A 57,404-nucleotide genomic window follows, 5' to 3' on the forward strand; every position below is an offset into this window, starting at 1 on the left:
TTAAATAAAGGCTTAAAAGAACTAAGAACACTTTCCAAGGCTATTAATCCAGAAGCCTTAAAAAACATTTCTCTTGTTACCGCTTTAGATCAAGAAATAAACAGATTTAATAGGATTCAATATATAAAAGCTAAATTAGAAGTAAACGGCATAGAACTAAAGTTAAACTCTGAGGTAGAAATCGTATTCTTCAGAATATTACAGGAGTTCTTTTCCAATACCATTAAATATGCTAAGGCTACTGAATTAAATGTTATAATAAATTATGGTACAGACTCTATAGATATAATTGCTGAAGACAATGGTAAAGGGTTTAATCAAAAAAATATGGTGAGTTCTGGTATTGGTTTAACCAATATTTCCAAAAGAGCACAATTAATCAATGCAGAAGCCACAATAAGCTCAGTTATAAATCAAGGTACAAAATTACATATTCATTACGTTTATTAATCCCATTACAAATGAAAATTCATAATATAGTCATTGTAGAAGACCACATATTACTATCTCAAGCCATAAGTAGCTTGGTAAACTCGTTTGAACATTTCAATGTTTTATATTTATGTAAAAACGGGAAGGAATTAATTACCAAACTAAAAACACCAAAAAACAGGCCTGATATTGTACTTATGGATGTGAATATGCCTATTATGAATGGGATAGAAACCACAGAGTATCTAAAAAACAATTATTCAGATATAAAAGTTATTGCGCTTTCTGTAGAAGAAGAGGAAGATACCATCATTAAAATGTTAAAAGCAGGAGCAAAAGGCTACCTTCTTAAAGATGTTGAAAAAAGTATTTTAGAAAAAGCTTTAAATGAAGTCGTAACCTATGGCTACTACCACACCAAAGACGTTTCTGATCTACTCATCAACACCTTAAATGAAGGTTACAAAAACTCTAAATTACAATTAAAAGAAAGAGAAATCGAATTCATAAAACACGTTTGCACAGAGTTAACATATAAAGAAATTGCAGACAAAATGTTCCTAAGTCCCAAAACAATAGACGGTTATAGAGACGCCTTATTCTTTAAACTTCAGGTTAAAAACAGAATCGGCTTAGTTATTTACGCCATTAAAAATAAAATTTTTAAGCTTTAGAAAAATTCTTTTGGTACCATTGTACCTGTTGTTTTACTCCTTCTAATAACGTCGTTTTTGGATTATAATTTAATAATCGTTTCGCTTTATCAATATTTGCTTTTGTTCTTAATTGGTCTCCTGCACGGGCTGCTACATTATTAATTTTTATAGTTTTACCAATAACCTGTTCTACAGCAGCGATTCCTTCTTGCGTCGTGTGTTCTACTTCTGTTCCAAGATTAATTATTTCGCCATTTACCTTATCATCATTTCCAATAACACTCACTATACCATCTACAATATCGCCTACGTAAGTAAAACTCCTTAAATGAGACGCACTTCCTTCATACAAAGGGAATTCGGTTTCATTATAAGCACATGCAATCAATTTTGTATACATTTTCTCTGGTCTTTCTCTTGGGCCTATTACCGAATACAAACGTAACGAACAGGCATCGAAATGCTGCTCTCTACTTTTTTGAAGCACTAATTGTTCTGCTGTTAATTTTGTAACGCCATAATGTGATGCTGGCTTTGGAGCAACACTTTCTGGGAAAGTAGCTTCCAAACCATAAATTGAAGAGGTTCCTATATTTACAAATAACTTTAAATCGTTAAGCTGTAATGCGTAATCAATTAAATGTTTCGTTGCTATAATATTATTAGTAAAATAATCTTCAAAAGTAGAAGATGAAGAAATTCCTGGCTGCGCTGCAAAATGAAAAATATAATTAATATTGTCTGGCAAAGCCGCAGCTAAATTAGCATCTCTTAGATCTTTATTTATAATAGAAATCCCTTTATCATTTAAGGCTTTTTCATTTAACTGCTTTAATTCCAAACTATAATAATTATTAAAATTATCTACCCCAATGACCTCATGGCCTAGATCTTTTAATCGTTCACAAGTATGAGAGCCTATAAAACCAGATGCTCCTGTTACTAATATCTTCATTTGTTAGCTTTTATTTTCTTTTTTATTATCTAAAAATACATATACTTTAGCACTTTCCTTTATTTCATAAAATTTCGTATGAAACGCGCTTGTAGTTAACCTTTTAAATTAAATTAAAACACTTGACAGTCTGTATAAAGGAAGGGCTTATACATTGCAAAGTAACATATTTTATTTGATACTCATTTTCTATTCTTAAAAAAACAATACATTTGTAAGATTAATAAGAACTTATGAGTTATCATTTTACTATAATTGTTCCTGTTTACAACGAAGAAGAGAATTTACTTCGAGTTGAAACAGAATTACTGGCTTACACTAAAATAGCAAGCAAACCAACCAAAATACTATTTGTAAATGATGGTTCCAAAGACGAGAGTCAAAATATCATTGAAGCGATCTGTAATCGCAACCCAGAATTCTCATATATCTCATTTAAAGAGAATAGAGGCTTAAGTGCTGCTATTAAAGCTGGATTTGATCATACAGAAACAGAATTGGTAGGCTATATTGATTCCGACTTACAAACGGCTCCATCTGATTTCAATTTATTGTTACAACATATAGATACTAATGCTTTAGTTACTGGTGTTCGTGCAAACAGAAAAGATAGCTTTATCAAAAATATGTCTTCATTAATTGCCAATGGTATTCGTAGAAGCTTTACTCACGATGGAATGGACGATACGGGTTGCCCCCTAAAAGTAATTAAAACAGATTATGCCAAACGCATACCAATGTTTAAAGGGTTACATCGCTTTTTGCCTGCAATGATTCTATTACAAGAAGGTCATATAAAACAGATTCCGGTGCAACATTTTCCTCGCATAGCAGGAGAAGCTAAATATGGCTTGTGGAACAGACTTCTAGGCCCTTTAATGGACTGTTTCGCATACTTATGGATGAAAAAAAAATATATTAACTATGACGTTGCTAAGAAAAGTCAATGAGCAACTGGATAATATATAGCGTCGGTTTTCTAGCCCAAATCTTATTTTCCTCTCGGTTAATAATACAATGGATTACCAGCGAAAAACAAAAACGAGTGATTACCCCTAGTTTATTTTGGACACTTAGCTTAATCGCTTCGTTTCTCCTCTTTATATATGGTTACTTACGTAATGACTTTGCGATAATGTTAGGACAAGGTCTTACCTATTATATTTATATTAGAAACTTACAATTACAAAACCAATGGCAGAAAGTTCCCAAGTTATTAAGATGGTTCCTTCTGTTAATGCCTGTATTTGTTGTTGTTTTTTATTATAACAATAATAAAATAGATATAACTTTACTATTCAAAAATGAAGACATTCCGTTTTGCTTATTAGCGTTAGGCATTATCTCTCAAATTGTGTTTACCTTACGTTTTGTATTTCAGTGGTTATATTCAGAAAAAAATAAAGAATCCTCCTTGCCAATGGGCTTTTGGGCTTTAAGTTTAATAGGCTCATTGTTGATATTAACCTATGCTATTTATAGAAAAGATCCCGTATTATTTTTGGGTCATATTCTAGGAGCAATCATATATGTTAGGAACCTTATTTTATTAAAAAAACAAAATGCTTAAGACTTTAAAAAAATACCCCGTTCTTTTTCTCAGTTTGTTCGTTGCCATCATGTTATTACCTAATTTAGACACCTTACAAGTGACTATTATGGAAGCTCGAAACTTTATTACAGCAAGAGAAATGCTAAATAACGACCATTGGATATTAACAACTATGAATGGGGAAGCTCGTTATCAAAAACCACCATTACCAACTTGGTTATCGGCTATATCGGCCATTATTTTTGGTGTAAAAAGTGTTTTTGGAATGCGGTTACCAGCTGTTCTAATGGTAATAGTAGTTGGTAATTATATGTTTTTTTTATCGCGAAATATTTTAAAAAGCAGTACCCAAAGTATCGTGAATGCATTAATAGTTGTTACCTCCTTTTATGTCATAGGTATTACTATTGAAGCGCCTTGGGATATTTTTGCACATGGATTTATGCTTATAGCCATTTATAATTTATATACCTTTTTTAAAAGAGAAAACAACGATTGGAAAGCAATCTTATATTCCGGTTTTTTTATTGGTTTATCTATTCTATGCAAAGGACCTGTTTCTATTTATGCTTTGCTTCTTCCTTTTCTCTTGGCTTATGGTTTTGCCTTTGGCTATAAAAAATTCAAACACAAATGGGGTGCTGTGTTTAGTATTTTAATATTAGCACTAGCTATTGGAGGCTGGTGGTATTTGTATGTTCGCCTTGAAGATCCAGCAACTTTTAAAGCGATAACAGATAAAGAAACGGGTAACTGGACCAGTTATAATGTAAGACCACTATATTATTATTGGAGCTTTTTTACTCAAAGCGGATTATGGACAATCCCTGCGTTTATTAGTTTATTGTATCCATATTTAAAAACACGAGTTAGTCATTACAAAGCCTATAAATTCAGTTTTTTATGGACCATATTAGCCGTTATTTTATTATCTATAATCCCTGAAAAAAAATCCCGTTATCTAATGCCTGTACTTATTCCTTTGGCTTTTAATATTGGATTTTATATAGACTATTTATTCAGAATGTTTAAAGATTTAAAAGACAGGCGCGAAACAATACCTGTCTATTTTAATTTTGGTTTAATAGCTTTAATCGCTATTACTTTTCCGCTAATTGCATTTTTCTTATTAAATGTAGAATGGTCAAATATATGGTTCATTTGCATTGCTTTTATATTTCCTATTACAGGCATGTTTATTTTAAAACAACTCAAGCAAAAAAATATTAAAAAAGTTTTTCTTTTAAGTGTTTTCTTTTTTGCTTCAATATTTATTTTTGGTTTACCACTATCCAAAGCTTTAAGAAGTAAAGAATACAAGCTTATTTCAAGTTTAAAAGCAGAAAACGATCAACGAAACATAACCTTATATGCGTTTAATTATGTCGCTCCAGAAACCATTTGGAACTATGGGGATATTATAACACAAATTCCTATGAAAGGGAATACTTATGTTTTTCCTCAAGAACGTAAATTTGGAATACTAGTTAATACTATGTCTGCTGAAAACGAAGCCGTATTACGAAAAAAATATATTCTAGACAAAATAACAACATACGATTTAAATCAAGCTAAAAAAGGAACTAGGCAATACAACAAACGCTTACATAGTACATTTTATATATTAACTAAGAAGGAATAGATCGACGTTTTAAAATAAATCTAGCTAATGCATAAAAACCAAATCCAGAAAAGGTTCCAAATAGCAATCCGCTAATAATATCTAATGGAAAATGTACCCCTACATAAATTCGACTATAAGATACTATTACACTCCAAATTAAAAGAATAAAAATTAAATTTTTAAAATAGGGTTTCAAAATTAAGCCTGCAAAAATAGCTGCAGATATTGAGTTGGATGCATGTCCTGAAAAGTAACCATATTTGCCACAATACGCAACTATAAAACGCATTTGATCCATTATACCTTCTGTTCTACAAGGTCTTAAACGCCCTACTCCTCTTTTAAACACATTAGTCATTTGATCTGTAAATGTTACCATTGCAGCAATAACTAATAGCATTAAAAGCATGTTTTTAAGTCCTAATTTTTTATACATTAAAAACAATAGAATAGCATAAAGTGGTGCAAATGTATATTTATTGGTAATAACCACCCAAAGGCTATCCCATGTTGGTGATCCCAATCCGTTTAAAAATAAAAATAGCGCTTTATCGTATTGTATGAGTTGTTCTAACATGCTTTATGTGTTTATATATTACTTAAAGGGGATGAACGGTTATATGTTCTTTAAATATTAGAAGGTCAATACTAACGAAGTATAGTATTGACCTATTTTTTTATTGTTAGGCATCAATTATTATAGCGGGTGACTTCTCTGTCATAAAAAGCTGTAGCTTCCGCTATCAAGTTTTCGGTTTCCATTTCTAATTCTTCTTGATCATTTTTATCGAAATCCTCTAACCACTCTACTTCATCATCTTCTAAATTAATGATAAACATTGGAAAATCGGTATGAATTACAAAGATAGCGTTTGGAAAATCAGTATTGTCTCCAAGTATAAATTTAGGCAGTGTCATTGGTTTATTTTTTTACAAATATAGAAATTTTGAATTCTAGCACTTATAGTAATAGTAATCTATTTCGATTCTATTGCAATTAATCGTTTCGTTAAATAATTGAATCTTATAAAAAGTAAAACGGAAGCCGATGTTAACCCAGCTAATAAGCCCAACCAAATCCCAAAACTAGCAAAAGCGTCTTCTTTTCCTAAAAAATAACTAATAGGAAAACCGATTAACCAATAAGACACAAACGTAATTATTGTTGGAATTTTAACATCTTGCAACCCTCTTAAAGCTCCCAAAACAACAACTTGAATACTATCACTAACCTGAAAAATTGCTGCCGCTAATAACAGTTTAGACGCTATTGTAACAACTTCCATATTGTCTTTATAATTTATTACATCATCAAAATCTACATAAATTCGAGGTAAATAATCATGAAATAACAAAAAGATAAGGCCAAAACCTACAGCAAAAATAATCCCTAATAAAAAAAGAGAAAATGCTATACGACGCAATTCAAAATAATGTTTTAATCCTTTTTGGTTTCCGACCCTAATCATTGATGCCACACTTATTCCCATAGCAACCATAAAAGTCATTGAGCTAAGGTTTAACGCAATTTGATTAGCTGCCTGTGGGTTTTTCCCTAATAACCCACTTAACCATATCGCTGCTGTAAAAATAGCGACCTCGAAAAACATTTGCATAGCACTTGGAGTTCCTAAGCTTATAATTTTACGAAGCATTAATTTATCTAGAACAAAAAGTTTTATATTAGTTACAAACCCTCTAGACTTTTCTTTTTTCTTTAATAAAAACCAGATATACCACAGCATTATAAAGCGCGATATTAATGTCCCATATGCAGCACCAACAATACCTAATTCTGGGAACCCTAACTTCCCAAAAATAAGAACATAATTTAGTGCTATATTTACTAAATTCCCTAAAATAGTAGCATACATAGGATATTTTGTCATAGATAAGCCATCACTAAACTGTTTAAATGCCTGAAATACAATTAATGGCAGTAAAGAAAGTGCGACAAGATCCAGATAAGGAATAGCCAATTCTACAACCTCTATGGGTTGTTTCATTAAATACATTACTGGTTTTGCAAAAAACACCATAAAGAACAACAGTATGCCCAAAACAATACAAAGAAACAAACCATGTTTAAATGCGGATTTTCCTTGTTTAAAATTATTCGAAGAATCTGCTTCTGCTATTAAAGGAGTTATTGCCGTAGAAAACCCAATACCTAAAGACATTGCGATAAACATAAAGCTATTCCCTAAAGATACGGCTGCCAATTCTGCCGTACCTAATTGCCCTACCATAATGTTGTCTACAAAGCTAACAAAGGTGTGTCCTAACATCCCTAACATTACTGGTGCTGCTAGCTTCCAGTTATATTTAAATTCTTTGGTGTAGTTGTTTAAAACCATTTGGTAAAAATAATACTTCGTTTTTTGTTATGCGAATTATTTTATGAATTCATTATAAAACAAAATAGGCCTTTAAAATAGACATTGAGTAGCTTCTGTTAAGCATAAAAAACAATTCTATTTAGTATTAATAACATTCTAAGTGCTTTGAGTCCTTAGAAGCCTAATTCAGAAATGCGTGCTTTTGTATCCTGAAATTCTTTTATTATATTCTCAACAATCTCTACAACAGGTTTTACATCATGAATCAAGCCTGCTACTTGTCCAATTTCCAATTCCCCATCTTCTAAATCTCCTTCAAACATGCCCTTCTTTGCTCTTGCTCTACCTAATAGCTCCTTTAACTGCTCTGCTGTGGGAGCTGTCTTATACAGTTCTTCTAACTGATTATAAAATTTATTCTTTACCAAACGTACTGGAGCCAATTCTTTTAAAGTCAATTGCGTATCGCCTTCTTTAGTATCTATCACAACTTGCTTAAAATTTTGATGTGCAGAAGATTCCTTACTTGCTACAAACCGACTTCCTATTTGCACAGCATCGCTTCCAAGCACCATACAAGCCAACATTGCTTTTCCTGTTGCTATTCCACCTGCTGCAATTAAAGGGATTTCTAAGTGTTCTTTTACCATTGGAATTAAGGTAAGTGTTGTCGTTTCATCTCTTCCATTATGTCCTCCAGCTTCAAAACCTTCAGCGACTACAGCATCGACTCCTGCTGCTTGTGCTTTTAATGCAAACTTTAGGCTACTTACTACATGTACAACAGTAATGCCTTTATCTTGTAACCATTTGGTCCATGTTTTAGGGTTTCCAGCCGATGTAAATACAATTTTCACCTCTTCTTCAACTATAATATCCATTATTTCCTTAATATTTGGATATAGCATCGGAACATTAACCCCAAAAGGTTTATGGGTTGCCTGTTTACATTTTTGAATATGCTCTCGTAATACTTCTGGATACATACTTCCTGCGCCTATTAAGCCTAGTATTCCTGAATTACTTGCTGCAGAAGCCAATCGCCATCCACTGTTCCAAATCATTCCTGCTTGAATTATGGGGTATTTTATATCGAAAAGTTGAGTTATTCTATTTTCCATTAACTATCTTAATTTCTGTTTTTACTTTATAACAAGCTTAATTGTTTTTATTGAATTGGTAGATTCAATTTTAAGCAAGTATAATCCTTTTGAATAATTTGAAAGCTCTAATTTAGAGTGATTTTGTGCTACTGAAGTCTCCAAAATTTTATTCCCTAAGACATCGAATAATTGTATTAAGGCTGGTTCTTGAATAGCTGGTAATATAATATTAACTTCTGTGTCTACTGGATTGGGGTAAACTCTTGTTTTTATAGTTGCATTTTCAACTTCCATAACAGACAATCCATGAGACAATGCCAATGACAAATTTGGAATACCATAGCCTAAAAAATAATCTGGCGTAGTGTATTGTGATGCCGATTCCCTGACTAACTGCATTATTTGGGCATTAGTTAAACTTGGTAAAGCTTGCCATAAACAGACGATACCTCCTGCCATAATTGGGGCACTAAAAGAAGTCCCATTAGCGGTTACTATAACATCATTTTGATGGATTACCGCACTTGCTTGTCCTTGCGCTACAACATCTGGTTTTTGTGTGGGTTGTATGGCGCTCCCTTGAGAACTAAAATTGGCATACGTTCCATCGGCCTGAACAGCTCCAATAGTAAAAACACCTGCACCATCTGCTGGAGCTCCTAAGCCGTTAGCACCAGAATTCCCTGCCGAATTTATGACCAATATTCCTTTTTCGAAAGCCATGTTTGCCCCTTTGGTTATAAATGTAGTCGTGCCTTTCAAATCGTTTGAACTATGATTATAATTTGTATTATCGAATACCTTGTAACCCAATGACGAATTAATAACATCTACTCCAAGGCTGTCTGCGCGTTCAGCAGCTTCCACCCAAAGACTTTCTTCTAAAGGAGTTTCATCTGGTGCGTTTTCTGTTCTAAACAAATAGTAACTAGCATCGGGAGCTGTTCCCACAAATTGATTTTCTATAAAACCAGCCATATCACTTAAAACTAATGTTCCATGATTACTTGTAGTATTGGCATAAACATCTTCAGTTCTATCAAAAAAATCATAACCACCCAGTAAGTTTCCGGCATCTCTTAAATGCTGAAAACCAAGCATGGTGTCTACATTAGGGAACCCTGCGTCTATAACAGCTACAGTGATTCCTTCTCCTGTAAACCCTTCTAAGTGAAGCACATCTCCATTAAACATTTCTATTTGATTTAATGCGCTTCCATAATTAAATAGGCTTTGCTGAGTTTCGATTCTAAACTTATCTGTTAGAACTTCTATTTTGGATGTTTTTGCATTTAAATTATTGTCTGCAAAAATTATTGAAGTCACAAAATCTAGATTATAAAGAGCACTAATATCGGCTTGCATTCCACGAATATGAACAGTATTAAACCATTTAGATTTAGAGAATACTGTTATCCCGGGTTGGTTTTTTAATTCTGTTATGTAACTTTCGGTAACGGGAACATCACGTTCGTCAATGACAACGCCTTTTGCCTCCTTTCTATCTATTGCTTTTTGACTTAAAATAGAAATTGGATTTGCTATGGCAGCAGCTACATTTTCTTTATCAGCCAAATATACCCAAGCGTCTTCTTGAGAAAATCCTATAAATGATATGCATAATAAAATAACGAGCAGGCTGTTTTTCATAACAATTGCAATTTACTTCTACAATTTATGAAATTACTCCAGAACCTACTAATTCATCTTCAAGATACCAAGCCACAAATTGCCCTTCGGTTATTGCAGATTGAAACGCTTCAAATTCGATATATAATCCCGCATCTACTTTGTGTAGTTTTGCTTTTTGTAATTCTTGACGGTAGCGTATTCTTGCTAAGACTTCTAAAGTCCCTCCTACTTTTAAGGCAAGGTCTTCTCTTATCCAATGCAATTCTGCATTACTTACAAACAATGCTTTTTTATATAAGCCTGGATGTAATTTCCCTTGTCCTGTATAGATTACATTCGCTTTAACATCTGTATCGATAACAAAGAGCGGTTCAACCTTTCCTCCAACAGCAAGCCCTTTACGCTGCCCTTTAGTAAAATAATGAGCGCCTTGATGTTCTCCAACTACTGCACCATCCTGTACTGTATACTCTATTTTTCTAGTTAAATATTCCAGTTCTTCTATTTTAGAATCAAAAACAGTTCGTTTTGTAGTATATGTAGGATGCGTTGCTGGCACTTCTATTATAGAACCTACTTTAGGCTTTAATTGTTGCTGAAGAAAGTCTGGCAATCTTACTTTCCCTATAAAACATAAGCCTTGAGAGTCTTTTTTATCTGCTGTAATTAAATCTGCTTTCGCTGCAATTTCCCTTACTTCTGGTTTTTGTAATTCTCCAATAGGAAACAGTGCTTTTGCCAATTGTTTTTGAGATAATTGGCATAAAAAATAGGATTGGTCTTTATTATTGTCTTTTCCTGCTAATAGTTGAAATGTTTCTTCTCCATCTTTAACAATAGTTCCTTTTCTACAATAGTGTCCAGTGGCTACATAATCGGCTCCTAAATCTAGAGCGATCTTCATAAAAACATCAAATTTTATTTCTCTATTACAAAGAACATCAGGGTTAGGAGTTCTTCCTTTTTCATATTCATTAAACATGTAATCGACAATACGGTCTTTATATTGTTCGCTTAAATCTACTGTTTGAAAAGGAATTCCTAATTTTTCTGCGACTAACATAGCATCATTACTATCGTCTAGCCAAGGGCATTCATCGGATATTGTCACAGAATCATCATGCCAATTCTTCATAAATAAGCCAATAACTTCATATCCTTGTTCTTTTAATAAATATGCTGCGACACTAGAGTCTACTCCTCCTGAAAGTCCTACTATTACTCTTTTTTTCATTTTTTATTTAAGTGTCTGCAAAGATACGAGATTTATAAAGATTTATTCCTTATTTTAAATTACAATAATCTCAAAATGAATTAGCTAAACAAACTTAAAAGCGCTCTTTTTTAGTCTAAATTATTTTTTCTTCCTGTAGGGGCTATACGGGCTATTACTGCGCCTGGTAAAATCTTCCTCTTTGAACAACTTACCATCCTTATAGAATTTCCAAATTCCGTGCCTCCTATTTTTCTGATACTCTCCTTCAGATTTCAACTCACCATTAAGATCGTATATTTTTGCAGGGCCATGTAATTCGCCATTCTCGTAAAAAAGAGTCTTGATAAGCTTCCCTTTTCCTGAATACCAAATGGCTTTACCTTCTAGTTTACCTGATTTATAAATTACTTCTTGGTTTAATATCCCGCTTAAATAATAGTTTTTTTGAATGCCTTCTAATTGCCCCTCATTATTATAAAACTCTTCCGTCATTACTTGAGGAGAATTTTTATGATAATACACCCATTTACCTATATGTATTTTCCCTCTCATCTTCCCTTCACTTATTACGTTTTTAGTAGATGAAAAAAACGTAACCTCCGCCACGTTATTCGTATCATTGAACGTACGTGTTGCTGTTAAGACTGCTTTCTTATTAATTTTTTTATAGAATTTAAAAACCCCTGTTTCTTTACCATGATTAAAAGCGCCTTCATAGCGTAATATTTTTGTATTATCAAAGTTCTTTTTCCAAATACCATGACGCTTTCCATTGGCATCAAATTGATTAACCCCTTGACCAAAAGAAATATAGGTTATAAAACTAAATAGAAATAAGATTGTATTCCTCATAAAATAATTAACGTATTTAAAAAAAATTAATTGTTTTTGGTTTTAAAGCAAATAAAAAAGCTGTCGAACTAATACAAGAACGACAGCTTTTACATGTTTTATTTTGTTATTTCTTTTTATTTTTTTGCTGTGCTTGCTTTTGTTTTTCAGCTTGCTCCATCATATCTTTCATTTTCTTTTGAAAACGACTTTCTTTTTTGGGTTTCTTTTTATTTTCTTGAATTTGAGCTAAGATCTTATTCTCATCAAGAACATAATTTTTAATAACTATTAAAATACCAATACTAATTAAATTAGATATGAAATAATATAAACTTAAACCTGAAGCATATTGATTAAAGAATATAAGCATCATTATTGGTGCAAAATAAATCATATACTTCATCATTTTTTGCATGTCTGGCATCCCTTCTTGTTGTGGTTGTGACACTGCTGCTTGCTGACCTGTTGTCATTTTCATATAAAAGAAAATGGCAATGGCTGCTAGTATAGGAAATAAACTTACGTGATCGCCATATAATGGAATGTTAAAAGGTAATTCTGCTACGACATCATAAGAAGATAAATCGTCTGCCCATAAAAAACTTTTTTGACGTAATGCAAATGCTGTTGGAAAAAACATAAACAATGCATAAAACACAGGCATTTGAATTAATGCTGGCAAACAACCACTTAGTGGACTAGCACCTGCTTTGTTTTGCAAAGCCATTGTTTCTTGTTGGGCTTTCATTTTGTTGTCTTTGTACTTTTCACGAATGGCATCTAATTCTGGTTTTAGAATTTTCATTTTCATTTGAGACAGATACTGTTTATACTGAACAAAAGACATTGCTAATTTAATAAGTATTGTCATTACAATAATTGCAATACCGTAAGGTAAAAACGAACTTAAGAACCCAAATAGAGGAATAAAAAGGTGCTTATTAATCCATCCAAAAATCCCCCAACCAAAAGGAATACTACCTTCCAAATTATGATCGTAATGCTTTAATATTTCGCTATCTGTTGGACCGTAGTACAATTTTAGATTTTCATTCAGTTCATTGCCACTCAATGCTAACGGCATCTTAGCAGAAAATTGTTTTGTAAAAACAGTATCTATTTCTTCTTCTTCAACTAGATTTTTAGACATTAGTGCTACCCTTTTAAAAGGTTTATCTGCAACTAAAATTGAGCTAAAAAAATGTTGCCTAAAAGAAAGCCACTGCACATCTTCTACAAGCTCATCATCTTCACTTGCTTGAGACAACTTATCTATTTTACCATCATCGTATTGATAAGTTAAACGGGTATATCTATTTTCGTAAGAAATACTTTGGTCATGGCGAAAAGCCTTTTCAGTCCAATCAAAATTTACTTCCTGAGCACTATTCAATACATTATCCAAACCTTGAGATTTTATAGTAAAATCCACCATATAATCATTTGGTTTTAACTCATATCTATATTCTAAGAATTTAGATTCAGAGACTTTAAGCTTCATAGAAACTATTGTATTTTCACCATGCTTTGTTATTGTTGGCTGAAAGTTTAAATCTTTAGTATTTAAAATACGGCTGTCTGTTGTTCCAAAATTAATATTAAACGCTGCATTTTTATTTTTAACTAAAAAAATAGGAATCGAATCAAAATCTACATATTGCGTTAACTTCACTTCAGATATTTGTCCGCCTTTTGGATTAAATTTCAAAGCTAAAACGCCATTGTCTACTGAAACTTCTTTAGAAACAGGCAATGCTGCAGAATAAGCAAAGGCTCCTAACTTGTTTTTAAGAGCAATTGTTTTTAATGAATCTGGCAGTGTTGCTATAGTCGGATCTGCTACTGTGTCTGTATTTTCAGTAAGCGTACTTTCTGCTTTAGCAGCTTCTATTTGTTCTTGTCTTTCTTTTTCTTGAGCCGCCAATTCTTCTTCGGTAGGCTTATTTTGCCAAAGCATAAACAATAATATTCCAAAAATAAGTACAAAGCCTATTATGGTATTTAAATCAAATTTCTTTTCTTCCATGTTCTGTTTCGATGTCTTATATTTTTAAGACATAAGTTAGTTTATTATAAATAAGTATTCCTTTTCTATTAAATCAAAAAGTAATCCTTTATTTGTTTTATGCCATACTGGCACCTTTCTCTTACTTCTTATAGACTAATGCTGCTTTTACAAAAGCGACGAATAGCGGATGAGGATTTGCCACAGTACTTTTATATTCTGGATGATATTGCACGCCTACAAACCATGGATGGCTCGTTATTTCTACAATTTCGACCAGTCCTGTTTCAGGGTTTACCCCTGTAGCAATCATTCCTGCAGCTTCTATTTTTTCTTTATAATCACTATTAAATTCATAACGGTGCCTGTGTCGCTCTTGAATTGTATTTGCATTATAAACGCTAGAAGCAATACTGTTTTCAGATAAATCGCAAGACCAAGCTCCTAACCGCATAGTCCCTCCTTTCTCTGTAACTGTTTTTTGATCTTCCATTAAATCAATTACAGGGCTTGTTGTAGCGGCATTCATTTCTGTTGAATTTGCATCTTTCAGTCCCAAAATATTACGAGAAAACTCAATAACGGCCATTTGCATGCCTAAACAGATCCCTAAAAATGGAATATTATGCTCTCTTACATATCTTACGGCATCAATTTTTCCTTCAATACCGCGCTCTCCAAAACCTGGAGCTACCAAAACACCATCTAAATGAGAGAGTTTTAATTTTATATTATCGCTATTTAAATATTCGGAATGTATCGATTCTATATTGACTTTAACTTCATTTTCTGCACCAGCATGAATGAAAGCCTCTAAAATAGATTTGTATGAATCTTGAAGTTCTACATACTTTCCTATTAATCCTATTGTAACTTCTGTTTTTGGATTTTTATGACGTTTTAAGAACGCATCCCAACGCTCTAAATTTGGTGTCTCGCTTTTTAAAGCTAACTTCTTTAGTACTATTTTATCTAAACCTTCACTAAGCATTAAGTTAGGCACATCATAAATAGTAGAAGCATCTATGGATTGGATAACAGATTCTTTTGTTACATTACAAAATCGGGCTAATTTATCGCGTAAATCTTGAGGTAATTCATGTTCTGTTCTACATACTAAAATATCGGCTTGCACACCGCTCTCCATTAATGTTTTAACACTATGTTGCGTTGGCTTTGTTTTAAGCTCTCCTGCTGCCGATAAAAAAGGAACTAACGTTAAATGAATTACTAGTGCATTATCTTGTCCTAGTTCCCATTTTAATTGCCTTACAGCTTCTACGTAAGGTAAAGACTCTATATCGCCAACGGTTCCACCTATTTCCGTTATTACAATATCGTAATCTCCAGATTTCCCTAGAATTTGAATTCTATGTTTTATTTCATCGGTTATGTGTGGAATAACTTGTACTGTTTTTCCTAAAAACTCACCACGGCGTTCCTTTTCTATAACACTTTGATATATCCGTCCTGTAGTGACATTATTGGCTTGACTGGTAGGAACGTTTAAAAACCGTTCATAGTGTCCTAAATCTAAATCGGTCTCTGCCCCATCATCTGTAACATAACATTCGCCATGCTCGTATGGGTTTAAAGTCCCTGGATCGACATTTATATAGGGATCTAATTTTTGAATTGTAGTTCTGTAACCTTGCGCTTGAAGTAATTTTGCTAATGAAGCTGCAATTATTCCTTTTCCTAATGAGGATGTTACTCCTCCTGTTACAAATATGTATTTTGTTGTAGTTGCCATTGTACGTTGTTAAACGCGAGCAAATTTACAATTTTAAGTTGATATGTTTTAAATTTGTTTCGTATTTATTTCCTCCTTTTTTAAGACCTATTTATTCCTTGAAAAACTACAACAACATATTTTTTTTTAAAAAAATTATAGGCAAGCTTATGTTATTTCAAGACTAAATCGATTTGTGATTTAACAACTTGAACATGCTGCTCATTTTTAATATCACAAACTTTCATTAGAGCTAATCGGGGTGTTTTTACTTTATACTTTTATTATTAATCCGTTATTTTATTGTATAAAAAAAACAGAAAAATAATTTTCTGTTTTTTTATAATTTCTATTTAAAAAGGTTATTTACGGTGTAAATTCCAATCGTAATCTAAATAAGTTAGTTTCGTATTCAAATTAATTTTTCCTGTTCCTGAATGTTTATTTATAAACGTCATGATAGCTTCCTTATCGCCAAAATCATCTTTATACCACTCAAAAATCTTAGAAAGCTTACTTTCTTTAGGATTGATTTGGTTTTTTGTTGGATCATTTATAAAGTTACTCGTTGCTAAGCCTAATTCATATTCTACTGTATTTGGCTTATATGGCGTTCTACTTAATTGAGGGGAAGATGTTCCCGTTGAATACAGTGCAAAATGAACTCTAGGGTCTCCTAATGTTCTTAATAACTCATGTTCTATAAAATCTAAAGATATTTTCCCTCCATCATAATCGACAACATCTATTTTAAAAGCATCTGTTACATAATTAATACTTTTAATAGGATAATTCTCAGCCAATAATTTTATAATATTAGCATTATAAAAGTTAATCCAAAACGTTTTATATTCTCTTTTGCTCCATCCTTTGTTTGGAGAAATTTTGGAAAAGTTTTTTGTAATACTGTTTAATTCGGCCATATTTTTTAAAACCTTATCAAAGTTTACAACGCCTTTTGATGAGACATGACTTTTTAGAAATTCTTCATATTTAACTAAATCTATAGTTTGTGCATACCCGCCTAGGCAGATGAATAATAGGAGTAAGGGTAAAATTCGTTTCATAGTAGTTTATTATAATTTATTATAGCTTATTAAGTCCATTTTTTTTTTCAACCTAACAAACATTGGTTATCATTTGTAATATTTATTAATTATTTGCGTTATTTCTTAGTATAAAGAAGGAATACTAAATTAAAGATGCTTATGCGAAAGTATTGTATAGATAAGGGTTAAATTATTTGCTTTTGTTTCTGGTTTTCCTTAGTATTGCTGATATAGCAAATAATAATTTTATTTTTCATAGTATAATGATTTATTTGGGCTTCTAGATTTTACAAATATAATCATAAATACTTAAAAGTATCATTCTTGTTTTTAATCCTCTTAACAGGGGCGCTTTTTCATTAATTAAGCAAAGTATTGAGCTTAGCTAAAACGTTATAAAATGTTGTTTTTAGGACAATTACAACTCGCAATATTTTAAATTATAGCTTAGAAAAATTTCTTTGAATATTTCTTACTAATTCCTCCAACCCATTTAACTTAAGCGTATAGACTGTTTCTAACATATCTCCTAAATTCCCTTTCGGAAATCCTTTATTATGATACCAAACGATATAATGCTCTGGAAGATCAATAAGATAGCGCTCTTTATACTTTCCATAAGGCATTTTTGTATGCGCTAATTTTATCAAAAATGTCTTGTCTGGCTGAAGCATTAGTTACGATTTATATTTATTTAAACGTTTTAATTCTATTTCTATATAATTTTGCCATTTAGATTGGCCTTTCGTATTAATAGAATAATTACTTTCTTTATCATATTTTTTTTGCATCTGTTCCAAATCCGCATTCGTTGTTTTATGATAATATTGTAGTTTTTCTTCTATTTCTTGTGACGCTTCTAATGCTGCCACTTTCTGCCTAAATCGCCTTGCCTGTAGTTCTGTAATATCAAAATGTAATTGCTCATGAGACAATACCTGTTTATTAACGTCTTCCTTCTTACACCAAGAATGTTCTGGGTAAAAGTGAGCTTCTATTTTAGTTGTAAAATCAATAACATTTACTCCGCTTTTCTTTATAGAATAACGAAATGTTATTCCTGATGCCGTTACTGCAACTGCTGTGGCATTAGCATCTGGCTTGCCCTGAAAATCATTCCAAGTCAATTTATTATTTTCATTCCAAGAAATTTCTGTAACATCGCCTTGAAATAAAAACAGGCTAAAACATATAAAAAAAAACCTAAACATGACCTAATTCTTTAGATTACGCTTGATATAAACAAACATTATTTACTCCTTAACCTCTACGATTCTTAAATCTTTGTATTTCACTAAATAAACAGCATCGTTATAATAACCTCCAAATTCTTTTTTTCTATACCCAAATTTATTTTCAACTTGAGTTGTTAGTGGAAAATCACTAACTGATTGAGGTAAATCTGCTGATGTTACCATTCGTAAAACGATATCCATTGTTAAATCAAAGCCTCTTACGGCGTAGGTGTTTGGTGTAACATCATAAACAGATTTATAATGTTTAACAAAACTATTGTCCGTCTCTACATCTGTTATTTTTGAAACAGAAGGATAAGTAAATTGAAGATTAGACAAATGATGGTTAGACACTTCTTCATCATCAAAAGCTCTATTTTTATTGGTTGTTGTTAATATTATTTCAATTTTACCACCAGACAAAGAATTAAGGATACTCGAAACGTTCGATACAAGCCCTTTATTTTGCGTTTCTAAAAAGACAACGTTCCGTGCTGGTTTTAATACGTCTTTCAAATCTTGGTCAAAAATATAATACGCATCCTTATCTGTTTTCTTATCTGTTCTTGAAGTTATCATAGCAGCTTCATTAAACTCAGACTTTAATTTTGTACTCGCCTTTTTATTCTTTAAATCTGAAACAATAATTATGTTTGCCAAAGTATCTGCTTTGAAATGCTTTACTATTTTTGCTTTTAAAACCGAATCTGATGGTCTTGATTGAAAAACATTTTCGCTTAACTTAACAGATTTAACAACTGGGGAAACAATACTAACATTTTGTTGTTCTAAGGCAGAAGCTACAGTATCAAAGTTTTTTGCCATTAACGGCCCTATAACGACATCTGTATTTGAAAAGTCATTCTCCTTCATTATGGAAACTAACCTACTTTGTTTGTTTTGTGTATCATAAACATTTACTTTTAAATTCACCCCTAATTTCTTTAATGAATCTAAAGCCATAGTTACTCCTGAATAAAAATCTAATGAAACGCCTAAAGTTCTATCGGTTTTTATAAAGTCTTTTGTCTCTGAAGTTAAACTAAGATCTATTTTATCTAACTTAAAAGGCAACATTATTGCTATGTTTTTAGTCTCCTTATCATAAAGCCCTGTTGCAAGACTTACAACATCTCTATTAATAAGAGTATCTTCAACACTATGAACAAACGCTATTAATTTAGCATTATAAGGGACTCTTAAAACCATTCCTTCTTTTAACCCTGATTCAACAAGCTCTGGGTTAAGTTTTTCTAACAGCTCCTTGTTTGCCCCTGTTTTTATATTCAACCTATAAAATCCTTCCTTTGGCAATACTTTATAATAGCTATATTTATCGTCTATCTCTTTTATTACTTTAGTTTCTACACTTGGGACTATGATTTTTTGACCTGGCTGAATTACAGCACCTAAATCAGGGTTAAGCGCCTCTAATTCCTGCACTGTTATCCCATATTTATATGCTATACGCCATTTTCCCTCTTTAGGCTTTACGATGTAGGTATTAATCGAATCGTTTACACTTTCTACAACTGTAATTATTTTAAATACAGGGATTTCTAACCGATCCCCTTTCCTTAGGTTATTAGAATATAAAAACGTATTATATTTTTTTATTTCGCTTTGTGTTATATTATATTTTTGAGACAAGCTATATAAGGTCTCTTTCCGTTTTACCTTATGTTTTTCAAACCTTAGCAGTTCCTTAGTCGTCGTTTTTTCTGAACTCTTATGATCTGTGGTACTCTTTAAGTCTGGAATAATTAAAACCCCATTTGCTTTAATCTCTTTTCTAGCATCTGGATTTAAAGTATAAATGGTATTTACAGGGATATTATAGTGTTTTGCTATAGATTCTATGGTTTCCCCTTTTTTTATCTTATGTGTTGTATAGTTTTGAGTCTGCGCTGATGCACAACCAAAACCAAGTATCAAAACCAAGATGTAAATTATTTTCTTCATATACTATTATACGTTCTAAATTGAATTTTAAGATTATTCCTTCATTTTTGTATACTTTTCTACTTTTATAGAACGTCTATTATAAAAGTCAAGTATATTTAATTCTTCGTTAATTAAAAATACATCAATTTTTATTAATACTATTTTTAATCCTTCAGAATTTTATTCCCATTCTATTGTTGCTGGTGGTTTAGAGCTAATATCGTATACAACTCTATTAACGCCTTTCACCTTATTAATTATATCATTTGAAGTTTTTTGCAAGAATTCATAAGGTAAATTCACCCAATCGGCAGTCATTCCATCTGTACTTTCTACAGCTCTTAAGGCTACACATTTTTCATAAGTTCTTTCATCTCCCATAACACCAACACTATTAACAGGTAATAAAATGGCTCCAGCTTGCCATACTTTATCATAAAGCCCTGCTTCTTTTAAACCATTAATAAAAACCGCATCTACTTCTTGTAAAATACGCACTTTTTCTGAGGTAATATCACCAAGAATTCTAATAGCCAGTCCTGGTCCTGGAAATGGGTGGCGCCCTAACAACTGCTTATCCATTCCCATAGATGCACCTACGCGGCGTACCTCATCCTTGAACAATGCTTTTAATGGCTCTACAATTTTTAGTTTCATAAAATCTGGCAATCCTCCAACATTATGATGACTCTTAATGGTTGCACTAGGCCCTCCTGTTGCGGAAACACTTTCTATAACATCGGGATAAATAGTACCTTGTGCCAGCCATTTCACATCTTCAATCTGATTTGCTTCATCATCAAAAACCTCAATAAATACGCGCCCTATTGCTTTTCGTTTCAATTCTGGGTCACTCAACCCTTTTAAAGCTTCCAAAAAACGTGCCGAAGCATCTACGCCTTTTACGTTTAGCCCCATACCATGATATTGCTCTAAAACTTGAGTAAACTCATCTTTACGCAATAAGCCATTATTAACAAAAATACAATATAGATTTTCTCCTATTGCCTTATGCAATAACATTGCAGCAACACTTGAATCTACGCCTCCAGATAAGCCTAATACAACTTTATCATGCCCTATTTGTGCCTTTAAACCATTCACCGTTTCTTCGACAAAGCTATCTGGGGTCCAATCTGGATTTACATTTGCAATATCTACTAAAAAGTTTTCTAAAAGTTGTTTTCCGTCTGTTGAATGGTAAACTTCTGGATGAAACTGAATAGCATATGTGGTCTCACCTTCAATTTTAAAAGCTGCATTTTTCACATCATGCGTGCTTGCTAAAAGTGTGCCATTAGTTGGCAGTGTTTTTATTGTATCACTATGGCTCATCCAGACTTGACTTCCTTCTGTGATTCCCTTAAAAAACGCTTCTTTTTTTACAAAACTTAAATTTGCTCTACCGTATTCCCGTGTATTAGACTCTGCGACTTCACCTCCAGAAAAGTGTGCTAAATACTGTGCGCCATAACACACCGCTAACATTGGCTTTTTACCTCGAATTTCCGATAGATCTGGATGAAAAGCATCATTCGACCTAACAGACATAGGACTACCCGATAAAATAACGGCCTTATAATCGGATAGTTTTGTTGGAATTTTATTAAATGGGTGTATTTCGGAATAGATGTTAAGTTCTCTAACTCTGCGCGCAATTAGTTGTGTGTATTGCGATCCGAAATCTAAAATTAAAATCTTGTCGTGTTGCATACGCAAAAGTAATAATTACGTTTTACGATTTGCAACTTTTTCTTTAAAATGTTAACACTAAAAATTCACTTTGTAATGGTTTTAAATTTTCCATTAATTTTGGAATTAATGTGACTCCATATTCCAAGTACAATTGAGAAAAATTGACATTGCGTTCTTGTAAACTTTGGTTTGGAAACAATTCATTTTGAAGCGCTATAATTCTTGTAATATGATCCTTCAACTTACGTTTTTGAGCGGTTAGTAATCGCTTCTCAAGATATGCTATACCTTTTATTTGCTTTTTCTCTTGCGCAGCTACTGCACCAACAAAGGATTTATCTGTTTTATCGGCTAGTTTATATAATTCTTTGAATTGATTTTTTAAATGCGCTATCTGTTTTGAAAAATTAATATCAACATCTGAAATTTCTCGAACTTTTTTATTTATATATGCATTGCGCTTTAAGAACAGGTCTTGCGTTGTAATATTTAATTTTTCCAGTTTTCGTGATTGCTGTTCTGTTTTTATTAACACCGAATTACGCAACAATAACATAGGAAAAACAACATGGTTTGCCTTAAAATTTTGCTGTAATTGAAACCAATACGCTAATTCTCCACCACCACCAATGTAACACAAATTAGGTAAAATTACCTCCTGGTATAACGGTCTTAATATAACATTGGGAGAAAAACGTTCTGGATGTTGGTTAACCTCCATTAATATTTCATCCTTATTCCACTCTATACTGGTATTTAACACCTTATATATATTATCTTCAAAAACAATCCGTTCTCTTAACTTTTTAGTAATATAGAATAAATTTATCTCTCTTGGATTTACTTGAATAGGATACTTTTTATCTGAGACTGCCTCAATTTTCTTATTTACTTTTGAGACCTCTTTAAAAGCTAGATTCTCTACTAATTCTCTTTGAAGAAATGGAATAAATCCTTGTTTAAGCGTCTTACAATTAGCATCGATTATTACCAGACCATAATCTGCAAATAATGCATTTGCTAAATAACGCGTCGCCGCTGCTAAATTACGGTGTTTTATATAAGCATTTTTAAATAGTTCACGTAATGCTTCCGCATTGCGACCAATTCCTAATTCTTTTGAAAAAAGCTTAAAAACATCATCCAATCCTTCAGTTTCGATCTCGCCTACAGCCCCACTGACATCTTTATTCCATCTTATTTTTTTTCCGTTAAAATTAAAATAATTAATTTCTTCGAAATCATGATCTTCTGTTGCCATCCAATAAACAGGAACAAAATTATATTCGGGATATTCTTTTTTTAATGTTTGGGTTAGGTTTATAGTTGAAACGATCTTATGCAAAAAATATAATGGTCCTGTAAACAAATTTAATTGATGCCCCGTGGTAATAGTGAAAGTATTTTCCTGCTTTAAGTGCGCTATATTTTGTTTTGTATCGTCAGATACATTTATATTTTCATACTGTGTTGTCAAGGCTTTTACTAAAGTAAGCCTTGATGCTGTACTCATGGTTCCTTTTTTCTCCTCTATTTGAGATTTAAAATGCTCTAATTTAGGAAACCTATTATAAAACGGACTCAAGGCCTCATTTTCGTTTAGGTAATCATTTATTAATTCGGAAAAGTATCCAGTATTTTTAAACGAAATACAGTCTGTTGGCATAGAATTAGGTCTTTATTCTTGTAAAGATACGGCCTTTTTAAAATCCTCTTTTTATTGCTGTTATTTTTAATATTCCTTTAACACAATAACGACAACACATTGCGTCTAAACATTTACATAAATCATAATAAAATAATTAACACAAATAGTTATAAAAACATATAGTTTTTACGTATTTTGAGAACATTAATAGCCAAGCACAACCAGATATGAATCAAATACTTAACCTAAATTCTCGTAAAAAAAAACACTCATACTTATCTATAATTTGTTTTTTAATGATGAGCTATATTGGTTTTGCTCAAGATATAACGCATTACAAAGGTGTTGTCGTTGATAGCAAAACCAATAGCCCTTTAGCATTAGCTGATATGGTTGTTAAAGACAGTAACATTAGCACAATAACTAATACTGATGGCGAATTCCTTCTTAAAATCCCTAATAATCTACAAGATAAAACGGTAACAATCTCTTATTTAGGCTATGAAAAACAAGACATCCCTATTGCCAATTTTAAAGAAAAAAATACTAAAATTAAATTAGAAGCAGCTGCTACTGTATTAGCCCAGATTGATTTAAACATCCCTAAAGATGCTGAAACCTTAGTTCGTGAATCTCTAAAAACTAAAGGTAATAACTACTTTAATGACCAAATTATTATGACTGGTTTTTATAGGGAAACTATAAAAAAAAGGCATAAAAACGCATCATTATCTGAAGCCGTTATAGAAATATACAAACAACCTTACTCCTCTAATAAAAAAGACATTATTAAACTTGTTAAATCAAGAAAAAAAACAAATCACTCTCGTTTAGATACAATTGCGTTAAAACTACAAGGTGGCCCTTTTAGTACGCTATACACAGATGTTGTAAAATACCCTAACTTTATTTTTAGTGCAGATAATTTATCAAAATATGAATTTTCATTTAATAGATCAACACAAATAAATAATAGACTGGTGTATGTTGTGGCCTTTAAGCAGCGTAAAGACATTGATGAAGCTCTATTTTATGGCACTTTATTTATTGACGCAGATTCTTATGCAATGACCAGTGCTGTCTATAATTTAAATGTTGAAAACAGGGAAAAAGCCGTTAAGCTTTTTATACGAAAAAAACCTAGAAAGGCTAAAGTATATCCTACTGAAGCTAGCTACAGGGTTAATTATAGAATAAAAGACGGAAAATGGTATTATGGTTATAGCAATATCTCGCTTACTTTTATTGTTAATTGGAAAAATCGTTTATTTAATAACCGCTACACATTAGAAAGTGAGATGGCCATTACAGACTGGAAACAAAATACTACTGGTAATTTACCAAAAGCTAAAGATCGATTACGGTCAAATGTCATTTTAATTGATAAAGCAACTGGTTTCTCCGATCCTGATTTCTGGGGAAAATATAATATTATAGAACCTGAAAAATCTATAGAATCTGCTATAAAAAAAATAAGCAAACAATTAAAGAAATCTCAATCTTAAAACGCTGTCATTACATCATGACAAGTCTTGTTTTATAATATTGGAATATGTAAATCTACAATAAATTTGCCTTCTGGGTGTATTCTAAAGTCATTATGATATATTTCAAATGGGTTACGATCTGCTTTTTTATATCCATTATCATTCATCCATAAAAATAATGCATTCCAAGATTTCTCGAAATCATCAGGTATTATTTCAAAACGGCCAATAATGCATTTGCCTCCAGTTATAGTAAGTTTATTTATCTCGCCTTCCGTTTCAAAAGCTGAATTCGTTAGTAAACAAATACTCATTCTTACTTTGTCGGCAGATGTTATTTTAAAACTATCATAAAATACTCTCGCCATTTTGGCTTCTGGCTCATCCAACACCCCATTAAGTTTAGCCCACTTTTCTAGTCTATAGAAAACATTTTCAAGTCCATTTGTGCCTATATGTGTAATACTTGCACAAGTTAATGCTTTAACTTTTTTTACTTCGATAATTGCATTCATGTCAACCCACTTTAAAAGATTAGTTATATTACAAAGGTATTTTTTAAAGTGTATACTAACTTGACCTTTCTTGCTTTCTACTTTACAAATTTCACTAAGTGTATTTGGACTTTGTGCTCTAAACTGAACGGGGCTTACGCCATAAAAACGCTTAAAAACTCTGGTAAATGATGAGTTTCCATTAAAACCATATTGTAAAGACAGATCGGTTATTGAAACGGTTTTTCTTGTTAATAATATTATTGCGGCTTTCTCTACACGTCTTCTAACAATATAATTATTAAGCGTTTCTCCTATAATAGCTTTAAAAAGGCGATGAAAATGATACGGAGAATAACAGGCTTTATTTGAGACCTTTTCTAAGGTTAATTTAGATTCAATATTATCATCAATAAACCGTAGTACTGAATTGATTCTCTTTATATAATCCTTATTTGTTTCTTCCTTAGAAATCATCATTAAATAGAGATACAATTAAGCTATAAAAATAATGGAATGACACTTAAGATTCATCATTTATAACAGCATCCTACCTATTTAGATCCTGTTTACTAAATGACTTCTGCATACAAATCAAAATCGGCTGCTTCTGTTATTTTAACTGTAATAAATTCGCCTGTTTTTAAATATGTTTTAGAAGCATCAATTAAGACTTCGTTATCTACATCTGGCGAATCGTATTCTGTACGCCCAACAAAATAATCACCTTCTTTCCGGTCTATAACAACTTTAAATTCCTGTCCTATTTTTTCTTGATTGAGTTCCCAAGATATTTGAGATTGAATTTCCATTATCTCATTAGCTCGTTCTTGTTTCACAGCTTCTGGCACATCATCTTCTAAATTAAATGCGTGTGTATTTTCTTCATGAGAATATGTAAAACAACCCAAACGTTCAAAACGCATTTCGCTAACCCACTCTTTTAACGTTTGGTAATCTGCTTCTGTTTCTCCAGGATAACCAACAATAAGTGTTGTACGTATCGTCATATTGGGTACTGCTTTTCTAAACGCTTGCAGTAACTTTGTTGTTTTCGCTTTTGTAGTTCCACGACGCATGCTTTTCAAGATAGAATCACTAATGTGCTGTAATGGTATATCTAAATAATTACACACCTTGGCTTCTCGATTCATAACCTCCAAAACATCCATTGGAAAACCTGTAGGGAAAGCATAGTGTAAACGAATCCACTCTATTCCCTCTACTTTCACTAATGCTTCAAGCAATTCTGCTAGATTTCTCTTTTTATATAAATCTAAACCATAATACGTTAAATCTTGAGCTATTAACACCAGTTCTTTTACGCCATTTGCCGCTAATTTTTCAGCTTCTGTAACTAAGTTTTCTATGGGTGTACTTTTATGCTTACCGCGCATTAAAGGAATAGCACAAAAACTACAGGGCCTATCACAACCTTCTGCAATTTTTAAATAGGCATAATTTTTAGGAGTGGTTGTTAAACGTTCTCCTATTAATTCGTGCTTGTAATCTGCTCCTAAAGCTTTTAACAATCCTGGTAATTCTGTAGTTCCAAAATATTGATCGACATTGGGTATTTCTTTTTCTAAATCTGGTTTGTAACGTTCACTTAAACAGCCTGTAACAAATACTTTATCGACATCGCCGTCCTCCTTTTTTTGCATATACTCAAGAATGGTATTTACACTCTCTTCTTTAGCATTGTTAATAAAACCACAGGTGTTAATAACAACAATATTCCCCTCTTCTTCATGTGCAACGTCTTTACCACTAGCTTTAAGCTGTCCCATTAACACTTCACTATCGTAAACATTTTTACTACATCCTAATGTTATTACGTTGATTTTATTCTTTTTAAGTGACTTCGTACGCATATCTAAATTTTGGACTGCAAAGATACAATGTAAAACACAATCTATCTGTAATTTACAGAAGGAATTCTGTTTTTAGATAGCGCTAGGTACTTTTAAAACCTATTATAAGCATATTTTAAAGAAATAGTGCACCATAAAATAACCTGTTTTATTAGCTATATTTTATAGAACAATAACTTTTATCGCAGTAGAAAAACGATTACATTGAATACTTTAAAAATTAACTACGCGCCTCAAAAGGAATAACAAGTCCTTTTTCTAGATAATCTTTCAATCCTTTTAATAACATTGCCCAGCAGAAAGAACTATGCTTATAATGTGCATTATTTTGCTTCCAGCCTGTATGCGAAAAATCTAATAATATTCCTTCAGCAACTTCATGCATATTAAACCCAAAAGTTGTAGACTCCCAATCGGAATCTGCTTTTACCATTTTAAAATAAATAAGTATATGTAGTTTTATTTGAGACACTTTACAATACCAATTGTAGGCATCTGTAAAATTTAAATTATATTCTGCATTTAAGGTTGGAAACCCTGATGATTTAAGAGTCCACCATTTATTTAAATGTTCGGGCTGTGTTATAGCATTAAAAACCTCTTCTTTTGATGCTTTTATAAGTAAACTATGATGTATAGCATATAACATATAGGAATATAATTAAAAAACAAAACCTCCCTTAAAGATATGAATAATTCTATTTTTAAACAGCTCCTTTATGTTAAACCGATATTCCTTATAATATTTATAAGCATCTATAAAGCTTTTATTTAAAAACTTTTACTAGTATTTTGACTTTAGTTTATTTTTTTATTACTTGAAAAAGGAATCTACAAATTCATATTTATTAAAAACTTGTAAGTCTTCAATACCTTCACCAACGCCAATATATTTTACTGGTATTTTAAATTGATCGCTAATACCTATTACCACACCTCCTTTTGCTGTGCCATCTAACTTAGTAACTGCTAAGGAAGTTACTTCTGTAGCCGCAGTAAATTGCTTGGCTTGTTCGAAAGCATTTTGACCTGTAGACCCGTCTAGTACCAATAAAACATCATGAGGTGCATCTCCTATAACCTTTTGCATTACGCGCTTAACTTTTGTTAACTCATTCATCAAGTTAATTTTATTATGCAATCGGCCGGCGGTATCAATTATAATAACATCAGCATCTTGCGACACTCCAGATTCCAATGCGTCGAAGGCAACACTTGCTGGATCGCTTCCCATTTCTTGGCGTATCATAGGCACATCTACTCTATCCGCCCATACTTGTAATTGATCTATGGCCGCTGCTCTAAAAGTATCAGCCGCCCCTAGAACAACTTTGAGTCCTTGTTTTTTAAACTGATAGGCTAATTTCCCAATTGTAGTTGTTTTTCCTACTCCATTTACACCTACAACCATTAGCACATAAGGCGTTTTTGCACCGTTTTGTTGTTTTGGCAAAGCAGGTATTTTATAATCTGTTTCTTCTCCAGAATTTGTTTCGGATAGCAATCCTGCAATTTCTTCTCGGAGTATTAAATTTAATTCTTCTGTACCTAAATATTTATCTTTTGCAACGCGTGCCTCGATTCTATCTATAATTTTTAAGGTTGTATTTACACCAACATCACTAGACACTAAAACTTCCTCAAGACTATCTAAAACATCGTCATCGACCTTGGACTTACCAGCTACAGCTTTACTTAGTTTCCCTAAAAAACTAGTACTGGTTTTTTCTAAGCCTTTGTCTAAGGTTTTCTTTTTTTCTGAAGAAAATATTTTTTTAAAAAAACTCATTTGTTTTTAATGTTTTTGCTAATATCTTTTATTCAGCAATGAAAAAGATACTATATTATTTTAAACGGGTATTGCGAGTTGAGCAGCGTGTTATATCTAATTTAAATTCTAAAAGAGTATAAAAGCTAGCCTTTTTTAGGATAATGCTCAAACTATAAACAACAATAGTCAAGCCTAATTGGAAGCGCTGAAAAATTGTCACAAAATAAAAGCATAAAGAAAAAGAATATTTTCCATATACACTTTACTGTTATATAAAAAGATTTAGACATAAGTCATAATGACAATTAAAGCGGATAAACTGACAGAATTAAATGTGTTCTGACATAAAACAAAAAGCCACTTTCTAAATGAAAGCAGCTTCTGTATACTGTATTAAAAAAGTAAAACTTATTTCTTTTTTAAGAAATCGTTTACTAAGTCTGGTGCCATGATTGATTCAACAAACATATAAGCTCCTGTTTTTGGAGATTTCACCATTTTTATCGCTTTAGATAAACGTTTTGATCCTGTTTGTAACGATGCTACTGATTTCTTTGCCATAATTCTATATATTTGACAGTCTCACAAAAGTGAAGCTATCTAATTATTTTATTTCTTTGTGAACAGTCATTTTCTTTAAGATTGGATTAAATTTCTTTATTTCCATTCTGTCCGGAGTGTTTTTCTTATTTTTTGTTGTAATATAACGAGACGTACCTGGTTTACCTGTCGCTTTATGCTCTGTGCATTCCAATATTACTTGTATTCTATTTCCTTTTTTTGCCATTTCTTTATTTCTTTAAGCTTTTTGGCTATTATTTTAAAAATCCTTTAGATTTAGCTTCTTTAATTGCTGCAGCGATTCCAATCTTATTAATTGTTTTCAACGCTGATGTAGATACTTTTAAAGTTATCCATTTGTCTTCTTCGGCAATGAAGAAACGCTTTTTTATTAAGTTCACGTTGAATTTACGCTTCGTTCTATTCTTTGCGTGAGATACGTTGTTTCCAACCATTGCTACTTTCCCTGTAAGTTCACAAACTCTTGACATTAGTTCTACTTTAAAATGTTATTAAAAATCGAGGTGCAAATATATAAAATCTTTAAGTTATGACAATCAATTTTTTATCAATTTTTAAAAATTTCTTTTTGAAGCACCTCTAAAACCTTGTTTACAGCCTTGTTAACAACCTTAACACGATGGTTTCCAAGATCAAACTTATAAGACACTACTTTAGCTTTTGTGGCCAAGGCAATAAAAACCGTCCCTATTTCGGCATCTGAATCTCCTTTTTCTGGCCCTGCATTTCCTGTTGTCGCAATTCCAAAGTCCGATTTATATAATTGTCTTACACTTATTGCCATAGCTTCAGCTACTTCTGCACTAACTACAGAATGTTCTTTTATTATCGTTTCTGGCACCCCTAGAATATCAATTTTAGATTGTGTTGCATAGGTTACTAAACCGCCTTTAAAGAAAGCCGAAGCGCCTGGTTTTGCTGTAAAAGTCTCCGCTACTTTTCCGCCAGTACAACTTTCGGCTATTGATAATGTTAGTTTTCGTTCTGTTAATTCTGCGCCTAGTATAGCTTCCAAGGATTCATCTGTATTTTCAAAACCTACAAAAACATCTTTTAGCATTGGTAATACCTTTTGTATTTGATATTCGACTGCTGTTTTTACAGTCATTTCATCAAATCCTTTTGCCGACAATCGTAATCTTACTTTTCCTAAATTTGGTAAGTACGCTAGTTTTATAAAATCTGGTAAATTATCTTCCCAATCGCTAATTCTTTCTGCTAGCACACTTTCCCCAAGCCCATAGGTTAAAAGGGTTCTATGCAATATAAATGGCCGTTTATACTTCTCTTTTATCTTAGGAAGCACCTCATCTTCCATTAGTTTTTTCATTTCGAAAGGCACTCCTGGCATAGATATAAATACTTTTTCATCTTTCTCTATCCACATTCCTGGCGCACTCCCAACGGTATTCATTAACGCCTTTGCTTTACTTGGTATTAATGCTTGATCTTTATTTACTTGCTGTAGCGGTTTTTTTACATACGTTGCCCACAAGTGTTCTATATTTTTTAAAACAGACGCATTGCGAACAAGTGTATCATTAAAATACTCTGTAATTGTATGTTTAGTGATATCGTCTTTAGTGGGGCCTAATCCTCCTGTTACAAGAATTATATCGGCATTGGTTTCTGCTTCAGATAACGCTTTTAAAATATGTGCTTTATCGTCTTGTATTGAGGTTATTTGATATACGGACACTCCTATAGCGTTAAGCGCTTTTCCTATATAAGCAGAATTAGTATCTACTATTTGGCCTATAAGAATTTCGTCTCCAATAGTAATTATTTCTGCTTGCATTATAAGTTGAAATCTGATTTTATTTCTTCGGAAGCTTTTTTTACTGCCAATAAAACTTTATTTAATTGCATTGTGACGTCTTCTTCATATTTCTCATATTTTCCCCAGTCTTGAACTTCAAGCAACAAATCTAAAACTCCTAACTCAAAAACATCGATGGTAGGTTTCATTTTATGAGCTGTTTGATAGGTTTGGCTAAAATCTTCATTTTCTACAGCTTTTTTTAAAATTTCTGCATCTGCTGGTACTTCTTCTAGAAATGTTTCTGCTAAAGCTTTAAGAAAGCTCTCATCATTACCTGCTAATTCTTTTAATCTGTGTAACTTATAGTATTGCTCCATTTATTTTACTGTTATTGAAAACACCTCCTTGTCTTCGATAAATCCTTTTAATTTATCATTGGCAACGATCTTACTAACTCCAGAAGGTGTTCCTGTAAAGATAATGTCTCCTATCTTTAAAGTAAAATATTTTGATACATATTCTATAATTTCGTCTATTTTCCATAGCATATGGCTTGTATTTCCATTTTGTACTAGAGCCTCATTTTTATGCATTGAAAAACGAATATCATCCACATTTTCAAAAGTGCTTTTTGGTAGCCATTCTCCTATCACAGCAGAGCCATCAAAAGCCTTTGCTTTTTCCCAAGGTAATCCTTTTGCTTTAAGTTTTGTTTGTAAATCTCTTGCTGTAAAATCGATTCCTAAACCAATTTCACCATAATATTTATGTGCAAACTTTCGGTCTATATATTTCCCAACTCTATTAATTTTAACTAATATTTCGACTTCATGCTGAACATCATTTGAGAATTCAGGAATAAAAAAGGGTTGTTTCTTTAGTAGTATTGCTGTATCTGGTTTTAAAAAAATAACGGGATCTGTAGGCTTTTCATTTTCCAATTCCTTTATATGCTCAGCATAATTTCTACCTATACAAATTAACTTCATAGTCTATTATTATTTGTTTTTAAATAAGCGCATCTTCTTACTCATATAATCTCTGATTATCTCGTGCCTTTCTAGTAATTCTTTTGTTTACGCAATTTATTTTCAAAGTTTTAATTTCTTGATGTGCTACAGAGATTTCATTTAAATTTTCAATCATTACCTTCAAATGTTCTGATTTCAAATCATAATTCCAAAGCACTTTATTTCCATATTCAACAATACCATTCAAATGGTTATTCTCTATTGCTTTTTTATACTTCCCCCAATGAGAATTATAAACTTCCTTATCTCTTTTCTTTAACTTAAAGACAAAATAATGGTATCCTATTCCAAAAGCTGCGCTTATTAAAAAGGTATAAACAATTATAGATATATTATCCATTGCGATAGTTCATCGCTTTTACAACTTATTATTAAAAGAACGTAATTTAATAGCTGTTAGCACTTTTTTTGTATATAACGGAAAATCTGCATTTAGTAGCCACCCAAAATAACCTGGCTCTTTTTCTAAAACAGCTACGACACGTTTTCCTTTATGTTTTCCAAAAGAGAAACACTCTTCATTGTCTTTATTGTAATTTATAAACCCTGCAAAGTCTGCAAATTTTTTGTGTGAGCTAAAATCAGCCAAGAATTTAGCATCATTTTCTATCTCGTCATAGCGTTCTATTTGTGCCTTTAACACTTCATAAGTAGCGTTAGTATCGGCTTCTGCAGAGTGAGCATTTTCTAAATCCTTGTTACAGTAAAACTTGTAGGCAGCGCCTAAGGTTCGTTTTTCCATTTTATGAAAAATCGTTTGCACATCGATAGCTACTCTGTTTTTCATATCAAAATCTACATCTGCCCTCAACATTTCTTCGGCTAACAATGGGATATCAAATCTATTAGAATTAAATCCTGCTAAATCAGAATCTTTTATCATTGTATATATATCTTTAGACAATTCTTTAAATGTTGGTTCATTGGCCACACGTTCGTCTGTTACACCATGAATTGCTGAGACTTCTGCTGGTATTGGCATTTCTGGGTTTACCAGCCACGTTTTGCTTTCCTTATTTCCATTTGGAAATACTTTTAAAATAGATATTTCTACGACTCTGTCTTTAGAGATATTAATTCCTGTTGTTTCTAAGTCAAAGAAACAAACGGGTTTTCTTAGGTTTAATTCCATTTAATTACGATATGAGTTACGCAAATATAATTCTATTATATTATTTTACTTTGAAAATAATGTATTTTAAACACAAGGCTAACGACCATTTATTTTTAAACTCATTATTAAGATAAAACAAAGAAAACCAACAACTATACAGCAATATTCTTAATCTAAAACAGAAACGAAAAAACATTTGCATTTAACCCTAATAATATTATACATTTGTATCTATAAAATATAAGCATCGCTATTCTTTACCACTGGAGAAGACATTGAAAGAATAGTTTTTAAATAATTTACACGCGTATACTCCAGCAATTATCATTAATGATAATTGCTGGAGTATTTTTTTTTATTAATATTTAAAACAACAATATGAAAACCCTTAATTTAATTTTCTCATTCTTAATCGTCGCTACAGTATTTTTATCTTGTAATAAAGACGATGCTTCATCCTCAAGTTCAAATAGACGACAATTTGGTATTTTCAAAGTACTTGAAGACAATACAACCGTAGAAATGGATGGCGTTATTAAAAGCACCTCGTTATCTAACTTCAATAAACTAGAAGCAGCATTTCCTAATATTAATAAAATAAATATAAAAAATTGTGATGGCTCTTCAGATGACGGCATTAACTTACAGCTTTCTGAAAAAGTACACCAAAAAGGAATCGATACACACTTAATGAATAACGGAAGTATTGCTTCTGGCGGTGTAGATTTTTTTATTGCAGGCATAAAAAGAACAAAAGGAACCAATACTGAAATTGGCGTTCACTCGTGGGCTGGAGAAAATGTTACTGCTACAGATTTCCCCATTGGTAATGAAAATCATTTACCGTATATTAATTACTATGTTTCTGTTGGATTTACGCAGCAACAAGCAGAAGATTTTTACTACTTCACTATTAATGCTGCTCCTGCTGAATCTATACACTGGATGACTGATGCTGAAATAGAACAGTATCACTTAATAACACCATAATTTAAGAGAAACGATACCGCGTATATCCCCGAGCTAAAAATGCTTAAAAAGCATTTTCGGCTCGGGCTTCTTATTAAAACTTAATTATTTTTAAAGATTACACATTTACAACACCTGGTTTCGCATTAAAATAATAACATAGTCTCTACTTTTCTTTTCACTCCTTAAAATTAGACAATTTGATTTTTCAGCATAAATAACCGAACTTCGCTTCATTAGTGATACTAGAAATAATATTCTGATTAACAGCTAAAAGCAATCATTATAATATGACTATAAAACAACACAATGAATGGAACAAAATTTATTTATTCAAAGCGCAACAAGAAATTAGTTGCGCCAAAAATAATACGCTATTAGAAGCTACTTTAGCGGCTAATATGAATCATACTCATGCTTGTGGCGGCCAAGGAAAATGTTCTACTTTGCAGAGTAAGCATTATTAAAAGGATTGAAAACTGTTCTCCAAGAAATGAAGCTGAAAAAAAATGGCTTCTAAATTAAACTTCCCTACTGAAATTCGCCTAGCATGCCAGACATACATAAAAGGTGATATTACCGAATAATGAATACAATTATACAAGAACATAATGGTATTATTAGCGATGTTGCTGGAGATGGGATATTAGCTATTTTTGGAATAGATAAAGACAGTAACAACTCGGTTTTAGATGCTATTAAAGCTTTAAAAGGGATGAATTTAAACTTACAGTTATTTAATAAATATCTTGAAGAAAATTTCAATACTCAATTTGAGATTAGAGCTGGTGTTCATTACGGAAATGTAATTGTAGGACAGTTTGACACGGGTACAATGAAAAAAATCGCCATAATCGGAGATAATGTAAACTATGCTAGTCGCATTGAATCTGCTAACAAAATATTTAACACCAAACTACTCGTCTCTGAAGAAGCTTATAATATGATTGAAAAGGAATACCCTAACTACAATGTCTTTAAAACCTCTTTAAAAGGGAAGACCGGAAAATATAACCTTTACGAGATTAAATAGATATTTAATCCTACTTTCAACAAAATCTAATACAAACAATAGTCATTTCAAGTTAACACTAAAAAACACCATTCGTTTAGTTTACAAAATCATTACGCATTATAAAGGTCTTTTTGTTATTATTTCGTGTTTACTAACCCAAAAGCACACTTAACTAACCGAAAAGCCCTATTAACTCATCCTGTGTTTCACTTATAGCATTAACCCTTTAAGTTTGAGATATGAACTCAAAATAAGAAAATCCTATGAACACTCCATTTAATTTAAAAATAGAAACACCTTGTTATGAGAATTTTAACACCTTTTCTTCAACCCAAAAAGGCGGGTATTGTAACTCTTGCAAAAAAGAAGTGATAGACTTTACTAAAATGAATTCTCAAGATATTGTACATTTTTTTCAAAATAATAAAACTCAAAACACTTGCGGAAAATTTAAAAATCAACAATTAAAAACGTATAAAGTCAATTCTAAAAAAAGACAAGGCATTAAATTTATAAGCAGTTTAAGTTTTGTTTTTATTGCTCTTTTTACGTTTTCAAAGAATTATGCACAAAACATAAAAAAACAAATCAAGCCTATAAATGACACCCCCATAAAGCATCAAGAAATAAATAATAAAAAAGAAATTATTGTAAAAGGCTTTGTAAACGACGAAACATTGCCATTACCAGGTGTTACTATCCATTTAGAAGGCACCACCATTGGTACAACCACTAATTTTGATGGTTATTTTGAATTCCCTGAAAAACTCAAGAAAGGTGACGTTTTAATATTTAGTAGTATTGGCATGAATTCAAAAAGCGTAACAATTCAAAATAAAACCTCTGATTTAAATATTACATTAAACGTAAACTTACAAATGGACTCCTGTGTTCTTATGGGAAAAGTAGCAGTAAAAAAAGTATATCATTCTAAAAAAGAGTAACTCTTATGAAAGGCTATTTTTATATTCTCTTAACTTTCGTTTTTAGCAGTTCCTTATACGCTCAAATTTCTGATTTTAAATCTATCGATTTTTCTAAAGCGGACAATATTGCTAAATTAAATGAAGGTGCCAGTTTAAACAATCTCCCTCTATTGGCTTACAAACTTACTCGTAAGCTACCAACTCAAGTAGAAAAATTTAGAGCCATATACCTTTGGGTTTGCCATAATATTAAGGGAGACATTTCGCAACACAATAAAGTATACAGAAACCGTAAAAAGTTTAAAAACGATAGTATTGCATTAATAAAATGGAATAATGAGTACAAAAAAATAGCCTTTAAAAAATTATTAAAACATAAAAAAACAATGTGCACAGGCTACGCTTATTTAATTAAAGAATTGTGCTTTTTAGCTAAAATCGAATCTGTAATAGTAAATGGTTATGGAAGATCTGCAGAAGCAAACATTAAGACGCTTGAAACGGCAAATCATTCTTGGAATGCAATACGATTAAATAACAAATGGTATTTATGTGATGCGACTTGGTCTAGTGGTTATATAGACGAACGTAGCCTGTTTATAAAAGACTATAACAACGGTTATTTTTTAACATCTCCAACTTTATTTGGAAAAAATCATTTTCCTTTAGAACCAAAGTGGTTATTAAATGAATCCCAAACAGCTTTTGATTTTGTAACAGGACCACTAGTTTACGGAAAAACTTTTGAGTACAAAATAACACCTATAACCCCAAAAAAACTAACTCTTACAACTCATAAGAGCGACACTTTAAAATTTAGTTTTGAAACAATTAAAGATATTTCAATCAAAAATATTTCGCTTGTTTATTATATTGGTTCAGACGAACGAATTCTAAACATTTATAATACTAAGCATAAAAAAGGCATAACATCATTCTCTTGTCAATTTAAAAACAAAGGGATTTACGATGCACATGTAAAAATCAACAATGATATTGTTTTAAGCTATACTATAAAGGTAAAAACATAACACAATTTAGGCGCTTTAAATTCTCTAATTTAACTATTTATCAAAATAACTAACACCCTTTTTAAATGCCCTAAAGCCTATTTCTTGTTTTGTTTAAAATAATAAATAAGGCAACAAAAAAGCACAATTTTAAAATTGTGCTTTTTATTTGTTATAAATTCTTATCTCTTAAGAATGCTTTAGATCTCTCTATTAGAATCCCAAGCTTCTAGATAATCTTTAACTGCTTTTACAAATTGTCCTCCAAGAGCCCCATTTACAACTCTATGATCGTAAGAATGTGACATAAACATTTTATATCGAATTCCAATAAAATCTCCTTCTGGCGTTTCTATAACCGCTGGCACTTTACGTATCGCTCCTAAAGCTAAGATTCCTACTTGCGGTTGGTTTATAATAGGCGTCCCCATAATACTTCCAAAGGTTCCCACATTCGTTACCGTATATGTTCCGCCTTGAATATCGTCTGGCTTCAATTTATTTTGGCGCGCTCTATTTGCCAAATCATTCACTTGCTTAGTCATTCCCACCAAGTTTAATTGATCTGCATTTTTTATTACAGGCACAATCAAATTACCGTCAGGTAAAGCAGCTGCCATACCAAGGTTTATATTCTTCTTCTTAATAATGGTATTCCCTTGTAATGAGATGTTCATCATTGGAAAATCTCTCAGTGCTTTTGCTATGGCTTCCATAAATATTGGAGTAAACGTTAAGTTTTCCCCTTCACGTTTTGCAAAATCATTCTTTTTCTTCTTTCTCCAATTCCATATTTTTGTAACATCGGCTTCTATAAAGCTTTGAACATGTGCGCTTGTTTGCACAGATTCTACCATATGATGGGCAATTAATTTCCCCATTCTTGACAGCTCTATAATTTCATCTTCACCACTAGCAATAACTGGAGTTGTTTCTACTTTAGGCGTTTTAGCTACTGCTGGAGCAGGTATAGCCGCAACTGGTGTAGATTGACTTCCTCTAGTTTTTAAATAAGCCAACATATCGGCCTTAGTTACTCGTCCATCTTTTCCTGTTCCTACAACGGTATTCAACTCCGCTTGAGCAATCCCTTCAGCTTTAGCCATATTTTTCACCAATGGTGAATAAAAACGGTCGTCTGTAGAACTAATAGAAGCAACGGTTTCTTGTGCCACGTCTACTATCTTTTCTACCTCTGCCACTGTAGCTGCTGCTGGTGTTACGCCTTCCGTTTTAGGTACTTCTACAGATGCAGAACCTTCGCCTTCAGTTTCTATAATAGCTATTGTTTGCCCTACTTGTACAACATCATCTACATTAAATAGCATTTCCACTAAAACACCATCAACTTCACTCGGTACTTCACTATCTACTTTATCTGTAGCAATCTCAAGGACTGCTTCATCTGCTTCAATAGTTTCTCCAACTTCTTTTAACCAAGAGGTAATCGTTGCTTCCGCAACGCTTTCTCCCATTTTCGGTAATTTAAGTTCAAATCTTGCCATATTAATAATCTAAAGCTATTTTTTATATTTCAGATTGCAAAATTACTAAAAAATAGCTTATTTCTTTAGCTATTCAACACAATTTTAAATCTGTTCGTTTTAATAAAATGATTTTTAAAAGGTTATCACTTCCCCTCTACTTTTGGAAGAATGGCTTCCAATGATAAAATTAGCACTTTTGGGAAGTATTTTAAATGTGATCCCTTTATTTTTTCCTAAATGAGACATTTGTCTTATAATGGTTTCAAATGTTAGATAGTTTGCATCGAATATAACTTCTGTATTTTTTTTTAATGAGGTGTTTAATTCTAAAACTTGTAGCATTGGTACTTTTAATACCGCTTGTAAGCCTGGATAAATTTTATCTGATACTAAAACATAGTTATCTACTTTTATTTTTGCTTCAACAGTTTTCGAGCTTAGTAATTGCACCCCATAAATACCAATAAGCATTAAGGCATCTAAAACAATATTTTGCTTGAAATGTTTTTTATAAAAAATCTGCATTGCGCCATAAAAGCGCTTTGCATAAGTCTTATCTTTTAAGGTACTTTCCCCTTTGTAATGGACTACCACATTGTTTCCAGAATAATAATTCTCAGCTCCTGTTTGTTCTATTTTATAAGATAAATCTATGTCTTCACCGTACATAAAATAATCCTCATCAAACCCACCAACCGTATTGTACACCTCTTTTTTTAAGAACATAAATGCGCCAACATATATTGATGCATACCCTAATGCTTCTGGCTCTAAATGATTCGCATAATATGATTTTGAAATCCCTAAAGCTTTTTGAATAGCAATACAAGGTTTAGGGACATTACGTTTACTTTCTGGCAAATAAACCCCTTTTCCATCTATTAATCGGCAACCAATAATACCGTGATTTACGATATCGCTAGCGACATCATGTAGGGCTTCAAAAATCGTTTCTGGCACAACAGTATCTGGATTTAAAATACAGAGGTAATTACCTGTAGCCGCTTTCACACCTATGTTATTCCCTTTTGAAAACCCAAAATTCTCTTTGTTTTCAATTAATTTAACCTTTGGAAACTGTGCTTTTACCATTTTACAACTCTCGTCTTTCGAATTGTTATCCACCACAATAATTTCCGCTTCTAATCCTTTTGTAGCTGCTTCTACACTTTGCAAGCACAACTCCAAGAAGTAGCGTACGTTATAGTTTAATATTATTATTGAAAGTTTCAAAATGTTAAGTCGTGCTAATTATGATTTCAGTGAGGATTCAAACGGAATACGATTTAAAATACTTCTCCCTAGCGTTATTTCATCTGCATATTCTAACTCATCACCAACAGAGATTCCCCTTGCTATTGTAGAGGTTTTTACCTCAAGTCCTTCTATTTGCTTATAGATATAAAAATTAGTTGTATCTCCTTCCATTGTTGGGCTTAAAGCAAAAATAAGCTCTTTTACCAATCCAGACTTTACTTTCTCTACAAGACTCACAATATTTAAATCGTATGGCCCTATACCGTCTATAGGTGAGATTTTACCTCCTAACACATGATATAACCCTTTATGTGATGCCGTGTTCTCTATTGCCATAACATCTCTTACATCTTCCACTACGCATATAACGTTATCTTGTCTTAATGGATTGGCGCAAATTTCACACAGCTCTACATCACTAAGATTATGGCAAGATTTACAGAATTTTAAATCGTTACGCATACTTTGTAATGCTTGAGACAATGTTTCTGTTTGCGTTTTTGGTTGACGTAATAGATGTAATACCAAGCGCAAAGCTGTACGTTTACCTATTCCTGGTAGTTGTGACACCTCATTCACCGCATTGGCAAGAAGTTTAGATGAAAATTCCATAACCACAAAATTACAATAATTACTTTTTAATAGCATAAAAAAAAGCCCAATAACTAAAACAGTATTGGGCTTAATTTTTTAAAAATGAAAGACTTTTTACTCTATCATTAATTTTTTAGTAATTAATCCATTTACGGTATTAATATTTACAAAATATAATCCCGCAGCATAGTTAGAGGTGTTTATTTTAAAAGTATTTCTCAAATCTTGATTTTTAGTAAAATAAATTAACTTGCCTAACGCATTGTATATTCTAATAGATACATTCTCGTTTTTATTCCAAGATAAACTTACACTATTTGAAGTTGGATTTGGAAACAACGCGATAGTATTTAATACATTATGCGCTTCAACACTTAAAGACGTGTTTTCATGAAGGCTAGATTTCCATAATCCACGTCCGTATGTTCCCGCATATATTTTATTATTCGCTGTATTTATCTCTAATTCACTTATTTGTACATTCGGTAAATTATTACTAAAAGGCAACCAACTTGCCAAAGTATCAGATGTATTAATATAGTACACACCATAATTCATTCCTACATATAAACCTTCTTGTAAATAGTCCGTCCAAACCAAAGTTAACGCATTAAAATTTGGGAGATTTTTCAAATAACTTGTCCAATTTGCGCCACCATCTGTACTGATATAAACTTTTTGAGCTCCTGTTGTAGCTATTGCTATTTTATTAGCATCTGTTGGATGAATAGCTATTGCATTAATATTCCCACTAAAACCTGTTAACTGAGTCCAATTTGTTGCACCTCCATTAGTTGTTTTGTATAAACTACCACTTCTTGCTGCAAACATAATATTATTATTAGTTGGAGCTATTTTTAAGTGGTTTAGGTTCCCTGGAAATGTTTGAGATATAGAAGTCCAGCTATTCCCTCCATTTACTGATTTATACACCTCATCATATCCTGAGTATATTGTGTTTTGTGCAATAGGGTCTTGTTCGAAAGGAGTGATCCAATTCCCTTGCTTACCTTCTGGTGATGGCAAATCAAAACGGCTCAACCCTTGATTTATTGATTTATATAATGACCCTGATTGAGACGTTCCGTATAGAATATCATTATTGTTTTTATCTACAAAAGATTCCATTCCATCTGCCCCTAACCAATCATTCCAATTTCCAGAATCATTATATACTGAAGTGCCATTATCTTGAGAGCCTCCTGTTACCACTTCTGGATCTGTTTGACTTACTCCTATTCTATAAAACTGTCTAATCCCTAGACCTGTAGTAATATCTCTATAATAATTACTATTTACCACTAAAGGGTTTTCAGCTACAAAAATACCGCCATCACTTCCTACATAAAGCTTTCCATCAACATATTCTAGAATATCAATATCGGCATGACAATATCCTATATTTTGGTTTGCAGCATTACCAGGTACCCATTGAGATGTTATATTAAAACTAACGCCGCCATTAGTAGATCTCCATGATAATATTCCTGCGATATGAACATCATTAACATCATTAGGGTTTACAGCAATATCCATATCTCGGGGTGCTTGTCCTCTATTATCATCAGCATTAGAGCTATATCCAAAATAATTCTTTGCCCCATGGTTTAGCTTCGTAAAACTATTTCCACTATCTGTAGATTTATAAAGAGCTCCAAAGATACTTCCTGATGCTTCCAAAACATATAGAGTATTAGGATTATCCGCAGAGACTCCCATCATTTTAGGGCCGCTACTTAAAGGAGAACTCGTATTGGATTCAAATCCATTTTCAAAAAGCATCCCTAAGGTAACATCTTCTATACTTATATCATCTAATGTAAGCCCGCGTCCGTAATTTGATTTCGCTTCAAAAGCAACATAATATTCCGCTGATGGATTTGGCAAATTAATCGTTATATCTTGCCAAACAGATGTTGTATTTGTATAATTAGCTAATTCTATCCACGCTCCTGATGCAGATGTTTTATACAGAATTTTTAATTCATCAATATCTGATTCCCAATTTACATTTGTATAAGAGAACTTAAGTTGTGGATTGGTTGCTCCAGTTAAATCCATAGCTGGAGGAATTAATCGTGTTACGGGACGACTATAATTACCAATATAAAAAACGCCAAGACCATTTCCCGTCTTTGGTGTTACAGATCCATTTTGATTAGAACCTGTTATTGTCCAATTTGTTGTTCCAGAAACGTACTCTTGAGTATAGATATTCAAAGGGTCGTCTGTTACAAATGTAAGTCCTCCATCTACAGATTTGAAAAATTTATTTCCACTAGCATAAATAACATCTGAATTTCCAGGTTTAAATTCTACATCGTAACCATTGGTTGCCGAAAAATGAATCAATGACCAGTTTACACCTGCATCTGTAGATTTATAGATTCCTCCACCTTCTACACTACAATACATTTTATTTGCATTATTAGGGTCTATCAAGATTTTATTAACATTACCAGAACCCGTATCTGATAATAAAGCCCATGTATTACCGGAATCGGTAGAACTAAAAATATTACCTTGAGACGAGCCCCAAAAATAATTAGTATTATCATGTGGGTTTATAGCCAGCGAAGAGACATTTAGGTTTGACAAATTATCTGTTAAAACAGTCCAATTCGCTCCCCCATTTGTTGTTTTCCACACGCCACCAGAAGCGCCGCCTACAATAATATGGTTTGTGTTAGCTGCCTCAAGACCAATAGAAGTTATTCTTCCTACACCTGGATTCCAGCCACTCGTTGCATTCCATGATGTTGGTCCCATTTGTTCCCAATTCCCTTCTGTAGTTCTAGCTAGAGTACCGCTATTACTATTATTGCGCTGGTTGTATTCTTGTAATTCATTGTAATAAAAATCGGCCGATTTAAGATAACCATTTTCATCCATATTTCTCAAGGCATTATACTCCCATCTTTTGTATGGTTTGTAACCGCGCCCTCTTTCTTTTCCAACAGTTTCGAAGTGTTCTTCTGCTTTTATTTGAATTTCCTGAACGGTGTAGGTTCCTTTCAGTATCATGTCCTTATATTCCTGTGACTGCGATGTCACAACAAAGGAGGTAATAAACAGTAGGCTAATAAAATGTTTCATTTAAAATAATTTAGGGGTTTAAGCCAACAAAAATACTATTTTAGCGGTGATAAATAAAAACATTCGAATGAAACCTACCTATATCTTATTTTTAATCGCTTCTTATTTTGGTGTCCTTATCTTGGTATCATACTTTACAGGAAGAAAATCTGGGAATGAGGCTTTTTTTAAAGGGAACAAGCAATCGCCATGGTATATTGTCGCTTTCGGTATGATTGGGGCATCGCTATCAGGTGTAACTTTTATTTCGGTTCCTGGTTGGGTAGAAGCCTCACAGTTTAGTTATATGCAGGTTGTTTTAGGCTACATTCTCGGTTATATTGTTATTGGAACAATACTGCTCCCGTTATATTACAAACTTAATCTAACGTCTATTTACACTTACTTAGAAGATCGTTTTGGAAACTATGCTTACAAAACTGGGGCTTCTTTTTTTCTAATATCTAGAGTTATCGGAGCGAGTTTTAGACTATACTTAGTCGCAAATGTACTACAACTCATTTTATTTGATGATCTAGGGATATCATTTTGGCAAACGGTTACAATTACGGTACTACTCATTTGGCTGTACACTTTTAAATCTGGTATAAAAACCATTGTTTGGACCGACACATTGCAAACCTTATTTATGCTTATTGCCGTTGGCGTAGCCATTTACTTTGTAAGTAACGAATTAAGCCTTTCTGGAAATAATCTCCTAGGTTATGTCTTAGATAGTAATCTCTCTAAGACCTTTTTTTTCGATGATTTTAAATCTGGTAATTATTTTTGGAAACAATTTATTTCTGGTGCTTTTATCGCCATAGTAATGACTGGTTTGGATCAAGATATGATGCAAAAGAATTTAACCTGTAAATCTTTAAAGGACGCACAGAAAAACATGTTTTGGTTTACTATTGCACTAACAGTCGTAAATTTCATCTTCTTAAGTCTTGGACTACTACTTACTGTTTATGCGCAACAAAATGGAATCGATGCACACAAAGATGATTTATTCCCTTTAATTGCTAAAAACCACTTAGGCATAGTTGTTTTCACCTTCTTTTTACTAGGGCTAATTGCTGCTGCTTATAGTAGTGCTGATAGCGCCTTAACTTCTTTAACAACTTCGTTTAGTATTGACATTTTAGATATTGAAAAAAAATACAATCACACAAAACAAATCAAGATTAGAAAGCAAATTCATATTTTAATTTCTATTCTTTTAATCCTTGTGATTATTGCTTTTAAATACATCATTCAAGATGAAAGTGTCATCAAAAAATTATTCATTTTTGCGGGATACACTTATGGCCCTTTATTAGGGTTATATGCATTTGGGTTATTCACAAAATGGAATGTAAAGGACAAGTTAGTTCCCGTAGTCGCAATCCTTTCCCCTATTTTATCTTACATTATAAGTGTAAACAGCTTAAAATGGTTTGGATTTGAATTTGGATTTTTCATCCTCATCCTAAACGGTTTTATAACATTTCTAGGTTTAATATTGATTCGTAGACAATAACACTAAAGTACAGGCAACTTCATACGCAATATCATTGTCTTCCAATATAGCGTACAATTCTGGATTTTCTGTACCTGGATTAAAAATAACTCGCCTAGGTTTTAAAGCCACAATATAGTTATAATAAGCTTCTTGCTGTTTTGGGTTTAGATATAATGTAACCGTATTAATGTTATCATACTGTTGCAGCTCTATGTCGATAGTAACTCCAGAGTCTTCTCCAGCAATCAAACCAAAGGCTACCGTTTCGTGATTATAATCGACCAATTTACGCAACGCTCTGTTAGAATAGCGATTAGATTTTAACGATGCTCCTAAAACTAAAGTTTTTTTGCTCATAAATGTTAAATTATGTTAAGTGATATTGAAATAAGTAACGGAACTCAAAAGTAAACGTCTTTATTGTATTAGCAAATTTTATATCAATCAAAATATTCAATCAATCAAAACAAAATGAAAAAACTAATCGCGTTCTGCATGTTTCTTTTAATTTTAACATCGCAGGCACAAACAGCAACAAAAGAAGTTCCTCTAAAATTAGGCTCCGTAACAGGTAGAGTTTTAGACGCCACTCTTAACGAACCCTTACCTTATGTTAGCATTGTAATAAAAAATACAAAAGGCGCCATTTTAACAGGTGGGATTACTGACGACAATGGCAGATTCCTAATAGAATCTGTTCCAGAGGGCAACAGTGAAGTTAGTATCCAGTATGTAGGATATAAAACCCTAACAAAAACTATTACAATAACCAAAAACAATACAAAAATAGATTTAGGAACTATAAAAATTGAGGAAGAAGCAACTGGATTAGACGAAGTAACGATAGTTGCAGAAACCTCAACCATACAACAAAAGGTAGATCGTAAAGTGATTACTATAGGGAAAGACCTATCGGCTAGCGGTACAGCCTCAGAACTTATGGTTAACATTCCCTCTGTAAGTATCGATTCTCAAACGGGTGATATTAGTCTTAGAGGCAATCAAAATGTTCGTGTTATGATAGACGGAAAGTTATCCAATATCCCAACCGCTCAGTTATTAAAACAAATCCCTTCAACAGCTATTAAGTCCATAGAATTAATTACAAACCCTTCTGCAAAATATAATCCTGAAGGAATGAGTGGTATTATTAATATTGTGTTACACAAAAACACATTAATAGGCTTTAATGGTAATACCAGTGTAGGCTTAAGCTATGAAGAAGAAGCTAAATTTAATAGTGCTTTAGGACTAAACTATCGTAACGGAAAATTCAACCTGTATGGAAACTACAGTAATAACATCTCGAAGAGTAAAAATAGAGGGCAGATTTTAAGGCCTAATAATAACTCTGAACAATTCTTCGAATTCTTAGACGACAGAAAATCTCATTTATATAAAATAGGGTTAGATTTTTATTTAAATGACAAAAACACCGTTTCTTTTTTCATTAATCAAAATAGCTCTGACAGCAGTACCGATGGAGATACTAAAGCTTTCTTTTACGATAACAGCGCCTCTAACCAAAGCCAAACATTTATTTCTAAAGACGATGATCTGTCGTCTCAATACAATTTCGATTATAAATTAGATTTCAATAAAGAAGGTCATAATATAGAGCTAGAAGCAGATTATAGCACCTATAACAGTGATAATGTTTTAGCTTACAAATTCCAGCTAGGAAACATTCCTGATTTTAATGACTTTAATCAAACCTATACAGAAAATATCACTCTAAATTTAGATTATATTAACCCACTATCTGAAACAACAAAACTAGAAACTGGTTTACAAGTACGCTTATTTAATTCTGATATCGCTTATGCCTCTACTGGAGAATCTTTAGATGCATTAGGTATATTGAGACCGACTCCAAGCACAGACTTTGATTATACAAGAGATATTTATTCTGCTTACGCTAGTTTTAGTAAGAAATTCGAAAAATGGACTTATCAAATCGGAGCCAGATTAGAGAATGTAAACGTTGATGCTAATGCATTACAAACAGAAACCGACACCAACACTACAAATCGAACACCTTTTAATAATGCTTATTTTGAAGTTTATCCTTCTGCTTTCTTTACTTACACAGCTTCAGAAAAAAACTCTTATCAATTAAGTTATAGTCGAAGGGTGGATCGTCCTGGAATTGATCAAGTAAACCCAATTAGAGAATGGAGCACGCCTTTAATTTCTTCATTTGGAAATATAAATCTCGAACCCCAATTCACAAATTCTCTAGAAATTAATTATACCCGAAAATTAAAAAAAGGAAGTGTTACAGCGGGCATATTTTATCGCGTAATTACAGATGAGATTAATAGAGCACTCTTTATAGATAGAACAGATATAAACTCCGGAAGAATTATTTTAACGCATGACAATTTTGACGATACGGCTGCGTATGGCGTTGAATTATCCAGTAACTACAAACCTACAAGCTGGTGGAATATAAACAGTAGTTTCGATTTGTATACACAAACACAAAAAGGTATTTCTGAAAGCTTAAACGCGCCTATTGAAACGGCTACCGAAAGTGACATTGTAACAAATATTAGAGAAGTTGATAATGTTGCATGGAATCTAAGAATGTTCAACAACTTTAAAGTCTCTAAAACACTAAGTTTTACTGCACTTGGATTTTACAGAGGACAAAACAAAACCTTACAATTTGACATAGAATCAATGTATTTTATAAACCTTGGAGCACGTGTTAATTTTGCACAAGGGAAAGGGACTTTTAGCTTAAACTATAATGACATATTAGACTCTATGAAGTTTGCTTTTGAGGGGACTCACCCTTTTCCTCAAGTGGGCGAATTTAATTGGGAAAGCAATACAATACAAGGCAGCTTATCCTATCGTTTTGGAGGCGGAAAATACAGCGCTAAATCACGTAAAAGTAGAGACAATAATGAAAAATCTGGAGGCGGTTTTCTTTAACCTAAAAACAGCTATAAGTTAGTAACCAACATGCTAGTTGATGGTTAATAGTAATGTTTGGTTATTAAATAAAAAACCCAAAGCAAATATACTTTGGGTTTTTGACTTTTATAATTGTTATTATTTTTCTAATAATAAAGTTTCTGATTAATCCTTTCGTGTTACAGCAATTTCATCTTTTCTCTGGTTTCTTTTTTTTCTGAACAGCCACTTCAATCCTAATTTAAACAAGAAATATATTATTCCAATAGGAATTAATGCTCCTAGAATAGAACCAAAAATATAACTCCATCCAGTTAAATCTCCTTTTTTCACCACTTCTATAACTCTAGGAATTTGCATTAATACCCCTAAAGCTAAAAACGTTCCTACCATTATAAACAGAACTCCAAAAACCGTTTTCAGAATAGTTCTCATAGTTTCATTTTATAAGCATTCTGCTTCTTAAAAATTTAGACTACCATTTTATAACCACACTCCCCCAAGTAAAACCACTACCAAAAGCCGCAAGAACCACTGTATCTCCCGCTTTAACCTTACCTTCTTCCCAGGCCTCTGTTAAGGCAATAGGAATAGAAGCTGCAGTTGTATTTCCATACTTCTGGATGTTATTAAACACTTGATCGTCTTTTAATTTAAATTTATGCTGTATAAACTGTGAAATTCTTAAATTGGCTTGATGTGGAATCAATAGGTCTATATCGGCTACTGATAACTTATTTTTTTCAAGCCCTTCCATAATAACTTCACTAAAACGGACTACTGCATTTTTAAACACAAATTGTCCATTCATATGCGGATAATAACTTTCATCATTAGCATCGCCATCATTAATAATATCGGTCACCCAACGTGTTCCCATTCCTGGAGCTTCCAGCACCAACTCTTTAGCATGCTCTCCTTGCGAATGCAAATGTGTCGATAAAATTCCTTTTGAAAGGTCTTCTTCTCTTGAGAGTACTGCTGCGCCAGCTCCATCGCCAAAAATAACAGAAACGCCTCGGCCTCTTGTAGTTTTATCTAACCCGTGTGAATGTAATTCCGAGCCTACAACTAATACATTTTTATACATTCCAGTTTTTATAAACTGGTCTGCCACAGAAATGGCATACACAAAACCAGAACATTGGTTACGCACATCTAAAGCACCAACTGTTTTTATATCTAAAGCCTCTTGTAACTGCACTCCAGGCCCCGGAAAATACATATCAGGACTCAAGGTTGCAAAAATTATAAAATCAATATCATCCTTGTTTAACCCTGAACGTTCTATGGCTATTTTGGCTGCTTTAATTCCCATTGTAGCCGTTGTATCTCCAGAATCCTTGACCCAACGCCTTTCTTTTATACCTGTGCGTTCTTGAATCCATTCATCACTAGTTTCCATCATTGTAGACAAATCCGCATTTGTGACTACGTGTTCTGGAACAAAACGCCCTAACCCTATTATCTTTGAATTATACATTGAAAGTCTTTTATTTCTACCTCTGCTTTTCTGCCTGTTTTTATACAAGTTCTAACAGCAATATTGTGTTTTCTTAATTTATTATTCTCTTTCAGCTCCTAATAATTGAAACGAAGCAAGTAGTGCAATTTAAGTATTTCAATCAAAAGCCTTCCATCATTACGCATTATTAATTATGCGCGCATAATACTTTATGCTCTTAACACAGTTTACACAAACTACTAATCATAGTACTCATTACTATATTTCAGTTTATTACTTAATAAAAATGTCAGTTTGTCATATTTTATCAATTGGCATTTTTGTTGTCTATTGGTATGAAACGAAATTTAAGTTTAACAACTATAATATTCCTGTCAGAATTACTCAAAACAGATAAGCAAAAGACAGGACAAACAAAATACAATTAATTATGGCTAAAGGAAGTATTAACGTATCCGTTGAAAACATCTTTCCACTAATCAAGAAATTCTTGTACAGTGATCATGAAATCTTTTTACGTGAATTAATAAGTAATGCTACAGATGCAACTTTAAAATTAAAACACTTAACAAACATTGGAGAATCTAACGTTGAGTATGGTACTCCAAGAATAGAAGTTAAAATTGATAAGGAAGGTAAAAAACTTCATATCATTGACCAAGGTTTAGGTATGACTTCAGAAGAGGTTGAAAAATACATTAATCAAGTTGCATTTTCTGGAGCAGAAGAGTTTCTAGACAAATACAAAGATTCGGCTAAAGACTCTGGAATTATAGGCCATTTTGGACTTGGTTTCTATTCCGCTTTTATGGTTGCAGACAAAGTGGAAATTATTACCAAATCACACAAAGATGAACCCGCTGCGCATTGGACTTGTGATGGGTCTCCAGAATTTACATTAGAACCGCATAACAAAACAGAAAGAGGTTCTGAAATCATTTTACATATCGCCGAGGATTCTACAGAATTTTTAGAAGATTCTAGAATTAGTGCTTTATTAAGTAAATACAACAAGTTTATGCCGATCCCGATTAAATTCGGAACAAAGGAAATAGACGATCCTGAGCATACTCCTGAAACAACTAAAGACGCAGAAGGTAAAGAAACTACAGAGCCACAACGTAAAATTACTGTAGATGCCATTATAAATAATCCTAACCCTGCTTGGACAAAACAACCTGCAGATTTAGAAGATCAAGATTACAAAGGGTTTTACCGAGAATTATACCCTGCACAATTCGAAGAACCTTTATTTCACATACATTTAAATGTTGATTATCCTTTCAACCTAACAGGAATCTTGTATTTCCCTAAAATGACTCAAGATATGAGTATGCAAAAGGATAAGATTCAACTGTATCAAAACCAAGTTTTTGTAACAGACAATGTTGAAGGTATTGTTCCAGAATTCCTAACCATGCTCCGCGGGGTTATTGATTCTCCAGACATCCCTTTAAATGTATCGCGTTCATACTTACAAGCCGATGGCGCTGTAAAAAAGATATCTTCTTATATTACACGTAAAGTAGCAGATAAATTAAAATCTTTATTTAACAATAATCGCGAGGATTTTGAAGCGAAATGGAATGACATCAAAATTGTTATTGAATACGGAATGCTTTCTGAAGAAAAATTCTTTGAAAAAGCAGATGCATTTGCCCTATATCCTACAGTAGATGGTACCTATCATACATACCAAGAACTGTATGATAAAATCAAAGCAAATCAAACCGATAAAGACGATAAACTGGTAATCCTTTATGCTTCAAATAAAGACGAACAACACAGTTACATAGAAAGTGCTAAAGCAAAAGGCTACGACGTTTTATTATTAGACTCGCCAATCGTATCGCATTTAATACAAAAGCTAGAAAGTACTAAAGAAAACATCACTTTTGTACGTGTAGATTCTGATCATGTAGACAACTTGATTAAAAAAGACGATACAACTATATCTAAATTAGATGAAGCTCAAACAAAAGCTTTAGATGAGTTATTAAAAGAAGTTATTCCTTCTGAAAAATTTACCGTTCAATTGGAAGCTATGGATAGTAATGCCGCTCCATTTATGATTACTCAACCAGAGTTTATGCGTCGTATGAAAGAGATGCAAGCTACAGGTGGTGGCGGAATGAATATGTTTGGTAATATGCCAGAAATGTACAACTTAGTTGTAAACACGAACTCAGAACTAGTTGGAGAAATTATAAGCACAGAAACAAAAGATAAACAAGAGCGTTTAATTACTCAAAGTTTAGATTTAGCGCGCTTATCTCAAGGCCTATTAAAAGGTGAAGAACTTACGAACTTCATTAAACGAAGCTATGAAATGATAAAATAACAATCTTATATAAAAGCGCTATTAAAAAGAGCGCTTTTAAGACTGTTTTAAACCTAAAACCACTTTACTTTTGTTTAGTGGTTTTTTTGTGTCTAAAAAACAGCAACTTCTTTATAGCAAATTAGACTCTTTTAATCGTAAACATTTACAATGACCTCTGACACACTACGACACCATCACTAATAACTTTGCATTAAGTTAAACATTAAAAAATCAATTAAAATGACAAATGCAATAAGCTGGTTCGAAATTCCTGTAACAAACTACGACAGAGCAAAACAATTCTATACAACTGTTTTGGATTCTAAGATTACAGATTACCCCATGGAAGAAAATATTAAATATGGCGTTTTTACATACAATGAAAATAAAAACGGTGTTGGAGGCGCCATTATGGAAGGAGAAGGCCAAACTCCCACAACAGACGGATGTACCCTTTATTTAAATGGTGGAGACGACTTAAGCATCCCTTTAAACAGAGTGGAAGCAGCCGGAGGTAAAATAATAATGCCTAAAACCGATATTGGCGAGAATGGTTTTATGGCTCAGTTTATAGATACAGAAGGTAACCGAATAGCGTTTCATTCCTTTGAATAACCTCTAACTAAAATAAGAGATAGTGAATTGCACAAACGGTTCACTATCTTTGCTGTTGTATGTCTCAACTCTCGCGACTCATATCCATATTAACCCTGCTAAAGTCCAAACGACTGTTAACAGCAACACTCCTTTCTGAAAAATTTAATGTAAGTGTAAGAACCATTTATAGAGACATTAGAAAATTAGAAGAGGCTGGCGTTCCTATTATCACTATAGAAGGAAAAGGATATTCTTTAATGGAAGGCTATACCATTCCTCCTGTTCAATTTACAGAAAAGGAAGCGAATGCATTAATCACAGCCCAAAAGATGGTTAATCAAGTAAATGACAGTTCTTTTTCTAAAGATTTTAATGATGCTTTTATCAAAATAAAGTCTGTATTTAAATCGTACATACAGGAAAAAAGCGAAAGATTGAATAGTAATATCTATGTTTTTAACACAAATTATAAAACCATACGTAGCAATACACTTTCAGAATTACAACTCGCGATTACCAACTTTTACTACACAGAAATTAACTATCAAAAAGAAAATGACACCAATATTACCTCAAGAAAAATTGAGCCATACGCCTTGTATTCCACTCAAAATAAATGGATTCTCATCGCTTGGTGTCATCTTAGAAATGACTTTAGAGCTTTTAGAATAGACCGAATAAAACATTGTCGGATTCTACAAGAAAAATTCGAAGATAGAAAATTTAATTTTCAAGCCTATTTTCAAGCTTGTTATGAAGACAACAAATAAACTTTTCCACGTTTTTCCTTTTCTGAAGTAAAATAAAATGCAGCGATATTTAATAGTATCATTAAGAGTCCAAAGAAAAATAAATTTAAAATCAATATAGAGCCTACATGCATAAAAATAGTAATCACCAACCAAAACCTTCTCGTTTTGGGAATCCAAATAAAAACTGGGTAAAGTATTTCTATAACTAAAACACTGTAACCATAAACCGTAAGAACGTTATTATTTTCAGACAACCATAAAAGGTCTAAATCCAATAACCGATTAACACTTACCATATTAATATATTTCCAAACCGCTTCGCCATGCCACCAGATATCTGCTATAAATTTAATTATTCCAGAGAAAAAGTATAACAAACATAAACTTATTTGTAACACTCTACGATATAATGCTAAATCTAATTTATATGTCGTTTTCGTATACAATAAATTATCTAAAGAATAATAAGCACTCGCAGGAAATAAGAATAAATAGAATACTCCCATAACAACGAGTACGTCTACGCCATATCGATACGCTCCAGAAGATATTATAATATATAAAACAAGTAAGATTAATGCAGAAAATCGTGTAAATAATCCCCAGATTAAACAAAGAGACAATAGGATAAATATGATAAAAAAACACGCTATTATTAAATCTCCTGAAAGATTATAAACTTCTAATGAAGTTGATAGTTTTGATACTGTTATAACATAATCTGAAGGGATATACCCTTGTTGCTCATAAGTAAATAGAGTCTCTCTACTTTGCGTCCTTTGAAAATCTTTCCAAATATTAAATAATTGCAATAACAAAAAAAGACCTATAGTAATTCTAAGGAACGCTATAGATTTTTTATTTGATCCATCTGGCTTTGAAAAAAAACCGAGAACACTTTTTATCAAGTTATTATTTTTCAACACATTCACACACCACTGTTAATTTATAACAAAACTCTTCTATTCTATTAAGTTATCTAGTAGCGTTCTTATTAAGAAACGGATTGTTTAAGGGTACAACTTCTACTCTAGAGATGGGAGACTGATTAAAAAATCTTTTTCATAGCAATTCCTAATAAATATATAAATAATTTTATACTAAAACCAATCTTACCACACTTTTAAACACTAAACGCCAAAGACTTAACATTAAAGAGCATTGGTTTAAAACAATTCCGCTACAAAAATCAAGACTATTAGGCATTTCAACATTCTTTTAACACCATAAACAGCTTTAAACCTGTTTTACAACCTTTTAACTGTTAACGCTTTCTTAAAGCTAAACCTATAACATTTTAGATAATAAAAAAACCACTAACTTACCAAACAAATATTTATAGAACACAGTAGCTTATGACAATATCTTTAAAGTCTGTTCTCAATCTTTTATTTTTAACAGCATTGACAACAGTAACTTCGGCACAAAATGCCGAGGTCGCCACACCTATTTTTGAAAACGGAGAAGCGCAAATAGTAGACGTTTTTAAACAACCTAACGATTGGATTAGACACGATCTTTGGGTCGAAACAGAATTCGATTCAGACGATGATGGTAAATTGGATCGTATGCACGTATCGGTAACCAGACCAGCTCAAACTGATACAGAAGGATTAAAACTACCTATAATCTATGTTTCCAGTCCTTATTTTGCTGGAGTTGCGCCAGACGTGCCTGGAACTATGTGGGATGTAAAACATGAACTTGGAGATATCGGAAAAGAACGAGTACATCCAGAAGTTACACGTACAGGAAAAAGACCTATTATATCTAACTCACATATAGAAAAATGGGTCCCCAGAGGTTATATTGTAGTCCACTCTTCATCTCCAGGCACAGGGTTATCAGATGGCGCCCCAACAATAGGAGGCGCAAACGAATCTCTAGCTCCAAAAGCAGTTATCGATTGGCTTTGTGGTAGAGCGAAAGGATTCTCTGAAAGACATGGAGAAGTTCCTGTTAAAGCATATTGGTCTACAGGTAAAGTGGGAATGACAGGAACCTCTTATAATGGAACAATACCATTAGCGGCAGCAACAACCGGAGTAGAAGGCTTGGAAGCTATTATCCCTATTGCTCCAAATACATCTTACTATCACTATTATAGATCTAATGGATTAGTCCGTTCTCCTGGTGGCTACTTAGGTGAAGATATTGATGTACTCTATGATTTTGTGCATAGTGGTGATGAGGCAAAACGAGAGCATAACAATAAAAAGATTCGTGATACCGAAATGAAAAACGGTATGGATAGGCAAACTGGAGATCTTAATGATTTCTGGAAAAAAAGAGATTATTTAACACAAATGAAGCCTATGAAAGCGGCTTTATTAATGTCTCATGGGTTTAACGATTGGAACGTAATGCCAGAACATAGTAACCGCATCTACCAACAAGCAAAGAAACAAGGCATTCCTGCTCAAATATATTACCATCAACACGGTCATGGCGGTCCACCTCCCATAACTTTAATGAATCGCTGGTTTACACGTTACCTACATGGTATCGAAAATAATGTAGAAGCTGATGCTAGAGCGTGGATTGTAAGAGAAAATGATAATTACAAAAACCCAACACCTTATAAAGATTACCCTAATCCTGAAGCTAGTGGAGTCACATTATTCTTAAATAAAGGCGGATTGAAATCTGGAAATTTATCTATAAAAAAGACTAAAAACCAAGGCAAAGAAACACTAGTAGACGATTACTCTTTTTCGGGGAAAGACTTAGCTAAATCTGAGACTTCAAACCATCGTTTATTATATACAACCCCAACCTTAACTAAGGATTTACATTTGTCTGGAACAACACGTGTAACAATCGCTTTATCAAGCAGTAAAGCTGCTGCAAATCTATCGGTTTGGATGGTTGCGTTACCTTGGGACGATGGAAAAATTAACGACGATATTATTACCCGTGGTTGGGCAGATCCACAAAATCATAAATCCTTAACAAAAGGAGTCCCCTTAAAATCAGGGACATTCTATACTGTTTCTTTCGACTTAATGCCTGATGATCAGGTGATCCCTAAAGGTCAGAAAATCGGTTTCATGATCTTTTCTAGTGATAAAGATTTCACATTACACCCTAAACCAGGTACCGAATTAACCATAAACTTAGATGCTACAAGTATTACAATTCCTGTAGTAGGCGGAGATAGTGCTTATCAGTCTGCTACAAAATAGTCGTCACTCACAATAAAAAAATAAAGCCACTCTTTATCTGAAGTGGCTTTTTTGTATTTTATTTCACATCTAAATAATGATAATAGAAAATGAAAGTTACTGCTAAACATAATGAGCGCATAGCTAAAATGACATTTACATCAATTTACCCACATTATATAACAAAAATTGAAAAAAAGGGGAGAACAAAAGCAGAATTACATCAAATAATAACATGGTTAACAGGTTATAACGAATTAGAATTGCAAGCGTTTATTAATGAAAAAGTAACATTTGAACAGTTCTTTAAAACAGCAAAATTAAACCCCAATGCAAATCTTATTAAAGGCGTTATATGCGGCTATCGTATAGAGGACATTGAATATCCTTTAACTCAAAAGGTAAGGTATTTAGACAAATTAGTAGATGAATTAGCTAAAGGTCGTAAAATGAATACTATTTTAAGAGACACTATCCTAAAAAGTGTGTAAGTTCAAAATTTCAGGGTTAGGTTATTTATATCCTAATCCTGTTTTCAAATATAGCTAAAAATTGGTTTAGTATAAGTCCCC

54 protein-coding genes (1 of these 54 only partly in view) are annotated in these 57,404 nt (G+C 32.5%); 18 read left to right on the plus strand and 36 right to left on the minus strand.

All coding sequences use genetic code 11. The annotated features are described in order from the left end of the window. Positions 1-450, plus strand: partial view of a sensor histidine kinase gene (locus AC2D8I_RS10185; protein WP_484705898.1) — the 3' portion only. 330 nt of this gene lie to the left of the window's left edge; only the last 450 of its 780 coding nucleotides appear in the window; its start codon lies beyond the left edge, outside the window; its stop codon occupies positions 448-450. A gap of 11 nt (positions 451-461) precedes the next feature. Next, positions 462-1,106 carry a response regulator gene (locus AC2D8I_RS10190; protein WP_484705899.1) on the plus strand — a complete coding sequence of 215 codons (645 nt, stop codon included), beginning with the start codon at positions 462-464 and terminating at the stop codon, positions 1,104-1,106. On the opposite strand, the gene AC2D8I_RS10195 is transcribed toward AC2D8I_RS10190, so the two are convergent. Then, the gene (locus AC2D8I_RS10195) at positions 1,096-2,043 is read right to left on the minus strand and encodes an NAD-dependent epimerase/dehydratase family protein (RefSeq protein WP_484705900.1); all 948 of its coding nucleotides are present in this window, start codon (positions 2,041-2,043) and stop codon (positions 1,096-1,098) included. The genes AC2D8I_RS10190 and AC2D8I_RS10195 overlap by 11 nt on opposite strands. 233 nt (positions 2,044-2,276) lie before the next feature. Here AC2D8I_RS10195 and AC2D8I_RS10200 point away from each other — a divergent pair, with 233 nt between their 5' ends. From AC2D8I_RS10200 to AC2D8I_RS10210, 3 genes are read left to right on the plus strand one after another with little or no spacing between them, the layout of a single operon-like run. Next, on the plus strand, positions 2,277-2,993 hold the full coding sequence (locus AC2D8I_RS10200) for a glycosyltransferase family 2 protein (RefSeq protein WP_484705901.1): 717 nt from the start codon (positions 2,277-2,279) through the stop codon (positions 2,991-2,993). Further along, positions 2,990-3,613, plus strand: a complete 624-nt coding sequence (locus AC2D8I_RS10205; RefSeq protein WP_484705902.1) for a lipid-A-disaccharide synthase N-terminal domain-containing protein — start codon at positions 2,990-2,992, stop codon at positions 3,611-3,613. Before AC2D8I_RS10200 ends, AC2D8I_RS10205 begins: the two co-directional genes overlap by 4 nt. After that, positions 3,606-5,237: an ArnT family glycosyltransferase gene (locus AC2D8I_RS10210; RefSeq protein WP_484705903.1), complete on the plus strand. Its 1,632-nt coding sequence runs from the start codon at positions 3,606-3,608 to the stop codon at positions 5,235-5,237. The genes AC2D8I_RS10205 and AC2D8I_RS10210 overlap by 8 nt, the downstream gene beginning before the upstream one ends. Here AC2D8I_RS10210 and AC2D8I_RS10215 read toward each other — a convergent pair. The 15 genes from AC2D8I_RS10215 to bshC form a co-directional block, all read right to left on the minus strand. Next, the gene (locus AC2D8I_RS10215; protein WP_484705904.1) at positions 5,224-5,796 is read right to left on the minus strand and encodes a phosphatase PAP2 family protein; all 573 of its coding nucleotides are present in this window, start codon (positions 5,794-5,796) and stop codon (positions 5,224-5,226) included. The genes AC2D8I_RS10210 and AC2D8I_RS10215 overlap by 14 nt on opposite strands. 113 nt (positions 5,797-5,909) lie before the next feature. Then, positions 5,910-6,137 carry a hypothetical protein gene (locus AC2D8I_RS10220; protein WP_484705905.1) on the minus strand — a complete coding sequence of 76 codons (228 nt, stop codon included), beginning with the start codon at positions 6,135-6,137 and terminating at the stop codon, positions 5,910-5,912. 59 nt (positions 6,138-6,196) lie between these two features. Beyond that, a complete protein-coding gene (locus AC2D8I_RS10225) occupies positions 6,197-7,576 on the minus strand; it encodes an MATE family efflux transporter (protein ID WP_484705906.1) in 1,380 nt (459 codons plus the stop codon). Between the two features lie 155 nt (positions 7,577-7,731). Further along, the gene (locus AC2D8I_RS10230) at positions 7,732-8,679 is read right to left on the minus strand and encodes an NAD(P)H-dependent flavin oxidoreductase (RefSeq protein WP_484705907.1); all 948 of its coding nucleotides are present in this window, start codon (positions 8,677-8,679) and stop codon (positions 7,732-7,734) included. Positions 8,680-8,700: 21 nt separating this feature from the next. Continuing rightward, complete coding sequence (locus AC2D8I_RS10235) at positions 8,701-10,311, minus strand: S8 family serine peptidase (RefSeq protein ID WP_484705908.1); 1,611 nt, start codon at positions 10,309-10,311, stop codon at positions 8,701-8,703. A 25-nt stretch (positions 10,312-10,336) separates the two neighbouring features. Continuing rightward, complete coding sequence (gene mnmA, locus AC2D8I_RS10240) at positions 10,337-11,527, minus strand: tRNA 2-thiouridine(34) synthase MnmA (protein WP_484705909.1); 1,191 nt, start codon at positions 11,525-11,527, stop codon at positions 10,337-10,339. A gap of 120 nt (positions 11,528-11,647) precedes the next feature. Next, positions 11,648-12,361: a toxin-antitoxin system YwqK family antitoxin gene (locus AC2D8I_RS10245; protein WP_484705910.1), complete on the minus strand. Its 714-nt coding sequence runs from the start codon at positions 12,359-12,361 to the stop codon at positions 11,648-11,650. 106 nt (positions 12,362-12,467) lie between these two features. Beyond that, positions 12,468-14,369, minus strand: coding sequence for a membrane protein insertase YidC (gene yidC, locus AC2D8I_RS10250; protein WP_484705911.1), 1,902 nt, complete (start codon positions 14,367-14,369; stop codon positions 12,468-12,470). A 121-nt stretch (positions 14,370-14,490) separates the two neighbouring features. Then, the gene (pyrG, locus tag AC2D8I_RS10255) at positions 14,491-16,101 is read right to left on the minus strand and encodes a CTP synthase (RefSeq protein WP_484705912.1); all 1,611 of its coding nucleotides are present in this window, start codon (positions 16,099-16,101) and stop codon (positions 14,491-14,493) included. 341 nt (positions 16,102-16,442) lie between these two features. Continuing rightward, the gene (locus AC2D8I_RS10260; RefSeq protein WP_484705913.1) at positions 16,443-17,147 is read right to left on the minus strand and encodes a DUF547 domain-containing protein; all 705 of its coding nucleotides are present in this window, start codon (positions 17,145-17,147) and stop codon (positions 16,443-16,445) included. A 422-nt stretch (positions 17,148-17,569) separates the two neighbouring features. Further along, positions 17,570-17,803: a DUF3820 family protein gene (locus tag AC2D8I_RS10265; RefSeq protein WP_484705914.1), complete on the minus strand. Its 234-nt coding sequence runs from the start codon at positions 17,801-17,803 to the stop codon at positions 17,570-17,572. Between the two features lie 3 nt (positions 17,804-17,806). Then, positions 17,807-18,340: a DUF922 domain-containing protein gene (locus AC2D8I_RS10270; RefSeq protein ID WP_484705915.1), complete on the minus strand. Its 534-nt coding sequence runs from the start codon at positions 18,338-18,340 to the stop codon at positions 17,807-17,809. Positions 18,341-18,382: 42 nt separating this feature from the next. Further along, positions 18,383-20,326, minus strand: a complete 1,944-nt coding sequence (locus tag AC2D8I_RS10275; protein WP_484705916.1) for an amino acid ABC transporter substrate-binding protein — start codon at positions 20,324-20,326, stop codon at positions 18,383-18,385. Positions 20,327-20,488: 162 nt separating this feature from the next. Beyond that, entirely contained in the window at positions 20,489-22,021 is a 1,533-nt protein-coding gene (guaA, locus tag AC2D8I_RS10280) for a glutamine-hydrolyzing GMP synthase (RefSeq protein ID WP_484705917.1), read from the minus strand. 43 nt (positions 22,022-22,064) lie between these two features. Further along, a complete protein-coding gene (gene bshC / locus AC2D8I_RS10285; RefSeq protein ID WP_484705918.1) occupies positions 22,065-23,669 on the minus strand; it encodes a bacillithiol biosynthesis cysteine-adding enzyme BshC in 1,605 nt (534 codons plus the stop codon). 209 nt (positions 23,670-23,878) lie between these two features. Between bshC and AC2D8I_RS10290 the strand changes: the two genes are divergently transcribed. Then, positions 23,879-25,156 carry a carboxypeptidase-like regulatory domain-containing protein gene (locus AC2D8I_RS10290; RefSeq protein ID WP_484705919.1) on the plus strand — a complete coding sequence of 426 codons (1,278 nt, stop codon included), beginning with the start codon at positions 23,879-23,881 and terminating at the stop codon, positions 25,154-25,156. Between the two features lie 32 nt (positions 25,157-25,188). Here the strand turns inward: AC2D8I_RS10290 and AC2D8I_RS10295 are convergent, their stop codons facing one another. From AC2D8I_RS10295 to AC2D8I_RS10350, 12 genes are all read right to left on the minus strand, one after another. Then, complete coding sequence (locus tag AC2D8I_RS10295; protein WP_484705920.1) at positions 25,189-26,112, minus strand: AraC family transcriptional regulator; 924 nt, start codon at positions 26,110-26,112, stop codon at positions 25,189-25,191. A 92-nt stretch (positions 26,113-26,204) separates the two neighbouring features. Next, complete coding sequence (rimO, locus tag AC2D8I_RS10300; RefSeq protein WP_484705921.1) at positions 26,205-27,506, minus strand: 30S ribosomal protein S12 methylthiotransferase RimO; 1,302 nt, start codon at positions 27,504-27,506, stop codon at positions 26,205-26,207. A 220-nt stretch (positions 27,507-27,726) separates the two neighbouring features. Beyond that, positions 27,727-28,155, minus strand: coding sequence for an SRPBCC family protein (locus AC2D8I_RS10305; protein ID WP_484705922.1), 429 nt, complete (start codon positions 28,153-28,155; stop codon positions 27,727-27,729). 165 nt (positions 28,156-28,320) lie between these two features. Beyond that, positions 28,321-29,295 (minus strand): signal recognition particle-docking protein FtsY, encoded by a 975-nt coding sequence (gene ftsY, locus AC2D8I_RS10310; protein WP_484705923.1) that lies wholly within the window; start codon positions 29,293-29,295, stop codon positions 28,321-28,323. Positions 29,296-29,685: 390 nt separating this feature from the next. Next, positions 29,686-29,838 (minus strand): DUF4295 domain-containing protein, encoded by a 153-nt coding sequence (locus tag AC2D8I_RS10315; RefSeq protein ID WP_484705924.1) that lies wholly within the window; start codon positions 29,836-29,838, stop codon positions 29,686-29,688. Between the two features lie 43 nt (positions 29,839-29,881). Next, positions 29,882-30,064 carry a 50S ribosomal protein L33 gene (rpmG, locus tag AC2D8I_RS10320; RefSeq protein ID WP_484705925.1) on the minus strand — a complete coding sequence of 61 codons (183 nt, stop codon included), beginning with the start codon at positions 30,062-30,064 and terminating at the stop codon, positions 29,882-29,884. A 28-nt stretch (positions 30,065-30,092) separates the two neighbouring features. Further along, positions 30,093-30,329 (minus strand): 50S ribosomal protein L28, encoded by a 237-nt coding sequence (gene rpmB, locus AC2D8I_RS10325; protein WP_484705926.1) that lies wholly within the window; start codon positions 30,327-30,329, stop codon positions 30,093-30,095. Between the two features lie 77 nt (positions 30,330-30,406). Further along, positions 30,407-31,657 (minus strand): CinA family nicotinamide mononucleotide deamidase-related protein, encoded by a 1,251-nt coding sequence (locus tag AC2D8I_RS10330; RefSeq protein WP_484705927.1) that lies wholly within the window; start codon positions 31,655-31,657, stop codon positions 30,407-30,409. Beyond that, positions 31,657-31,998, minus strand: a complete 342-nt coding sequence (locus AC2D8I_RS10335; protein ID WP_484705928.1) for an Hpt domain-containing protein — start codon at positions 31,996-31,998, stop codon at positions 31,657-31,659. The genes AC2D8I_RS10330 and AC2D8I_RS10335 overlap by 1 nt, the downstream gene beginning before the upstream one ends. Then, a complete protein-coding gene (locus AC2D8I_RS10340; protein ID WP_484705929.1) occupies positions 31,999-32,610 on the minus strand; it encodes a fumarylacetoacetate hydrolase family protein in 612 nt (203 codons plus the stop codon). Positions 32,611-32,647: 37 nt separating this feature from the next. After that, positions 32,648-32,992 carry a hypothetical protein gene (locus tag AC2D8I_RS10345; RefSeq protein ID WP_484705930.1) on the minus strand — a complete coding sequence of 115 codons (345 nt, stop codon included), beginning with the start codon at positions 32,990-32,992 and terminating at the stop codon, positions 32,648-32,650. 18 nt (positions 32,993-33,010) lie between these two features. Further along, positions 33,011-33,784 carry an exonuclease domain-containing protein gene (locus AC2D8I_RS10350; protein ID WP_484705931.1) on the minus strand — a complete coding sequence of 258 codons (774 nt, stop codon included), beginning with the start codon at positions 33,782-33,784 and terminating at the stop codon, positions 33,011-33,013. A gap of 360 nt (positions 33,785-34,144) precedes the next feature. Here AC2D8I_RS10350 and AC2D8I_RS10355 point away from each other — a divergent pair, with 360 nt between their 5' ends. The 5 genes from AC2D8I_RS10355 to AC2D8I_RS10375 all read left to right on the plus strand — a co-directional run bounded on the left by AC2D8I_RS10355 (position 34,145) and on the right by AC2D8I_RS10375 (position 37,707). Next, positions 34,145-34,756: a hypothetical protein gene (locus AC2D8I_RS10355; protein ID WP_484705932.1), complete on the plus strand. Its 612-nt coding sequence runs from the start codon at positions 34,145-34,147 to the stop codon at positions 34,754-34,756. Between the two features lie 269 nt (positions 34,757-35,025). After that, the gene (locus tag AC2D8I_RS10360) at positions 35,026-35,202 is read left to right on the plus strand and encodes a hypothetical protein (protein ID WP_484705933.1); all 177 of its coding nucleotides are present in this window, start codon (positions 35,026-35,028) and stop codon (positions 35,200-35,202) included. A gap of 119 nt (positions 35,203-35,321) precedes the next feature. Then, positions 35,322-35,768: an adenylate/guanylate cyclase domain-containing protein gene (locus AC2D8I_RS10365; protein WP_484705934.1), complete on the plus strand. Its 447-nt coding sequence runs from the start codon at positions 35,322-35,324 to the stop codon at positions 35,766-35,768. Between the two features lie 245 nt (positions 35,769-36,013). After that, positions 36,014-36,694 (plus strand): carboxypeptidase-like regulatory domain-containing protein, encoded by a 681-nt coding sequence (locus AC2D8I_RS10370; protein WP_484705935.1) that lies wholly within the window; start codon positions 36,014-36,016, stop codon positions 36,692-36,694. A 5-nt stretch (positions 36,695-36,699) separates the two neighbouring features. Next, positions 36,700-37,707 carry a transglutaminase domain-containing protein gene (locus tag AC2D8I_RS10375; RefSeq protein ID WP_484705936.1) on the plus strand — a complete coding sequence of 336 codons (1,008 nt, stop codon included), beginning with the start codon at positions 36,700-36,702 and terminating at the stop codon, positions 37,705-37,707. Positions 37,708-37,886: 179 nt separating this feature from the next. Here AC2D8I_RS10375 and AC2D8I_RS10380 read toward each other — a convergent pair whose 3' ends face one another. The 4 genes from AC2D8I_RS10380 to AC2D8I_RS10395 all read right to left on the minus strand — a co-directional run bounded on the left by AC2D8I_RS10380 (position 37,887) and on the right by AC2D8I_RS10395 (position 44,120). Next, positions 37,887-39,191 carry a dihydrolipoamide acetyltransferase family protein gene (locus AC2D8I_RS10380; protein ID WP_484705937.1) on the minus strand — a complete coding sequence of 435 codons (1,305 nt, stop codon included), beginning with the start codon at positions 39,189-39,191 and terminating at the stop codon, positions 37,887-37,889. A 114-nt stretch (positions 39,192-39,305) separates the two neighbouring features. Then, on the minus strand, positions 39,306-40,406 hold the full coding sequence (locus AC2D8I_RS10385) for a glycosyltransferase family 2 protein (RefSeq protein WP_484705938.1): 1,101 nt from the start codon (positions 40,404-40,406) through the stop codon (positions 39,306-39,308). An 18-nt stretch (positions 40,407-40,424) separates the two neighbouring features. Next, a complete protein-coding gene (gene recR / locus AC2D8I_RS10390; protein WP_484705939.1) occupies positions 40,425-41,042 on the minus strand; it encodes a recombination mediator RecR in 618 nt (205 codons plus the stop codon). A 96-nt stretch (positions 41,043-41,138) separates the two neighbouring features. Further along, on the minus strand, positions 41,139-44,120 hold the full coding sequence (locus tag AC2D8I_RS10395) for a VPS10 domain-containing protein (protein ID WP_484705940.1): 2,982 nt from the start codon (positions 44,118-44,120) through the stop codon (positions 41,139-41,141). Positions 44,121-44,187: 67 nt separating this feature from the next. Between AC2D8I_RS10395 and AC2D8I_RS10400 the strand changes: the two genes are divergently transcribed. Continuing rightward, positions 44,188-45,624 (plus strand): sodium:solute symporter, encoded by a 1,437-nt coding sequence (locus AC2D8I_RS10400; protein ID WP_484705941.1) that lies wholly within the window; start codon positions 44,188-44,190, stop codon positions 45,622-45,624. Here AC2D8I_RS10400 and AC2D8I_RS10405 read toward each other — a convergent pair. After that, positions 45,601-45,963, minus strand: coding sequence for a CoA-binding protein (locus AC2D8I_RS10405; protein ID WP_484705942.1), 363 nt, complete (start codon positions 45,961-45,963; stop codon positions 45,601-45,603). The genes AC2D8I_RS10400 and AC2D8I_RS10405 overlap by 24 nt on opposite strands. A 114-nt stretch (positions 45,964-46,077) precedes the next feature. On the opposite strand from AC2D8I_RS10405, the gene AC2D8I_RS10410 reads away from it, so the two are divergent. Then, positions 46,078-48,549 (plus strand): TonB-dependent receptor, encoded by a 2,472-nt coding sequence (locus AC2D8I_RS10410; protein ID WP_484705943.1) that lies wholly within the window; start codon positions 46,078-46,080, stop codon positions 48,547-48,549. A 147-nt stretch (positions 48,550-48,696) separates the two neighbouring features. On the opposite strand, the gene AC2D8I_RS10415 is transcribed toward AC2D8I_RS10410, so the two are convergent. Continuing rightward, the gene (locus tag AC2D8I_RS10415) at positions 48,697-48,966 is read right to left on the minus strand and encodes a hypothetical protein (RefSeq protein ID WP_484705944.1); all 270 of its coding nucleotides are present in this window, start codon (positions 48,964-48,966) and stop codon (positions 48,697-48,699) included. 40 nt (positions 48,967-49,006) lie between these two features. Continuing rightward, positions 49,007-50,014, minus strand: coding sequence for a 3-oxoacyl-ACP synthase III family protein (locus AC2D8I_RS10420; RefSeq protein ID WP_484705945.1), 1,008 nt, complete (start codon positions 50,012-50,014; stop codon positions 49,007-49,009). Between the two features lie 412 nt (positions 50,015-50,426). On the opposite strand from AC2D8I_RS10420, the gene htpG reads away from it, so the two are divergent. The 3 genes from htpG to AC2D8I_RS10435 all read left to right on the plus strand — a co-directional run bounded on the left by htpG (position 50,427) and on the right by AC2D8I_RS10435 (position 53,686). Further along, positions 50,427-52,337: a molecular chaperone HtpG gene (gene htpG / locus AC2D8I_RS10425; protein ID WP_484705946.1), complete on the plus strand. Its 1,911-nt coding sequence runs from the start codon at positions 50,427-50,429 to the stop codon at positions 52,335-52,337. Positions 52,338-52,559: 222 nt separating this feature from the next. Next, positions 52,560-52,934: a VOC family protein gene (locus AC2D8I_RS10430; RefSeq protein WP_484705947.1), complete on the plus strand. Its 375-nt coding sequence runs from the start codon at positions 52,560-52,562 to the stop codon at positions 52,932-52,934. Positions 52,935-52,993: 59 nt separating this feature from the next. Continuing rightward, positions 52,994-53,686 (plus strand): helix-turn-helix transcriptional regulator, encoded by a 693-nt coding sequence (locus tag AC2D8I_RS10435; RefSeq protein WP_484705948.1) that lies wholly within the window; start codon positions 52,994-52,996, stop codon positions 53,684-53,686. Here the strand turns inward: AC2D8I_RS10435 and AC2D8I_RS10440 are convergent. After that, on the minus strand, positions 53,668-54,600 hold the full coding sequence (locus AC2D8I_RS10440) for an HTTM domain-containing protein (RefSeq protein WP_484705949.1): 933 nt from the start codon (positions 54,598-54,600) through the stop codon (positions 53,668-53,670). The genes AC2D8I_RS10435 and AC2D8I_RS10440 overlap by 19 nt on opposite strands. Before the next feature lie 423 nt (positions 54,601-55,023). Between AC2D8I_RS10440 and AC2D8I_RS10445 the strand changes: the two genes are divergently transcribed. Further along, positions 55,024-56,853, plus strand: a complete 1,830-nt coding sequence (locus tag AC2D8I_RS10445) for a Xaa-Pro dipeptidyl-peptidase (RefSeq protein WP_484705950.1) — start codon at positions 55,024-55,026, stop codon at positions 56,851-56,853. An 89-nt stretch (positions 56,854-56,942) separates the two neighbouring features. Continuing rightward, a complete protein-coding gene (locus AC2D8I_RS10450) occupies positions 56,943-57,323 on the plus strand; it encodes a DUF2200 domain-containing protein (RefSeq protein WP_484705951.1) in 381 nt (126 codons plus the stop codon). The last annotated feature ends 81 nt before the right edge of the window (positions 57,324-57,404 follow it).

The organism is Lacinutrix sp. YIN62 (genome assembly GCF_057219185.1).

Excerpts from the sequence above, each read along its gene's own strand:
- AC2D8I_RS10190 (WP_484705899.1), top strand. The coding sequence starts at position 462 with ATGAAAATTCATAATATAGTCATTGTAGAAGACCACATATTACTATCT.
- AC2D8I_RS10195 (WP_484705900.1), bottom strand. The coding sequence starts at position 2,043 with ATGAAGATATTAGTAACAGGAGCATCTGGTTTTATAGGCTCTCATACT.
- AC2D8I_RS10200 (WP_484705901.1), top strand. The coding sequence starts at position 2,277 with ATGAGTTATCATTTTACTATAATTGTTCCTGTTTACAACGAAGAAGAG.
- AC2D8I_RS10205 (WP_484705902.1), top strand. The coding sequence starts at position 2,990 with ATGAGCAACTGGATAATATATAGCGTCGGTTTTCTAGCCCAAATCTTA.
- AC2D8I_RS10210 (WP_484705903.1), top strand. The coding sequence starts at position 3,606 with ATGCTTAAGACTTTAAAAAAATACCCCGTTCTTTTTCTCAGTTTGTTC.
- AC2D8I_RS10215 (WP_484705904.1), bottom strand. The coding sequence starts at position 5,796 with ATGTTAGAACAACTCATACAATACGATAAAGCGCTATTTTTATTTTTA.
- AC2D8I_RS10220 (WP_484705905.1), bottom strand. The coding sequence starts at position 6,137 with ATGACACTGCCTAAATTTATACTTGGAGACAATACTGATTTTCCAAAC.
- AC2D8I_RS10225 (WP_484705906.1), bottom strand. The coding sequence starts at position 7,576 with ATGGTTTTAAACAACTACACCAAAGAATTTAAATATAACTGGAAGCTA.
- AC2D8I_RS10230 (WP_484705907.1), bottom strand. The coding sequence starts at position 8,679 with ATGGAAAATAGAATAACTCAACTTTTCGATATAAAATACCCCATAATT.
- AC2D8I_RS10235 (WP_484705908.1), bottom strand. The coding sequence starts at position 10,311 with ATGAAAAACAGCCTGCTCGTTATTTTATTATGCATATCATTTATAGGA.
- mnmA (WP_484705909.1), bottom strand. The coding sequence starts at position 11,527 with ATGAAAAAAAGAGTAATAGTAGGACTTTCAGGAGGAGTAGACTCTAGT.
- AC2D8I_RS10245 (WP_484705910.1), bottom strand. The coding sequence starts at position 12,361 with ATGAGGAATACAATCTTATTTCTATTTAGTTTTATAACCTATATTTCT.
- yidC (WP_484705911.1), bottom strand. The coding sequence starts at position 14,369 with ATGGAAGAAAAGAAATTTGATTTAAATACCATAATAGGCTTTGTACTT.
- pyrG (WP_484705912.1), bottom strand. The coding sequence starts at position 16,101 with ATGGCAACTACAACAAAATACATATTTGTAACAGGAGGAGTAACATCC.
- AC2D8I_RS10260 (WP_484705913.1), bottom strand. The coding sequence starts at position 17,147 with ATGAAACGAATTTTACCCTTACTCCTATTATTCATCTGCCTAGGCGGG.
- AC2D8I_RS10265 (WP_484705914.1), bottom strand. The coding sequence starts at position 17,803 with ATGCTTCAGCCAGACAAGACATTTTTGATAAAATTAGCGCATACAAAA.
- AC2D8I_RS10270 (WP_484705915.1), bottom strand. The coding sequence starts at position 18,340 with ATGTTTAGGTTTTTTTTTATATGTTTTAGCCTGTTTTTATTTCAAGGC.
- AC2D8I_RS10275 (WP_484705916.1), bottom strand. The coding sequence starts at position 20,326 with ATGAAGAAAATAATTTACATCTTGGTTTTGATACTTGGTTTTGGTTGT.
- guaA (WP_484705917.1), bottom strand. The coding sequence starts at position 22,021 with ATGCAACACGACAAGATTTTAATTTTAGATTTCGGATCGCAATACACA.
- bshC (WP_484705918.1), bottom strand. The coding sequence starts at position 23,669 with ATGCCAACAGACTGTATTTCGTTTAAAAATACTGGATACTTTTCCGAA.
- AC2D8I_RS10290 (WP_484705919.1), top strand. The coding sequence starts at position 23,879 with ATGAATCAAATACTTAACCTAAATTCTCGTAAAAAAAAACACTCATAC.
- AC2D8I_RS10295 (WP_484705920.1), bottom strand. The coding sequence starts at position 26,112 with ATGATGATTTCTAAGGAAGAAACAAATAAGGATTATATAAAGAGAATC.
- rimO (WP_484705921.1), bottom strand. The coding sequence starts at position 27,506 with ATGCGTACGAAGTCACTTAAAAAGAATAAAATCAACGTAATAACATTA.
- AC2D8I_RS10305 (WP_484705922.1), bottom strand. The coding sequence starts at position 28,155 with ATGTTATATGCTATACATCATAGTTTACTTATAAAAGCATCAAAAGAA.
- ftsY (WP_484705923.1), bottom strand. The coding sequence starts at position 29,295 with ATGAGTTTTTTTAAAAAAATATTTTCTTCAGAAAAAAAGAAAACCTTA.
- AC2D8I_RS10315 (WP_484705924.1), bottom strand. The coding sequence starts at position 29,838 with ATGGCAAAGAAATCAGTAGCATCGTTACAAACAGGATCAAAACGTTTA.
- rpmG (WP_484705925.1), bottom strand. The coding sequence starts at position 30,064 with ATGGCAAAAAAAGGAAATAGAATACAAGTAATATTGGAATGCACAGAG.
- rpmB (WP_484705926.1), bottom strand. The coding sequence starts at position 30,329 with ATGTCAAGAGTTTGTGAACTTACAGGGAAAGTAGCAATGGTTGGAAAC.
- AC2D8I_RS10330 (WP_484705927.1), bottom strand. The coding sequence starts at position 31,657 with ATGCAAGCAGAAATAATTACTATTGGAGACGAAATTCTTATAGGCCAA.
- AC2D8I_RS10335 (WP_484705928.1), bottom strand. The coding sequence starts at position 31,998 with ATGGAGCAATACTATAAGTTACACAGATTAAAAGAATTAGCAGGTAAT.
- AC2D8I_RS10340 (WP_484705929.1), bottom strand. The coding sequence starts at position 32,610 with ATGAAGTTAATTTGTATAGGTAGAAATTATGCTGAGCATATAAAGGAA.
- AC2D8I_RS10345 (WP_484705930.1), bottom strand. The coding sequence starts at position 32,992 with ATGGATAATATATCTATAATTGTTTATACCTTTTTAATAAGCGCAGCT.
- AC2D8I_RS10350 (WP_484705931.1), bottom strand. The coding sequence starts at position 33,784 with ATGGAATTAAACCTAAGAAAACCCGTTTGTTTCTTTGACTTAGAAACA.
- AC2D8I_RS10355 (WP_484705932.1), top strand. The coding sequence starts at position 34,145 with ATGAAAACCCTTAATTTAATTTTCTCATTCTTAATCGTCGCTACAGTA.
- AC2D8I_RS10360 (WP_484705933.1), top strand. The coding sequence starts at position 35,026 with ATGACTATAAAACAACACAATGAATGGAACAAAATTTATTTATTCAAA.
- AC2D8I_RS10365 (WP_484705934.1), top strand. The coding sequence starts at position 35,322 with ATGAATACAATTATACAAGAACATAATGGTATTATTAGCGATGTTGCT.
- AC2D8I_RS10370 (WP_484705935.1), top strand. The coding sequence starts at position 36,014 with ATGAACACTCCATTTAATTTAAAAATAGAAACACCTTGTTATGAGAAT.
- AC2D8I_RS10375 (WP_484705936.1), top strand. The coding sequence starts at position 36,700 with ATGAAAGGCTATTTTTATATTCTCTTAACTTTCGTTTTTAGCAGTTCC.
- AC2D8I_RS10380 (WP_484705937.1), bottom strand. The coding sequence starts at position 39,191 with ATGGCAAGATTTGAACTTAAATTACCGAAAATGGGAGAAAGCGTTGCG.
- recR (WP_484705939.1), bottom strand. The coding sequence starts at position 41,042 with ATGGAATTTTCATCTAAACTTCTTGCCAATGCGGTGAATGAGGTGTCA.
- AC2D8I_RS10395 (WP_484705940.1), bottom strand. The coding sequence starts at position 44,120 with ATGAAACATTTTATTAGCCTACTGTTTATTACCTCCTTTGTTGTGACA.
- AC2D8I_RS10400 (WP_484705941.1), top strand. The coding sequence starts at position 44,188 with ATGAAACCTACCTATATCTTATTTTTAATCGCTTCTTATTTTGGTGTC.
- AC2D8I_RS10405 (WP_484705942.1), bottom strand. The coding sequence starts at position 45,963 with ATGAGCAAAAAAACTTTAGTTTTAGGAGCATCGTTAAAATCTAATCGC.
- AC2D8I_RS10410 (WP_484705943.1), top strand. The coding sequence starts at position 46,078 with ATGAAAAAACTAATCGCGTTCTGCATGTTTCTTTTAATTTTAACATCG.
- AC2D8I_RS10415 (WP_484705944.1), bottom strand. The coding sequence starts at position 48,966 with ATGAGAACTATTCTGAAAACGGTTTTTGGAGTTCTGTTTATAATGGTA.
- AC2D8I_RS10420 (WP_484705945.1), bottom strand. The coding sequence starts at position 50,014 with ATGTATAATTCAAAGATAATAGGGTTAGGGCGTTTTGTTCCAGAACAC.
- htpG (WP_484705946.1), top strand. The coding sequence starts at position 50,427 with ATGGCTAAAGGAAGTATTAACGTATCCGTTGAAAACATCTTTCCACTA.
- AC2D8I_RS10430 (WP_484705947.1), top strand. The coding sequence starts at position 52,560 with ATGACAAATGCAATAAGCTGGTTCGAAATTCCTGTAACAAACTACGAC.
- AC2D8I_RS10435 (WP_484705948.1), top strand. The coding sequence starts at position 52,994 with ATGTCTCAACTCTCGCGACTCATATCCATATTAACCCTGCTAAAGTCC.
- AC2D8I_RS10445 (WP_484705950.1), top strand. The coding sequence starts at position 55,024 with ATGACAATATCTTTAAAGTCTGTTCTCAATCTTTTATTTTTAACAGCA.
- AC2D8I_RS10450 (WP_484705951.1), top strand. The coding sequence starts at position 56,943 with ATGAAAGTTACTGCTAAACATAATGAGCGCATAGCTAAAATGACATTT.